Origin of the sequence: Streptomyces sp. NPDC016562 (assembly GCF_043076955.1) — a bacterium.
Taxonomy (GTDB): domain Bacteria; phylum Actinomycetota; class Actinomycetes; order Streptomycetales; family Streptomycetaceae; genus Streptomyces.
Window position 1 is genome coordinate 1,269,485 of record NZ_JBIBRZ010000001.1, and the last position, 54,410, is coordinate 1,323,894.

Here is a 54,410-nt window from a genome sequence, read left to right on the forward strand (position 1 = left end):
CTCGCCTGCCTCGCCTTCCTCGGCAGCGTCAGCACCGCGCTGCTCGTCGGCATCGGCTGGTGTCTGATTCAGGCCACCATGAACGTCTACCAGGCAGCGGTCACGGCGATCGTGCCCGACCGGATCCCCGCGGTCCGCCGCGGCACCGCGTCCGCACTGGTCGGGCTCGGGCTGCCCATCGGCGGCACCGTCGGCGTGCTCGTCGCCTCGCAGACCGTGGCGCACCTGCGCACCGGCTACCTCGTCTTCGGCGCGATCGTCGCCGGGGCGGCCCTCCTGCTCACCGGCTTCTGCCGCGACGTCCCGCGCACCGGGCCCGAGGCCGACGCGCCGGCCAGACCCAAGCGCGCCCAGCTGGCCGTCTTCCTCTCGGCCCTGGCGCACCACGACTTCCGGTGGGCCTTCATCGGCCGGGCGCTGATGGTCCTCGGCTACTTCTCCGTCGTCGGCTACCAGCTGTACATCCTCGACGACCACATCGCGCTGCCGGCCGGCCTCGCCCCGGCCGCCGCGATGGCCGTCCTCACTCCGGTGTCCATGGTCGCGATGGCCCTCTCCACCGTGCTGGGCGGTCTGCTGTCCGACCGGTGGAACCGCCGCAAGGTGTTCGTCGGCGTGTCAGCCGCCCTGGCCGGGCTCGTCATGGTGGTTCCGGTGGTCAGCCCGACCTGGACCGGCATGCTCGTCTTCAGCGCCCTGAACGGACTCGCCTTCGGCTGTTTCATGGCCGTGGACACCGCGCTCGTCACCCTGGTCCTCCCCCGGGCCGAGGACGCCGCCCGGGACATGGGCGTCCTCAACATCGCGAACGCGGGCCCGCAGATCATCGCCCCCTTCGTCGCCTCGGCCGTCGTCACCGCCCTGGGCGGCTACACCCCGCTCTTCCTGGTGGGCGGCGCCCTCTCCCTGATCGGCGCGCTCGCCATCCTCCCGATCCGCAGCGTGCGCTGATCCCTTCGCCGGGGGGCCGTCGCCCGGGCCCGGCCCCGGCCCGGCCCGAACTCCGGCGGGCGCGCGCCGAGGGTCGCGCGCCCGCCGGTCCCCACCCCGGCGCGCTCCCCCTCACCACCCCCGCACGGCTTCCACCGCCCCGTCCCTCCCTCCCTCCCTCCCTCCGAAACCGTCCCTCCCTCCGAAGGAGTCCTCCGTGAGACACAAGCGAGTTCTGCCGCTGGCCGCCCTGCTGCTGTGCACGCCGGCCCTGGCCGGCACGGCGCCCGCCCTCGCCGCCGCCCCGCAGACCGCGCCCGCGCCCGCGCCGGCCGGCCCGTTGCGGATCCTGCTCACCAACGACGACGGCTACAACGCGCCGGGCATCCGCAAGGCGTTCGAGCGGCTGACCGCCGCCGGACACGACGTCACGATCGTCGCCCCGCTCACCAACCAGAGCGGTACGGGTACGAAGATGACGAGCGCCCCCACGATCACGGTGAAACACCCCGAGCCGAAGGTCTGGGCCGTCGACGGCACTCCGGGCGACTCCGTCGCCTTCGGCCTGGCCGAGGTCTTCGCCGGTGACGCCCCCGACCTGGTCGTCTCCGGCACCAACTTCGGCCCGAACGTGGCCGGGCTCGCCACCCACTCCGGTACGGTCGGCGGCGCCGTCGCCGCGCTGGAGCACGGCGTGCCCGCCATCGCCCTGAGCACCGGCGGCGTGGCCGCGCCCGACCCGGTCACCACGGTCAACGCCATGGGTCCCACCCTGGACTTCGCGGTCAAGCTGATCGACCGACTGCGCGTGCGGGCCCGGTCGGGCCCGCTGCTGCCCCGGGGCGTCGGCCTCAACGTCAACCACCCCGTCGTCGGCGCCGACGGCAAGGGCACGGCCGCCGGGGTGGCCGCGACGTTCCAGGACCCGCAGACCCTCCTCGAACCGGACTTCACCGACGCGGGCGACGGCACCTGGAAGGTCGCCGTGAAGGTGGACCTGCGGCCCGCGGCCAAGGGCGGCGACGTGGAGGCCGTGAGCGCCGGCCGGATCGCCGTCAGCCCGATGAACGCCGACTGGAACACCGGCCCGGCCGACCACGCCGTGACCTCTGCCCTGGTCTCCGGGCTCCGCCCGTGAACCGCCGGCCGGGCGTCCTGCTCGGCGCGGCCCTCGCGCTGGCGGCCCTGCTCGGCTCCGCCCTGCCGGCGACGGCGGCGCCGTCCGGCGGATCGCCCCGCCCGGTGGTCACCGTCGCCCAAGGCGCCCTGCGCGGGCAGTCGCGCGACGGGGCGCAGGAGTTCCTCGGCGTCCCCTACGCCGCTCCCCCGGTCGGGGAGGCCCGGCTGCGGACGCCTACGCCGCCGCCCCGGTGGCACGGGACGCGGGAGGCCTCCCGGCAGGCGCCGGCGTGCCTGCAGTTCTCGCCGTTCGGCCTGAGCGATCCGGGGGCCGTCAGCGAGGATTGTCTGTACCTGGACGTGTACCGGCCCCGCGGCGCCCGCCCCGGAGCCCGGCTCCCGGTGATCTTCTGGATGCACGGGGGCGCGTACAGCCAGGGCACGGGAACCCAGTTCGGCGGGCGCACCATGGCCGATCTCACCGGGAGCGTCGTGGTGAGCATCAACTACCGCCTGGGACAGCTGGGTTATCTGGCCCTGCCGGAGCTGCGCCGACGGGGTGAGGGGGGCTCCGGATCCTTCGGGCTGATGGACCAGCTGGCGGCGCTGCGGTGGACCCGGGAGAACATCGGCGCCTTCGGCGGGGATCCGGGCGGCGTCACGGTGTCCGGGCAGTCCGCGGGCAGCGGTTCGGTCTGCGCGCTGCTGGCCGCCCCTTCGGCCGCGGGCCTGTTCCACCGGGCCGTGCTGCAGAGCGGGCCGTGCACCTTGCTGCGTACGCCGGACAGCGCGGCGGCCGAGGCGCAGGCCCGTGCCTTCGCCTCCCGGGTGGGGTGCAGCGCGCCCGCCGAGGTCGCCGGCTGTCTGCGCGCCGTCTCGGGAGCGGCGCTGGTCGAGGCGGCCCGTACGCTGCCCACCTCGGGTCCGGCGTCGGGTGACGGGCTGCTGCCGGTCGAGCCCGCCCGGGCCATCGGGAGCGGGGCGTGGAACAAGGTGCCGGTGCTGATCGGGAGCACCCGTGCGGAGGCCCGGTTCTTCGTCGCCCTGACGCAGCCGCACCTGACGGCGGAGCAGTACGCGGCGCAGGTCCTGGCCGGGTACGGGGCGGCGGGACCGGAGGTGCTCGCCCGCTACCCGGTCGCGGACCACGGCTCGCCCTATCTGGCGCTGTCGGCCCTGCTGACGGACTCGACCTTCGCCTGCCACACGGCGTGGACGGCGCAGCTCTTCGCGTCCCAAGTGCCGACGTACGTCTACGAGTTCGACGATCCGCGGTCGCCGACGCTGGCGGGGGCGCAGGTCCCGGGCCTGGACGAGTCGAACGCGCACAGTGCCGAGCTGGCCTATCTGTACGACTTCACCATGGGCGATCGCCCGCTGACCCCGGTGCAGACGGCGCTCGGGAACCGGATGAAGCGCTACTGGGCCGCCTTCGCACGCTTCGGCGTCCCCGCCGTCCCGGGTCAGACCCCGTGGCCGGCGGCCGGCGCCGGCGCCGACGCCGGTACGGTCTTCACCCTCGATCCGGTGGCGACCCGTACGGTCACCTCGTTCGGGGCGGACCATCAGTGCGCGTTCTGGCGGACCCAGCCGCCCGCCCGCCTCTGAGCGGGCGGGCCCGCGGGCCCCGGCCCCCGGGCCGGGGCCCGTACGGCTCAGGCCGCGCCGGTGCGGGCGGCGCTCCGCAGGCGACGGCTGCGCCGCAGCGCGACGGCCGACGCCGCCAGGGCCACCAGGACGGCCGCCACCGTCAGGAGCCAGACCGGGACGCCCCCGACGGTGAGCAGTTCATTGCGGTAGACCGCCCGGCGGTAGGGGGTGTCCTCGGCGGTGGCGCGCAGTTCGTGGTCGCCGTCGATGCGGCCGGGCTCCGGGAACTCCTGGTCGATCGCCGTGAGGAACACCGGTGCGCCGCCCGCCAGGTCCGCGAGCGGGCCGTGGTCCGGGTCGATGGTGCCGGCGAAGGTCACCTTCGGCGCGGATCCGCCGATCCGGGTGGCGGGCTCCATGCGGTGGTCGGCCAGCACGTACAGGCCGAGTGACTGCGGGGTCTTCGCCATCCGGGAGAGCCGCATCGGGTAGACGAGCCGGTCGCTGTCGAAGCGGATCCTCAGCGGGTCCAGTTCGCCGCGCAGCACCTTGCCCTCCTGGCGGGGGGCGAGGCGTACCGCGACGTACTCCCACTTCTGGTCCACGTACGGCTTGACCTCGGTGGCGAGCCGGTCGGACAGCGTGAATCCGTTGCTCTCCAGCCAGCCCTTCAGGGCGTCCGGGTCGGTGGCGGTCAGGCGCGCCACGTCGAAGTCGCCGAGCTGTTCGCGGCCGACGACGCCGACGGCCGGTGCGCCGGGGGCCAGGGGGGCGGCGCCGGCGCCGTCGCTCATGCCGGAGGAGAAGGGCCAGTCGTGGTCGCGCGGCCAGAAGTAGTGGCGCGTCCTGCGCTCGGGCCGGGTCAGGTCCCGCAGCTCGCCGAACATGCGGCCGTCCCCCAGGTCGACGGTCGCGCGCCCCGGCACGGGCATGATCCAGGCGGCCCGTGGCGCGTCCCCGCCGACGGTGAAGCGCATGACGATCTGTTCGGTGCGGCCGTCCCAGCGCACGACGGACGTCTCGCGGTCGACGCCGATCCGGGTCCGGGCGTCGGTGACCATGGCCCCGCACCCGCAGGCGTAGGCGGGGTTGGCCAGGGCGCCCACCTGGGTCGCGAGCAGGGCGAACAGGAGCGTCAGGATTCTTCGTTTCATCCACACGGGGTCTCAGACGGCGGCTCCCGTGATCCGGTTCCTCGCCGATCTCCCGAGCCGGCGCCCTGCGCTGCCGCTGTATCGTCCCCGTCGGTACGGTGAGCCGCTGAACGGGCATGAGGGACCTCCGATGATCGATGTGCAACGGCTGCGCGTGCTGCGGGCGGTCGCCGAGCACGGCAGCTTCAACAAGGCGGCCGGGGCGCTGCTCCTGACTCCGTCGGCCGTGTCGCAGCACATCGCGGCGCTGGAGCGCACGCTCGGCCACCCGGTGGCGGTGCGCAGTACGCGCGGGGTCACGCTCACGGAGCCGGGCCGGCTGCTGGTGGAGGCGGCGGAGGCGATCTCCGCGGAGCTGGACCAGGTGCGCCATGCCATCGACCGGCTCACGGCGCAGCGGCCGCGCCTCACGCTCGCCACGTTCACCAGTGGCGGCCGGCACCTGCTACCCGAGGCGCTGGCACGGTTCGTGGGCGCGCATCCGGAGGTGGAGCTGACGGTGCGGGAGTGCGAGCCGGAGGACGCCGTGCCGATGGTGCGCGGCGGCGCGGCCGACCTCGCGCTGGCCTACCACTTCGACGGGCCGCCGCCCGTGCGTCCGGGCGAGCGGCCGGGGCTCGACTGGGCGTCGCTGATGGAGGATCCGCTGTGGCTGGCCCTGCCGCGCGGCCACCGCCTCGCGGACCGCTCCTCGATCGCCCTGGCCGAGCTCTCCGACGACCGGTGGGTGCTGGGCTGCCTCAAGACGGAGGCGTTCCTGCGCCGTTACGCGCGGCTCGCCGGCTTCGACCTGCGGGTGGCCGCCTCCACCACCGACTACTTCTTCGCCCAGACGCTGGTCGCGGCGGGCGTGGGGGTCTCCCTGGTCCCGCAGGTCTCGCTGTCCCCGGCCCCGGGCTGCGCCGCCATCCCCGTCGAACCCCCGCGCCCGGCCCGGCACTTCGGCCTGGTCCTGCCCCGGCAGCGGCGTGCGACGCCCCTGGCCACAGCCATGGCCGAGGCCCTGACCGCGGCCGCCGCCACGACGCGGACCGAAGCCGGGCCGTGATGACCGAGGGGGGACCCGGTCACCCCGCGGGCTCCGGGCGTACCGCACGGGACGAGGACGTGACCGCGCCCGGGGTCACCAGTCCCGTCTCGTAGGCGAGGATCACGGCCTGGGCCCGGTCGCGCAACGACAACTTGGCGAAGATGCGGGCCACATGCGTCTTCACGGTGGCCTCGCTGAGCGTCAGCTCCCGCGCCAGTTCGGCGTTGGAGCGGCCGTGCCCCATCAGGGTCAGCACCTCGCGCTCGCGCGGGGTCAGCGCCGCCAGCTCCTGGTGCGCGGCCGCCGTGGTGGTGCGGTCCGGCGCGGGCGCCGCCGGGGCGCAGCGTTCCACCAGACGGCGGGTGATCGAGGGGGAGAGCAGCGCGTCGCCCGTGCTGACCAGGCGCACCGCGGCCGCGAGGTGTGCGGGGGTGACGTCCTTGAGCAGGAAGCCGCTGGCGCCGGCCGCGAGGGCGGCGTACACGTACTGGTCGAGGTCGAAGGTGGTCAGCATGATCACCCGGCAGCCGGGGACTTCGGCGAGGATGCGCCGAGCGGCTTCGAGGCCGTCCATGTTCGGCATGCGGATGTCGAGCAGGACGACGTCGGGGCGCAGTCGGCGCACCGCAGCGACGGCCTCCACCCCGTCGGCGGCCACGCCGACCACGTCGATCCCGCGCGCCGTCAGGATCAGCCGGAATCCGGTGCGGACGAGGTCCTGGTCGTCGGCGATCACCACGCGGGGCGCCGGCGCGGAGGGCGCCGGGTCCGGGGCCGTGCTCACGGCCGGTCCAGGGGGAGGCGGGCGCGCACCCGGTAGCCGCCGCCGAGGCGGCGGCGTGCGTCGAGGTCCCCGCCGTAGACGGCGACGCGCTCGCGCAGGCCGAGCAGGCCGCGCCGGGCGCCGTCCGCCTTGGGCGAGGGCCGGTCCGGTCGCCGCTCCCCCGGCGAACCCAGCACGCTGGGGCCGCCGTTGAGCACCTCCACCCGCAACGCGTGTTCCGCGTACCGCACGGTCACCTGGGTCCTGCCTCCGTCTCCGTGTTTGAGCGCGTTCGTCAGCGCCTCCTGGATGATCCGGTACGCCGTGACGTCGATCCCGGCCGGGAGCGGGCGCGGGTCCCCGGATATCCGCACCTCCACCGGCAGCCCCGCGAAGGCGAACCTGTCGATCAGCGGGCTCAGCCTGCCGAGGCCCGGCTGCGGTGACAGCCGAGGGGCCGGCTGAGGTGCCGGCCGTACGGAGGGCGTCGCCGCCCCGGCCCCTTCTCCGGCCCCGGCCCCGGCCCCGTACGGCTCGTCCGCGCCGTCCTGGGCGGGCGCGAGCAGGCCCAGCAGGTGCCGCAGCTCGGTCATCGTGTTGCGCCCGGCCGTCTCCACGGCGCCCATCGCCGCCGCGGCCTCCTCGGGCAGGGTGGTGAGCACCTCGCGGGCGGCCCCGGCCTGGACCACCATCAGGCTCACGTTGTGGCTGACGATGTCGTGGAGCTCGGCCGCGATCCTGGCCCGCTCGGCGTCCACGGCGGTACGGGCCGCGCTCTCCCGCTCCCGTTCCATCAGCCAGGCGCGCTCCCCCATCGCCGCCCGGTGGCCGCGCCGGGCGCGCACAAGCGCCACGCCCAGCCCGCCGGCCACGGCCGCGGACACGCAGGCCGCGGCCACGGCGATGATCAACGCCATCCTGAACTCCCCTTCCCCCGTGACCTGGTGTCATTCTGCCGGACGGGTCGCGTACATCCCCGGGATGACCTGCCCGGGCGGTTACATCCGGTGGCTGACGCCCCGTACGCGGACCCCGCTTTAGGTTCGGGTCATGACAATCCCTCACGACAGTACGCGGCAGGTCGTCGTACGGCTGGACGGCGTGTCCAAGGAGTACGGCGACGCGCGGGCCCTGGACGGCCTGTCGCTGGAGATCCGGGCCGGGGACGCGGTGGCCGTGATGGGCCCCTCCGGCTGCGGCAAATCCACCCTGCTCAACATGGTGGCCGGTCTGGACCGGCCGACCTCGGGCACCGTGGAGGTGCGGGGCCAGGACCTGGGGAAGCTCGGCGAGACCGGCCTGGCGCTGTTCCGGCGCCGCAACATCGGCATGATCTTCCAGTTCTTCAACCTCATCGACGATCTGCCGGCCTTGGACAACGTGGCCCTGGCCGCCCAGCTGACCGGCACCTCGGCCCGGCAGGCGCGCCGCCGCGCCCTGGAGCTCCTGGACGAACTGGGCGTCGCCGACCGCCGCAACAGCTACCCGGCAACGCTCAGCGGCGGTGAACGCCAACGGGTGGCGGTAGCGCGGGCGTTGATGAACCGGCCCGCCCTGCTGCTGGCCGACGAGCCGACCGGAGCCCTCGACAGCCGTTCCGGTGAGCAGGTGATGGACCTGCTCATCGACCTCAACCAGATCGGCCAGACCCTGCTGATCGTCACGCACGACCCGCAGTTGGCCACGCGGTGCGCCAGCCGCTTGGTCGAGGTCGCCGACGGCCGGGTCGCCCGCGAGAGCGCGCTGGAGGCGACGGCGTGAGCGCCGTGTGGCGGGCCTCGCGCGCTGCCGTCAGGCGCCGCCGGATCCAGACCGTCGTCATCGGGCTCGTCGTGCTCTGCTCCACCACGACCGTCCTGCTCGCACTGGCCCTGCTCGCCGCGAGCTCCGGCCCCTTCGACACCGCGTACGCCGCCCAGCGCGGCGCGCACACCGTGGCGGTCTTCGACACGACGAAGGTCTCGCCGCAGCAGCTGGCGGGGACCGCCGGGCGGCCCGGTGTGGAGGCCGCCGCGGGGCCGTTCGGCCGGACCGTCCTGGAGGTGCCCGACGGCTGGCTCGGGCACCCGGCCGGCGCCCTCACCGTGGTGGGCCGCGCCGACCCGGCGGGCCCGGTGGACCGCGTCGAGATCCTGCACGGGCGGTGGGCCACGGCTCCCGGCGAGCTCGTCGTCAACTGGTCCTACGACGGCTCGCCCTACCCGGAGCTGCTGGGAACGAAGCTGGCCTCCCCCGGCGGGCCGGAGCTGACCGTCGTCGGGTTCGCCGCCAGCATGAGCCAGTCCGCCGGCGCGTGGGTCTCACCCGAGCAGATGGCCGCACTGCATCCGTCCAGCGCCCAGATGCTCTACCGGTTCACGGACCCGTCCACGAAAGCGCGGCTGAGCTCGGCACTGGCCGCGGCCACGGCCGGTCTGCCCGAGGGATCCCTGACCAGCGCGCAGACCCACCTGACCCTGAAGCAGGCCTTCTCGGCCCTGGCGGACGCCTATCTCCCCTTCATGACGCTCTTCGGCGTCCTCGGGCTCCTCGTGTCCGTCCTGATCGTCGGGAACGTGGTCAGCGGGGCGGTCGTCTCCGGCTACCGGCACATCGGCGTGCTCAAGTCCCTGGGCTTCACCCCGAACCAGGTGGTCGCGGTCTACCTGACGATGATGTCCGTACCCGCCGTCGTCGGCTCGGTCCTCGGCACCCTGCTCGGCGGCGCGCTGGCCGAGCCCATCCTGAAGGTCGCCTTCTCCGGCATCGAGACGGGCCGGGCGTCCCTCGGCGTCGCCCCGTGGGTGCCCGCCGTCTGCCTGCTGGGGATGCCCGCCCTCGTCCTGCTCGCGGCGCTGGTCCCCGCGCTGCGGGCGCACCGGATGTCGGCGGCCCGGGCGCTCAGCGCGGGCGGCGGCGCCCGCACGGGGCGCGGACTGCGCGTCCAGCGCATGCTGGCGTCCGTGCCGCTGCCGCGCCCGGTCAGCCTGGGCCTGGGCCAGCCGTTCGCCCGCCCCGGCCGCACCCTGCTGACCATGGCGGCCGTCGTCCTCGGGGTGACCACCGTGACCCTCGCGACCGGGCTGACCAGCACGATGCTCGCGCTCGGCAACGCCGGCCGCGGTGACGGCGGCCCCGCGGTGAAGGTGGAGGCGGACCACCGCCGGCCTGGTGCCCGGCTCAGCGACGCCCAGATCGAGGAGCGGCTGCGGTCGCTGCCCGGTGTGAGGAGCGTACGGGCCCGTGGGCTGGCCCAGGTCGGCCTGGGCGGGCAGACCCAGCCCGCCTTCGCCGACTTCTACCGGGGGGACGGCCCCGCCTACGCCTTCACCGTCGCCAAGGGCCGCTTGCCGGACGGGCCCGGGGAGATCGCGGCCGGACCCGCGTTCCTGACCGAGCGCGGACTGGGGCTCGGCGACCGGGTCACCCTGCACCTGAACGGCGCCGAGGTCTCCGTGACCGTCGTGGGGCAACTCGTCTCGGGCGACGCCCGCGCCCTGCAGGCCGGCTGGCCGACCTACGAGGCGCTCGTACCGGACGCCCGAGCCGTCGAATATGCGGTACGGCTGGCTCCCGGCGCCGACGCCCGGGCCTACGCGGCGGCGGTCGAGGCGGCCGACCCCGGGCTCAGCGCGACGGTGGGGACCTCCCAGAACGCGGCCACCACCACCGTCGTCGGTTTCTCGACCGTCTTCACGGTCCTGCTGACGGTCGTCGCCGCGCTCGGCGTCTTCAACACCGTGCTCCTCAACACCCGCGAGCGCCGACGGGACCTCGGCATGCTCAAGTCCATCGGAATGACACCCCGGCAGGTGATGGCCATGACCGTGACCTCGGTCGCCGGGCTCGGCGTGGCCGGGGGTCTGCTGGGCATCCCGCTCGGGGTCGCGGCCCACCGGCTGGTCGTCGACCACGTCGGGGTGGTCGACTTCCCCGAGTCGATGAAGGACGTGTGGCACGTGCCCCAGCTGGCCGCGATGCTGCTGGCTGGAGTCGCGATCGCCGTCCTGGGTGCGCTGGTCCCGGCCCGGTCGGCGGCCCGGATGACCATCGCGGCGGCCCTGCACACCGAGTAGGGCCCTCGCTCCCGGCTCACCGTCACTTCCCCGGGCCGGGGGTCGTTAGGCGCCTGGGGGTTGACTCGGGGGCGAAGGGATGACGGAATGCGGCAGTTTCCTCTGGAGATGCACCACGTGGCGCCCGGCCGGGTGGTCGAGTGGCGGCTCAGGTCCACGGCGGCGGCGGAGGCCGGCGGCGCGGGTGACCCGGCGAGCAGGAAGGCGTCCTTCAACCAGGACAAGCACTTCACCGTCGCCGAGGAGAGCCGGGCCGCCGACGACCCCGTCGCGTCCTGGGTCGCGGTCACCTTCGAGGTGACCGGCCCGCTGGACGAACAGGCGCTGTCACAGGCGCTGTTGTCCTTCGTTCAGCGGCACGAGGTCCTGCGGTGCGCGTTCCGCCGGCTGGCCGGGGAGCTGGCGTGCGAGCCCTTCGACCCCGCCGAACTCGCCCTCGACCCCGAGCAGGTGGGCACCTTCGAGACGGCGGACCTGCTGCGCGACTTCCTCGTCGACCGGTTCAAGCGGAGCATCGACACGCTCTCCTGGCCGCTGTTCATCATGGGCGCGGTGGTCCGCGAGGACTCGGCGACGGTCTACCTCGCCTTCGACCACATCGTGTGCGACGGCATGTCGATGCCGATCGTCGCCCGCGACGTCCTGACCGCGTACGAGGGCCTGTGCGGCGGTGAGGGCGTCGAACTGCCGCCCGCCCCCAGCTACCTGGACTTCGCCGACGAGCAGCGGCGCCGCTACCTCTCCATCGACGTACAGGACGAACGCCTGGGCTACTGGAAGGATTTCATCGCGCGGGGCGGCGGTTTCTTCCCCAAGTTCCCGCTCGACCTCGGTGTCGAGCCGGACCGGATGTACCCGATCGTCAACGAGGGCTCGATGCTGCTGGACGCGGCCGAGGCCGAGGTGTTCGAGAAGACCTGTGTGGCGGTCGGCGGCAAGCCGTTCATGGGGGTGCTCGGGTCGGTCGCCGTGTGTCTGCGCGAGGCCGGCGGGCCCGGCGTGTACCGGGGCCTCATGCCGGTCAGCGAGCGCGGCCGGGGCACCTGGGCGCATTCGGTGGGATGGTTCGTCAACACGATGCCCATCGAGTTCGACGCCTCGCCCGGCCGGGACTTCGCCCAGGTGATGGCGGGGGTGCGGGCCGGCTTCACCGAGATGATCTCCCACGTCGACGTGCCGTTCGTCCGGGCCTGGGAACTGCTGGCGCCCGAGGAGTTCGCCGCCCGCTCCTGGCCGTACCCGGTGAACTTCTTCTCGTACATCGACATGCGCAGGTGCCCGGGCGCCGAACGCCACGACGAGTGGCAGCCCGCCACCCACGTGTGGTCGGCGCGCGCGAACGGTGCCTGTTCGTGGTTCCACCGGGACGCGGAGGGCCTGCACATGAACTCCCTCTACGTCGACACCCCGGCCGCCCGCGCGACCATGACCGACTTCCAGGATGCGCTGCGCCGGACGGTCCAGAACGTCGCCCGCTCCGGCGGCTTCGGCGGGACCGTCGCCCTGCCCCCGCCGCGGCGGCCCGTCGGGACCCCGCTGGACGTGGCCGCGTACGCCCGCCGGCGCTGACGGGGCCGGGTTCAGAGGCGGGCCGCGCGGCGCAGGAGGAGGGAGCGCTCCCGCGCGTTGCGGGTGAGGGAGGCCGCCCGCTCGAACTCCGCGCGGGCCTCCTCGGGCCGGCCGAGGCGCTCCAGCAGGTCCCCCCGCACACTGGGCAGCAAGTGGTAGGCGCGCAGGGCCGGTTCGTCGGCGAGCGCGTCGACCAGCGGCAGCGCCGCCTGCGGTCCCTCGGCCATGGAGACGGCGACCGCCCGGTTGAGCTCGACCACGGGTGACGGGACCAGCAGGACGAGCCGCCCGTACAGTGCGGCGATCCTCGGCCAGTCCGTGTCCTCGTAGCGGACGGCGGCGGCGTGGCAGCCGGCGATCGCGGCCTGGAGGGAGTACGGGCCGCTGCCCGCGCGGGCCATGGCGCGGGCGCCGCGGGCGATGAGCATGCGGTTCCACCGGGCCCGGTTCTGGTCGGCCAGCAGCACCGGCTCCCCGTCGGGTCCGGTGCGGGTGGCCGTCCGGGACGCCTGGAACTCCAGGAGCGCGGCGAGGCCGTGCACCTCGGGCTCCTCGGGCATGAGGCCGGTGAGGACGCGGGCGAGGCGCAGGGCGTCCTCGCACAGGGCGGGGCGGAGGAGGTCGTCGCCGGTGGTGGCCGCGTAGCCCTCGTTGAAGACGAGGTAGATGACCTCCAGGACCGAGGAGAGCCGGGCCTCGCGGTCGGCGCCGTACGGGACTTCGAAGGGCACCCCGGCCTTGGCCAGGGTGCGCTTCGCCCGGACGATGCGCTGGGCGACGGTCGCCTCGGAGGTGAGGAAGGCGCGGGCGATCTCCTGGGTGGTGAGCCCGCCCATGAGGCGCAGGGTGAGCGCGATGCGGGCCTCGGTGGCCAGCACGGGGTGGCAGGAGGTGAAGATCAGGCGCAGCAGGTCGTCGTCGATGTCCTCGGGGTCCGCCGGTTCGGGCGGCGGCGGGGCGTCCTCCAGGCTCCGGCCGACTTCCGCCAGCTTGCGCGCGTACGTCTCCTTGCGGCGGACGAGGTCGATCGCGCGGTGCTTGGCGGTGGCCATGAGCCAGGCGCCCGGCCGGTCGGGCACACCGGTCTGCGGCCACTGTTCGAGAGCGGCGACGAGGGCGTCCTGGGCGAGCTCCTCGGCGATGCCGACGTCCCGCACGATCCGGGCGACACCGGCGATGATCCGCGCGGACTCGATCCTGAACACCGCTTCGACCGCTTGGGCCGCATTGACTGCCGTCACGGCCACCCATCAGAGCAGCCGTGACGGGGCAGGGCAAACGCGGCGCGGTGGGGGCGCGGGCCCGGGCCCCGCGTGGGGGCCCGGGGGCCGGGGCCCGGGGGCTCCGGGCCGGCGTCACATCTCCTGGATCTCCCGGACCTCGGCGCTGACGTTCCACTCCGCCGGGTGGATCTCAAGGAACCGCCGGGTCCACTCCAGGGCCTCGGCCTTGTCCTTGCACTGGGTCAGGGAGTAGCCGCCGACGACCTCCCTGGTCTCGGTGAAGGGGCCGTCGGTGTAGCTGATCTTCCCGCCGGACCAGCTGACCCTGGTCCCCTCGGAGGTGGGCAGGAGCCCGGCCGTGTCGAGCATGACGCCGGCCTTGGTGATCTCCTCCAAGAGAGCGCCCATGCGCTGCTCGAACTCGGGCGGGAACGCGGTGTCGGCGGGGAGGTCCTGCTCGTTGATGCGGATCATCGTCAGGAAGCGCGGCATGGTGACTCCTCGGTCGGAGGGCGGGGACCCTCCCCGCCTCTCACCCCTGCGTCGAACGGGAGACGCCCGGATCGACAGCTCCCCGGAAGATTCTTCGAAGAATCCCGCGGGGCGGCCAGCCGACGCTCCGGCCCCGGCCCCGCCGGGCGGTCGGCGGCCGTCGCCGAGGCGGTCAGCGACTGTCGCCGGTCCAGTCCCAGCGGCCCGGGTCCTGCGCACGGCGCCGGTAGTGGGCCCGGCCCCCCGCCCCGTAGCGCCCTATCTCCGTGGGGAGCCTGGCCTCCTCGGTGAGCTGGCGCGCGCTCCAGCCGGTGACGTCCAGGAGGAGCCCGTCGAGCGGTCCCCCGACCAGCTCGCCGTATACGTGGCCGGGGCGCGGGCCGGGGTCGGGGTCCTCGTGGTCGGCGCCGTAGACCCGGCGCCGGAGCATCCTGTCGTCCATGCGGCTCAGGTTCGCAGGCCCCACTGACATTGCGGCGATGATGGGGCCGCCCTCGCCACCGCGGGGGCGCACGAGCGAGGAGGGACGCGCATGGCACGTCGGGTGCACCAGCCACTGGAGGACCAGGAGTTCGACTTCATCCTGTCGATGACGACCGGGCCCGTGCTCGCCTACTTCTGCGGCAGCTGGCCGAAGGCCGTGGAGGCGTGCCGCGCCATGGACGCGGTCGTCGGCGAGCTGGCGCAGGAGTACGGGACGCGGTTCACCGCCGTCCGCACCGACATGACCCGGTGCCCCGGGACGACCCGGCGCTACGGGGTGACGAGCGCGCCGACCGCGGTGCTGGTCAAGGACGGCGAGGCGGTCGCGAGCCAGGCCGGTCCGATGACGCGCGAGGAGTTCCGGGCGTTCCTGGACGCCCACCTCTGAGCCGGGCGTTCTCGGCGCCCCCCTCGGAGCCGGGCCGCGCGCGACTTCCCGTACAGTTGTCCAGGAACTTCCCGGACAGCTGTCCAGGAAGTGCCGTCCGGCAGCCCCCGCGCGAAGGAGACGTCCATGCACACGGTCGCTCAGATCCTCATCGGCCTCGTGGCCGCGCTCCACGTGTACATCCTGGTCCTGGAGATGTTCCTGTGGCAGCGGCCGCCCGGCCGCGCCCTGTCCGGCTTCGACGCCGAGACCGCCCGCCGCACCGCGCCCCTCGCCGCGAACCAGGGCCTCTACAACGGCTTCCTCGCCGCCGGCCTGATCTGGGGGCTGGTCATCGACTCGCTCGCCACGCAGCTCTTCTTCCTGATCTGCGTGGTCGTCGCCGGGGTGTACGGGGCCGCGACCGCGAACCGCCGGATCCTGGTCGCCCAGGCCCTGCCCGGCGCCCTCGCCCTCGGCGCGGCCCTGCTGGCCGGATGAGCCCGCAGGATCCCCGGACGGCCCGGACCAAGGAGCGGCTGCGCCAGAGCCTGCTCGCCGAGTGCACCGGCCGGCCGCTCGCCGCCGTCAGCGTCTCGGCGGTGGTCCGGCGGGCCGGGGTCGGCCGCGCCACGTTCTACCTGCACTACGAGGACCTCACGGCCCTCGCAGTCGACGCCTGCGCCGATGTGGTGCACGCGGCGATCGACGCGCTGCACGCCTGGCAGACCGGCCCCGCGGCGCGCGCCCCGACCCGGCCCCCCGCCGCGCTGGCCGAGTTCCTGGCGGGCGCCGCCGACCGGGCCCCGCTCTACCGCACCCTGCTCCTCGCGGGCGGCGGCGGCCCCCTCGGTGACCGCCTCCACCGGGAGCTGCGCGCCCGCGCGCGCGCCGAACGCGAGGCGGTGGGCGCCCCGCACGCCGAGGTGGTCGCCTCGGCGGTGGCCGCCACCTTCACCGGCGTCCTCGCGGACTGGCTGCACGGGGAGGTCCCGGGGGATCCGGTCGAGGTCGCGGAACTGCTGTGGCCGCTGATCCTGGCCCTGCACCGCGCGATCGGGCGGGTGTAGGGCGCTCTCGCCAGGTGCCGGAACGCGCGAAACCCCGCCGGGCGGACCGGCGGGGGTTCGGGTTCGGCTCACGGACTTAGGCCGTGAAGCGGTCCTACCCGAGGGTGACCACCCGCTCGGCCTGGGGGCCCTTGGGGCCTTGGGTGACCTGGTACTCGACCTTCGCGCCCTCGTCCAAGGACTTGAAGCCGCTGGACTCGATCGCGGAGAAGTGCACGAACACGTCAGGGCCGCCGTCGTCCTGCTGGATGAAGCCGAACCCCTTCTCCGAGTTGAACCACTTCACGGTGCCTGTTGCCATCTGGCTGATCCTTCTCAACGTTCCACTGCGGGCCGCACACGCGGCCGTCTCGATCCTGCCCAACGCTCCCCCACAGCACACGCTGGACGCGGCCAACCGGGGCGCGGCGCGCTATCGAACTTCTGGCCGCCTTGTCCGCGAAAAGGGGGAGCGGCGGTGGGGCCAGGGGCTTCACGCGCCGCTGTCCGCCACGGGCAGCGGGGCGACGGGCCGGGGCCGGGGGGCCGCCGCCGCGGCGGCCCCCCGCGGTCCGCCGGCCCGGCAGCCCAGGCAGCCGGCGTGGCCCGAGTGGGCGACGGTGTCGCGCACGCGCCAGTCCCAGTCGGCCTGCGGCCGGGGCCCGCTCGGCTTCCCCCAGCCGGCGAGGTGGAGCAGCCAGGTGGTGAGCCCGGCCAGGGCGACGACGCCGAGGCCGATCACGATGCCGGGCAGCCATGCCGTGCAGAAGGCCACGCCCGCTCCGGCGAAGCCCAGCAGGGCCAGGGTGGTGCCGGTCCAGCCGGCCACCGTGTGGCCGAGGTCGACGTGGCCGTGGGCGCTCATGGGTTCTCCCTGTTCGTACGGACGGCAGTCGGCAGTAGGCTCGGAGAAGGAGTTCATTTATCTCACGAGCTAAGTAACTTAGATGCTAAGGAGTATGTCCGTGGAGGGCAAGCCCCGCCCCCCGGCCACCGCCGCGGAGGCCATGTCGCGCATGGACCAGTACGTCGCCCTGGGCATCGTCGGCCAGCAGGAGGTGGCGCAGCGGCTCGGGCTCAACGTCACCGACCTGACCTGCCTGGGCCACATCCTGGGCGCCGGTGACACCCCCCTGGCCGCCGGTGACCTCGCCGAACTGGTCGACCTGACCACCGGCGCCGTCACCGGGGTCCTCAACCGCCTCGAACGCGCCGGGTACGCCCGGCGCCGGCCCGACCCCGCCGACCGGCGGCGCGTACGGGTGGTGGCCGAGCCCGAGGCCGCCGCCCGGGTCGTCGCGGTCTACCAGCCGTTCTACGACCGGCTCGGCGCCCTGTTCGCCGATTACACCCCCGATGAGATCGCCGTGATCGCCGACTGGTTCGGGCGCGCCGCGGTCGAGGTCCGCGCCCATTGCGCGCAGGTGCGCTCGGGGGCCCTGCCCGAAACGGGCGCCGGGGAGGCGTAGGCCCCGCTGGTACCATGGGCGGTTGACCATCTCTCGCGTTCTGCGTCTCGCGTTTGCATCTCGAAAGGTCCTGCATGAGGAACCCGTCAGCTCATGGCCGCTTCGGTGTGAAGGGCGGTGCCAAGGCCGGAGCCAAGTCCGGCGGCAAGACCCCCCGGACCCTGGGCCCGCAGGGTGAGTTCACGATGCACCAGCCGAAGGTGCCGGCGCTGGCGCCGGTGCAGTCGTTCTCGGAGCTGGACCTGCCCCATGAGCTGGTGACGACCATGGCCGAGCTGGCGGTGACGGAGCCGTTCCCGATCCAGGCCGCGACCCTGCCGAACGCCCTGGCCGGGCGGGACGTCCTGGGCCGCGCGCAGACCGGCTCGGGCAAGACCCTCGCCTTCGGCCTGGCCCTGCTGGCCCGTACCGCGGGCCAGCAGGCGGACCCGAAGCGCCCGCTGGCGCTGATCCTCGTACCGACGCGCGAGCTGGCGCAGCAGGTCACCGAGGCGCTGGACCCGTACGCGGCGGCCCTGAAGCTGCGGATGGTCACCGTGGTCGGCGGACTGTCCATCGGCCGGCAGGTCAGCACGCTGCGCACCGGCGCCGAGGTCGTCGTGGCCACCCCCGGGCGGCTCAGCGACCTGGTCGGGCGCCGGGACGTCCACCTGGAGCGCGTGAAGATCACCGTGCTCGACGAGGCCGACCAGATGTGCGACATGGGCTTCATGCCGCAGGTCACGGAGATCCTCGACCAGGTGCACCACGCCGGGCAGCGGATGCTGTTCTCGGCGACGCTGGACCGCAACGTGGACCAGCTGGTCCGGACGTACCTCAAGGACCCGGTCTCGCACTCCGTCGACCCGCAGGCGGGCGCGGTGACCACGATGGACCACCACGTGCTGCACATCCACGCGGCCGACAAGATCTCCGCGGCGACCGAGATCGCGGCCCGCGACAACCGGGTGCTGATGTTCCTCGACACCAAGCACGGGGTCGACCAGTTCGTGAAGCACCTGCGCGCCATGGGCGTACGGGCGGAGGGCCTGCACAGCGGCAAGTCGCAGCCGCAGCGCACCCGCACCCTGGCCCAGTTCAAGACGGGGGCGGTCACCGTCCTGGTCGCCACGAACGTCGCGGCGCGCGGCATCCACATCGACGACCTCGACCTCGTGGTCAACGTGGACCCGCCCGCCGACCACAAGGACTACCTGCACCGGGGCGGGCGTACCGCCCGGGCGGGCGAGGCCGGCCGGGTCGTCACCCTCGTGACCCCGAACCAGCGCCGGGACATCGTCCGGCTGATGGCGGACGCCCGGATCCGTCCGACGATCACGCAGGTCCGCTCCGGCGAGGCGGCGCTGAGCCGGATCACGGGAGCCAAGGCCGCCCCGGGCGTGCCGCTGGCCGGCTCCGCGCCCACCGACGCCAAGGGCAGGCCCTCGGGGTCGGACCTCGGTTTCCGCGGCATCGGCACCCGGCCCGGGCGGCCGGGGAAGGCCAAGGAGTCCCGCAAGACGACCGAGGCCCGGGCACTCGCCGAGGCCCGCCGCGCGGCCCGGGTGCGCAAGGGCCACTGACGCGCGCTGAGCCCGCCCCGGTCACGGGGCGGGCCCGGACAAGCTCCAGGCTCAGACCGTGGTCCGCCTGCGCAGGCGCCCGGCCGCGGCATTGCGCACGCGGCGGGTACGGGCGTCGCTCGCGAGCAGCCCGAGGGCCTCGTACGAGGTCAGGGACTGGGCGGCGGTGCGCTGGCACCAGTCGGAGGCGGCGACGAGCTCCTCGCGGGACCAGGGCTCGCCCTGGGTGAGGGCCTTGAGCAGGATCCACTCCCGCAGCCGGCGCTCGGGGAAGGCCCGGCCGGTGAGCACGCCGGTCATGGCCCGGGCCCACGCCGGGAACCCCTCGTCGGACAGCAGGCGCGCCGCCCGGCGGTCGAGGTGGGTGACCACCGCGCTCTCCGCCATCACCGGGTCCGGGTCGCGCAGCACGGCGGCGACGGCCGCGGCCTCCGCCTCGGCGCCCCCGCCCGGCGCGAGGGCCAGGGACTCCAGGTGCCGCCCGTAGCGCCAGTGCTCGGGGCGCACGGCGGCGTCGCAGCGGCTCGCCTGGACCGGCACGCCCCCGGCCGCGCCGGTGGCGGCCCGCTGCCTCTCGTTCACTCTCCCCATGACACGCATGACACCCATTGCACACGACCCCCGTGCGGGACCGGCGGCCAGGGTGCCGGTGGCCGGGGTGCCGTCGGCGCGGGCCGGCCGCCCGCCCGGTGTCCGGCGGCCGGCCGGATCAGTCCTCGCGCGGCTCGCGGGTCTCGCCGGTCCCGCCGGTCTCGCCGGTCTCCCGCGTCCGGTGCGCCTCGTAGCCGCCGACCCCCTGGCCGGTGTCGTGTTCCGGTTCCGGCAGCGGAGCCCCGGTCTCCAGCAGGGTCTTGAGGCTCGACGCCAGCATCGGCCAGGCCCGCGCGCACATGCCGATCAGGGTCCCGCCGGGTTCGAAGCCCTCGTGCAGGATGGTCAGCCGCGCGAGGGTGTCGCCGACCGGCTCGATCTCGTACGTCACCTTCGTGCGCCGCTCCTTCGCCAGTTCGGCCCGCAGCTCCTCCCCGATCCCGGCCGCGGCCGCCCACTGCGGGCTGAAGGTGTGCCAGGTGTAGGAGAGCAGGCGGTCGGGGACGCAGTCCAGGACCACCTGCTCGGGGTCACTGGTGCGGGCGCCGCGCTCGACCCAGTCCATCACCGAGCCCACCGCCCAGTCGGTCTCGAAGCTCAGGCCCCAGTACCGGCGGGTGAAGGCGGGCTCGGTGAGTGCCTGCCAGACCCGGGCCGGATCGGCCTGGATGTACACGGTGTAGGTGATCGCGCTGTCGCTCATGGCCCCATGCTGCGGGACCGCGGACCGCGGACGCAGGATTTCCCGGTCACGGGGTCCTCGTGGCAGCGGTCGATCGGCTGGGGCCGGGGCGGGCCCGGGGGCCGGGTCACCAGCGCGCGCCCGCCTCGGGGAGTTCCGTGGCCGGGGTGCGAGGGGCGGCGGGCAGACCCAGGCGCAGGCGGGCGGTGTGGACCGCCGCGAGTTCGTGGCCGCCGGCCGGGCCCCAGTCGCTCAGTTCCCGGACCTGTTCGGGAGTGGCCAGCAGGCGGGCGTACGCCGGGTCCGCCGCCGGGGGCAGAGCGGTGAGGCGGGCCGCGGTGCGGGTGTGGGCGCCTTGCCCGCCGCACCGGTAGCCGAGCGGCGCGGCCGCCGTGACGGCCGCGGCCGTCGGCGGCGGGAGGTGGGCGGCGCCGGTGGCGCGGGCGATCAGGAGCAGGACCCGGCCGTCGGGGGCGAACAGCCAGGCCGAGCGGTCGCGTACGGGCAGCTGCGCGGGGACCGGCCCCGGGTGCCAGGGCTCGCGCTCGGGGATCCGGCGGGTGCGCAGTACGCCGAGCCGGTCGAGGGCCGTCGGCGTGGTGGGCCGGCCGTCCTCCAGCAGGGCCGTGCCGCAGCCGTTGATGCGGGCCCGCAGGGCGGACAGGGCGCGGCGGGCGTCGCCAGGCTCCATCAGGGAGGGCAGCTCCGCCGGTTCCGCGAAGTGGATGCCGGTGATCTCCTGGGCGGGCAGCCGGACGGCGTCGATCCGTTCGGGGGTCCAGGTGCCGCCGTCGTAGACGTGCAGGATCTCGCCGGGGAAGCGCATCTCGGGCGGGAAGCCCGGGGTGTCGGCCGGGATCCAGTCCACGGCGAGGCCGCGAGGGTAGCGGCCGTCGACGCCGAGCTCCTCGCGCAGCTCGCGGGCGGCGGCCGCGGACGGTGCCTCGCCCGCGTCCACGGCGCCGCCGGGGAGCAGCCGGTCGGGGCGGTAGTCGACGCTCTGGACCAGGATCCGGCCGTCGGTGTCGGTGACGAGGACGACGGCCGCGCTCCAGACGACGGCCCGCGAGGCGCCGTACTCCTGCGGGGTCATCCAGGTCCCGTCGCCCTCGTGAGGGCCGGTCCCGTCCCGGGTGGTCGCGGCCAGGGCGGTCGCGCTCTGGTCCGTCGCGCCCTGGTCGATCGCGCCCTGGTCGGTCAGCTGCGGCATCGAACTCCGTTCACCGTGGGTGGACCCGCCGTCTGTGCAACAGCGGGCGCGCCTCCCGGGTTACGGCGGCGCCGGCACCAGGGCCGGCCGACAGCGCTTTGCCGTCCCTATACCTCCTTATTACCTGGTTATGCGGGCCCTGCTACCTTCCCAGGGCGGACTGGCGGCCTGAAAACCGCCGGTCCGACCACGTGACCGGACCGCGGCGCCGGCCCTTGCTCCAGGGCCGGCCGCGGGTCCGGGCCCCCGGTCACCCGTCCGTGTGACGGGTGCGGCTCTCGCGGCGCCGGTACGGCAGGGTGGGCGGATGCAGCTGCGCCGGGCCCTGCCCCTGACCCTCGCCACGCTCGTCCTCATCACCGGATGCGTCACCGTGCATCCCGCCGCCACCCCGCAGGGGCCGCGCCCGGCACCCGCGGCGGCCCGCGCCGAACCCCCGCAACCCCCGCCCGGCGCCCTGCCGTTGGGTCCGCTCCCGATGTCGGCGGAGCAGGCGCCCGCAGCGCCCGGCGCCGAGCCGGACACCGAGCCGGACGGGGCGCCCGACGCGGTCCCGGCCTCGGCGCCCCGACGCCCGGCCGCCGCCCAGCAGCCCCACCAGCCGCACCGGCCCCGCCGCACCAAGCCCGCGCGGGCCGCCCAGCCCGCCGCCCCGACCGCCAAGCGCGCCGCGGCGTCGAAGCCCCGGCCCGCGCCGCAGCACCCGTACGACATGGCCTCGCTGTGCGCGGCGGCCCGCGGCACGGTGTCCCCGTCCATCGCGGCGCTGTGCCGCTGACGGGCGGATGTGTCCGCCGTTAATGGGTGGATGTGCCCGCTCCGGCTCCCTACATTGACGAGGCCACCAGGTCGTCGAGCAGGAGCGGATCATGCGCACCCACTATCCCCGCACACCGCATCTGCCCTGGTCCCCCGGGGCGTCGGCGGACGACGTCCGGGCGGCCGGGCTGGCGGGGCTGGCCGGGCGCGAGGTCGTGGTGACCGAGAAGCTCGACGGGGAGAACACCACCCTGTACGCGGACGGCCTGCACGCGCGGTCGCCGGACTCGGCGCACCACCCCTCGCGGGCGTGGGTCAAGGGGCTCCAGGGCCGCATCGGTGCGCGGATCCCGGACGGCTGGCGGGTGTGCGGGGAGAACCTGTACGCCCGGCACTCGATCCCCTACGAGGACCTGGACAGCTGGTTCTACGGGTTCTCGGTGTGGGACGGCGAGCACTGCCTGGACTGGGACACGACCGTCCGTTTCCTGCGCGGCCTGGGGGTGCCCAGCCCGCGCGTGCTGTGGCGGGGCACCTTCGACGAACGCGCGCTGCGCAAGCTGAAGCTCGACACGGCGCGGCAGGAGGGGTACGTCGTACGGACCGTGGACGGCTTCGACCGCCAGGACTTCGGGCGCCGCGTGGCCAAGTGGGTGCGGGGCGGCCACGTACAGACCGATACGCACTGGATGTTCGCCGCGGTCGTGGCCAACGGGCTCGGGCCGAGCGCCCCGTTGTGGGCGGTCCGGTCGGGGGCCGAGGCCGATGTCGCCGGGCTGTGCGCCGCCGTCGGGATGAGCGCGGACGATGCGGCCGCGGCGGCCGGGGCGGGAGAGGTCGCCGAGGTCGTCGCCCGGATGGCGGCGTGGGAGGGGGCGGGGCGGACCGGGGACGACCGGCTGGCCGGTGTACTGGCCGCCGTGCTGCACCGCGCGCCGCGGGCCCGGATCACGGCCCGGCTCGCGGCGGGGCCGCTCGGGATGGGACTCGCGCGGCGGGTCGGCGACCTGGTGGGTCTCTACCCGCGCCTCCAGCAGCCGTTCCCCGACGAGGACCGGCGGGCCGGGCTGGTCCGCATGGCCGCGGCGGCCGATCTCGGGCTGCTGCACGCGCTCGCCGGAGCACTGGCCGACGGGCCGGAGGCGCGGGAGTGCGTGGAGTGGTCCGCGCTGTGGGCCGAGGAGGCGGGGCTGATCGGCGGCCCCGATCCGCTGGAGTCCCTGCGCGCCGCGCTGTGCGAGCCCCTCGCCGGGCTGGCGCCGGACGCGGCCGACCGGTGCTGGGCGGAGGCCCGGCGCGCGTTCGCGCAGGGCAGGATCGGGGGCGCGCTTCCCGGCCGGGGCACGGGCGTCGGCTGCGGCGCCGCCGAGGAGGCGGTGGCGGCGACGTGGCAGTGGCGTGAGGGAACGTTTCCCCGGCTGGTGCAGCTCAGCGGCCCCTCGGGCAGCGGGAAGAGCACCTTCGGCCGCGGGCTGCGCGGCGTGGACACGTACATCGCCCTCGACGACCTGCGCGCCGCGCGGGGGTCGCGCGCGGACCAGGGGGCCAACGCGGAGGTGCTGAGCGAGGGCCTGGACCGGCTCGACGCCGCCCTGGCCCGCGGTGGCACCGTGGTATGGGACGCCACCTCGCTGACCGACCAGCAGCGCGGCCTGGCCGGCGCGGTCGCGCGGCGCCGCGACGCGCTGGTCACGCACGCCGTGCTGCTGGTCGACGAGGCGGAACTGCTGCGGCGCAACGCCGTGCGCCCGCATCCGGTACCGCAGCAGGTGCTGGCCTCGCAGCTGCGCCGGTTCAGCCCTCCGTACGCCGGCCAGGCGCACCGGACGTGGTACATCGGTGCGGGCGGGACGATCGAGGACACGGCGGGCGGCCTCGCGGGGGTCGAGGCAAGCGTCCTCACGGGCGTCCAGGCGGGCGGCCTCGCCGGCGGCCCGGTCACGGCACACGGGGAGCGTTGATGCGTACGAGTGAGGAGCTCTACCACCAGGTCCGCTGGGACCCGCGGTTCGATCCGGCCCGGTTCGTCCTCGGGCTGCTGCAGCGCGGGGCCGCGCCCAAGCGGATCCCGCTCGCGTCCTTCGTCCCCGGCGGTGACATCCCCTGGCACCGGGTCCTGTTCGTCGAGGCGGACGGCGAGGTGGTGTGGGACCGGGCCACGGGCGTGGACCGGATCGACGTCAGCACCGCGGGCCGGGTCCGCGATCCGCGGCTGCTGCGGGCGCCGTTCTTCGCCGCGCGGACCCCGTACGCGTGGGACTCGGCGGGCGGCGGCGCCTGGCGGCCCGCGCAGGCTCCGCCCGGGAGCGCGGCGGCGGCCCCCGCCGAGGTCGGGCTGCTGACGTGGAACACGCTCTGGGACCGGTACGACGCCCCGCGCATCGCCACCGCCCGGCGCAGGCCGCTGCTGCTGGCCGAGCTGGAGGCCGCCGACGCCGATGTCATCGCGCTCCAGGAGGTCGAGCAGGAGCTGCTCGGCATGCTGCTGGCGGCGCGGTGGGTGCGGGACGGGTACACCCTCGGCACGGATCCGGAGGGCGGGGACGTCGCCGCGTGCGGGCTGCTGGTGCTGAGCCGGCTGCCGGTGCGCGAGGCGGGGATGCACCTGCTCGGCCGCCACAAGGCGGTCACCGCCGTGACGGTGGACACCGCGGCCGGCCCCCTGGTCGTGGCCGCCACGCACCTGACCAGCGACCACACCGAGAACGGGCACGGGCGCCGCGACATCGAGCTGGCCCGGCTCGCGGAGGGACTGGGCGCCGTCCAGGCCCCGGTGGCCCTGCTCGGCGACTTCAACGACGGCCGCCACGGGGCCGACGAGGACCAGGGGCCGGCGCACGCGCTCGGGATGCGGGACGCCTGGAGCGACGTACACGGGGCGGCGGACGACACGCCGACCTTCGATCCGGCGGCCAACCCGCTGGCCGCGGTGGGCTCGCTGTCGGGCCGGGCCGCCCGGCTGGACCGGATCCTGCTGGGGTCCACGGCGGCGCGTGTGACCCGGGCTGCGCTGCGCGGCGACACCCCCGACCCCGACGGGCTGTTCGCCTCCGATCACTACGGGGTGGAGGCGACGCTGGACTTCGGGGCGCGGGACGACGGGCCGGCGCGGCTCGACGTACCGGCGACGGCGCGCACGGCGGTGGCGTGGCTGCCGCCGCGGCTCCCGGCGGGCGTACGGAAGCTGCGGGAGGAACACGACCCGCAGGCGGGCCGGTGGCCCGCGCACGTGAACCTGCTCTTCGGCTTCGTGCCGGAGTCCTCCTTCGCCGAGGCCCTGCCGCTGCTCGCGGAAGCGGCCGCGAGGACACAGCCGTTCGACACCCGGCTGGAAGGGGTGCACAGCTTCGGGCACCGCGAGGAGGCCACCGTCTGGCTGGACCCGGCGGCGTCCGGCGACGCTCCGTGGCAGGAGCTCCGGCGTGCGCTGGTGGAGCGTTTCCCGGGGTGCGGCGGGCGCGCGGGGAGCGGCGGCGGCGCCGAGGGCTACACCCCTCACCTGACGCTGGGCCGCAGCCGGGACCCGAACCACGCCGTGTACGCCTTCACCGCCCGCCTCGGCGGCGCGGTGTCCGCCCGGGTCGGGGAACTGGCCGTGCTCTCGCGGCGCGGGGACGGCCCGATGCGGGTCAGGGCGACGGTGACGCTGGGGACGGGCGAGGTCCGCTGGGCGACGGAGGAGCCCGCGCGCCCGGACACCGGGCCCGGCAGGGACCGGTTCGCCATGGACCGGTTCGCCGCGTCGGTGGCCGATCGGGTGGCCCGGGCCCTGGGCGACGGGCTGGTGGAGGTCGCCGGATCGCGCCGCATGGGCTGCGCCCTGCCGGAGGCGGACCTGGACCTGGTGGCGGCGCTGCCGGGCACGGCCGACCTCGCGGAGGTCCGGCAGCGGGTGGCGGCGGCGCTCCCGGAGGCCGAGCGGCTGCGGGAGGTGACCGGCGCACGGGTGCCCGGGCTGCGGTTCCGGGTCGGGGCGTTGGACGTGGACCTGGTGGTGGTCGGCTGCGGGGCCCTGGAGCCGGGCAGGGCGCTCGCGCGGCGCTCCGAGCTGGGCGAGGCCGCGGCGGTCGCGCTGAGCGCGGTGAGCGACGCCGAGGCGGTACGGGATCACGTGCGCGCGGGGGATTCCGCGTTGGATGCGACGGGCGGCGGACATGCCGCGTTCGCCGGGCTGGCGCGGCAGGTGAAGGCCTGGGCGCGGGCCCGGGGCCTGGACTCGGCGCCGTTCGGCGGGCTGCCGGGCCTGGCCTGGGCGGTCCTCGCGGCGCGGACGGTCCAGGAGGCCGGCCCGCTGCCGCCCGACGCCCTGCTGTGGGAGTTCTTCGGCAGGTGGGCGGCCTGGGACTGGCGCGAGCCGGTCTCGCTGGCTCCGACGGCCCCGGGTACGGCGACCGGGCGGGCTCCGGTCACGGTCCTCACCCCCTCGGAGCCGGTGCGCAGTTGCACGGCCCAGGTCGGCCCCGCCCTGCGCGACCTGCTGGTCCGGGAGCTGTACGGGGCCTGGGAGCTGCTGGAGGCCGGCCCGGGCAAAGACGACTGGGCCCCGGCCCCGCCGCCACTCCACCGGCGGCACGCCGCCTGGGCCGTGGTGACCGTACGGGCCTCCACGCAGCCGGAGTTCGAGGAGGTCCTGGGCCGGGTCCGGGGCCGGCTGCGCGCCCTGCTCGGCCTCTTGGAGGAAGCCGGGGTCAAGGACGTACACGCCTGGCCGCGCCCCTTCGAGTCCGGCCCCGCCCTCGCCCGCTACGCCATCGGCCTCGGCACCACCCCACCCGACCCCACCCACCTGTCCACCCTGACCACCCCCTGGCGCACGGGCCTCCCGGGTGTGGAAGTCACCTGGGCGGCATGCGGCGACGTACCGGACCTCCCGGCCTGACGCCGCACCGACCTGATGCGTCCCAGGGGTCGACCAGGCCCAAGGGGCGGGGGTACGGGGGCGAGCGCGGGGCCCGGGGCGGCCCCGGGGCGGGCAAGGCCGGGCCCCGGCGCGAGGCCGGGGACGGCGCGAAGCCCGAACCGGCAGAGGGCCGGGCCCACTCCGGCGCGGGGCGGGGCGGGAGCTTGCAGGCGCGGCGCCCTGCGTGGGTGCGGGCCTTGCTCCGCGTCGGGCTTTGTACGGCGCAAGGCCGGCCCGGTGCGGAGCGCGGCCGCGGCGCAAGACCAAGTCGCGACGTAGGGGCCCCACTCCGGCGCAAGGCCGGGGGGTCGACGCAAGGCCTCGGAGCGGTACAAGGCCCGGCGGCCGGGGGCCGGTGGGCAGCCGGGGGCCGGTGCGAGGCCCGAGGGCCGACGTATGGAGCGGCCCGGCGCAAGGCCTGGCCCCGCACGGTCCGTCGCCCGATGTAGGCCCCTCGCGCCGGCGCAAGGCCGGGGCCGGGGCTCCGGGGGCCCGGGGGCCCGGGGGCCGGTCCATGGCCCGACCCGGTGCACAGCCCGGCCCCGTGCAAGGCCCGGCGGCCGGCGCATGGAGCGGCCCGGCGCAAGTCATCCAGGCCGGGGACCGGTTCATGGCCCGGGGCCTCCCATGCCCAAGCCCGCGCACGGCCCGGCCCCATGCATCTCCCGGCCACGCGCAAGGCGCGCCCCCGCGCAGGGCCGGCGCAGGGGTTAGAGCTCGATGATGATTTTGCCTGCCGTGTGGCCGCCCTGGCTCAGTTCGAAGGCTGACGCGAGCTCCTCCAGGGGGAAGGTGCGGGCGACCGGGACTTTCAGCGTGCCGCTGTCGGCGAGGCGGGCCAGGGCGGCCAGGTCGGCGGCGACCGGGCGGACCCACATCCACTGGCCGCCCGAGCCGAGCACGGTGGGGTCCGCGATCGAGGCGTGCCGTCCGTCGTCGTGGAGCACCTCCCGGGTGACGGCGCCGACGCCGCCGACGAAGTCCGCGACGACGGTGGGCCCGTCCGGCACGAGGGCGCGGACGCGGTCGGCGAGTCCGTCGCCGTACTCGACCGGCTCGCCGCCCAGTTCGCGCACCCGCTCGTGATTGCGCGCGGAGGCAGTGCCGATGACGCGGGCTCCCAGCGCGCGGGCGATCTGCACGCCCAGGGAGCCGACCCCGCCCGCGGCGCCGTGGATGAGGACGGTGTCCTCCTTGCCGGTTTCCAGGCGGGTCAGCAACTGGTAGGCGGTGAGGCCGGCCAGCGGGAGCCCGGCGGCCTCGCCCCAGCTCAGGGAGGCGGGCTTGTGCGCGAGGGCGCGTACGGGCACGGTGACGAACTCGGCGCAGGTCCCGCCGTGCACGTAGTCCTTGCGGGCGTAGGCCATGACCTCGTCGCCCTCGGCGTACTCGGGGACGTCGAGGCCGCACCGCTCGACCGTCCCGGACACGTCCCAGCCCGGCACGACCGGGAAGACGACGTCCATCATGGAGTCGAGCCCGCCCGCCATGATCTTCCAGTCGACGGGGTTGACGGCGGCGCACTTCACCCGGACGAGGACCTCCCCGGGGCCGACCTTGGGGATCGGCAGCCGGATCGGGGAGAGCACCTCCGTCCCGCCGTACGTGTCGTACGCCATCGACCGCATGGTTTCCTGGCTGCTCCGGCCCGACTGGGACATGTACCCGACCTCTCCGCGTGCTGGTGGACCCCCGCCCCCACCCATCCCACCACGCGTGCCGCGCCCGCCCCCCGAAGCGGGCCGGGCGCGTCGCGGTGTGGCGTGGAGTGGAGTGGGCTGGCGTGGCGTGGGCTGGCGTGGCGCGGCCGTGGTGGTCCTGGGCCGGGAGGGTCACTCGTACTCCGTGCCGCCCTTGCGGGTCAGGTACGCGGGGCTGACCGCCTTGGCGATGGCGCGGCCGCCCACGACCGGGCTGTAGCGCTCCGACGCGGGGCGGATGACGACTCCCTCGCGCAGGTGCAGGCCCCGCCCCGACACGCTCTCGCGGCCGCTCGCCAGCTCCAGCACCGTGTCGAGCGCGTAGGGGCCCTCGTACAGCCGTGGCACCAGCGGCAGTTCGCCGTCCGGCAGCACGGCGGCCGGGTCCAGCCAGCGCACCTGCCCGTCGATCTCGGCGGAGACGTCGAAGACGGCGTATCCGGGCGGGGTGTCGGCGGTGCGGACGTTCGTCCCGTACGTCAGGTCCTGGACGCCGGCGCCGTACACCTCGCCGAAGATCCCGACCCTGCTCGCCCCGAGCCGGGCGGCCAGGGCCGCCGCGACGGCCGGCAGGCCGTGGCCCCGTACGGCACGCCAGTAGACGTTGCGCTCGTCCTCCTTGAGCGCCAGCCCCTTCGAACCGAAGCCCTTGGAGGAGACGAGGGGCCGCTCGCCCTGGACCACGTACGTGAACAGGCAGGCCGTGCCGTGCAGTTTCTCGGTGAGGACGACCGGCTCGCCGGGCTCGAACAGGTGCGGGTAGCGCTGGAGGTTCTCGATGTCGACCCACGGCATCAGGTCGGGGGCGGCTTCGACCTCGCCGTTCATGGTCGTGGGGACGGGCGGGGCCCATTTGGTGATGCCGAGCGACTCGGCGAAGTCCCTGCTCTCCTTGGCCGCCTGCACCAGGTCGACGTCGGCGAGGGCGCGCGGCGTGCACACCAGCCCCTGCGAGAGCTCGCCGCGCAGCCGGACCGCCTTGACCCGGTCGGCGGAGCCGCCCGCCAGCTTCCCGGTCAGGCCCAGCTCCTCGATCAGCTCGGCCGGCAGGACGGCCTGTTCCGGTATGTAGAGCGCGAAGTCACCGGTGCGGTAGGCGCCCTTGGCGATCACGGCGCGGTAGAGGCCCACTTGGGCGAGCTCCAACGCGTCGGCGTTGGGATGCTCGTGGACGGTCAGCTCTTCGACGGTGACGCGGAGGGTGGACATGTGACGGCTCCTCGGATGGGGCGGGCATGACGGCTGCTGCCACCTTCCGTCCTGCCATTTCCGCTGGTCCAGCGGATTTCACGGTGTTAGCCTGCCGCGCCGCGCAGTTCACGCACCCGCACCACGCCCAGGAGGCCGCCATGTCACGTCGTCCGGTCACCGTCGTCACCGGCGGCAGCAGGGGCATCGGTGCGGCCACGTGTCTGCGCCTGGCCGCCGACGGCCACGATCTGGCGCTCAACTACGCCCGCGACGCCTCGGCCGCCGAGGCCGTGGCCGAGCGCGTACGGGCGACCGGGGCCAGGTGTGTGACCGTACGCGGGGACACCTCCGAGGAGTCCGCCGTCGAGCGGCTCTTCGACATCGCCGGCGCCGAGCTCGGCACGGTGACCGGGCTGGTGAACAACGCCGGGGTGACGGGGCCGCTGGGCCGGCTCGCCGACGCCCGGACCGAGGATCTGCGACGGGTGGTCGAGGTGAACCTCCTCGGGTACCTGCTGTGCTGCCGCCGCGGCGCCCGGGACATGGCGCGGGCGGGCGGCGGGGCGATCGTCAACGTCTCCTCCGCGGCGGCGACCCTCGGCAGCCCCGGGGACTACGTGCACTACGCGGCGACCAAGGCCGCCGCCGACGCGCTGACCGTCGGGCTCTCCAAGGAGCTCGGCCCGGACGGCATCCGGGTCAACGCCGTGGCGCCCGGCATCATCGAGACCGACATGCACGCGTCGATGGGCGACCCCGGCCGCCCGGCCCGGGCCGCGGCCGGGATCCCGCTGGGGCGGCCCGGCCGGCCGGAGGAGATCGCCGGCGCGATCGCCTGGCTGCTGTCCCCGGACGCCTCGTACACGACGGGCACCGTGCTGCGGGTCTCCGGCGGCCGGTGATCGCCTCCTCCCACCTGTCCGTCTATTGCAGGGCCGCCTGCGTGGCCGGGCCGTAGACGCCAGGGGGGTCGCCCTTGATGGACCGGTCGCGCTGGAGCTGGCTGACACCGCGCTTGGTCTGGCTGTCGTAGACGCCGGTGACGGAGACGTACGTGAACCCCTGCCCGTAGAGCATCTCCTGGAGGGCGCGCACCTCGGGGCCGCGGTCCCCCATCCGCAGGGTCGTGAAGGCGGCCGACGGCCGGGCGGCCGGCGTGCTCGGCTTGGGGGACGGGGTCGTGGGCGTGCCCGAGGCCGTGGGCGAGGCCGACGGCGTGGCGGACCGTACGGACTTCCGGGGCGTGGGCTCCTCGCCGGCGCCCGGGCTGCGGGCGGGGAGCGCGGGCACGGACAGCCCGGTCGCCCGCTCGGGCCGGTCGGGCTCAGGCTCGGGGTCGCTCAGCAGGGGCACCAGGGCGCCGACCGCGGCGAGGCCGAGCAGGGTGAGCACGGTCAGCGGCAGCCGGCTGCCGCCGCGACGGCCACGGCCGACGCGGCCGCCTGCCGCGTCCACATCGTCGCGCGCGGAGGCGCGGGCCGGGGCCGGAGACGGGGCCGGGGCAGCCCTCCAGGCCGGCGCGGGGCCGGGAAAGGCGGAGGGTCCGCTCTGCGGCCACTCGGGCTCCGCCGCCACAGACGGGGGGCCCGGGTGGGCGAAGTACGGGCGTACGAGCAGGCGGTCGTCGGGGACGATCCCGCTCTCATCAGGGTCCTGGGACATGGTGTCTCCCGGCGGGGACGGGAGCCGGCGCGCCGGTGTGGCGCCGGCTCCCACCGGGCCGGTCAGGCTCTGCGTCGCCGGGCGCGCGACGAGGGGACGGACATCAACATCTGGTGCATCTCCGGAGTGGTGCTCAAGCAGTGATTCTTGATCGGCGCACTCTTGCCCTCCGGAACGGGCCAGGTCAAGCCTGCCATCCGATCTATCCCCGTACGTCCGGTCTGTCGAGGGCGTCGGGTCGGCGGCGGACCACGGCGGCCCGGACGGTGCAGGCCGCCAGGAGCATCAGGACGGCGCCGCCGAGGGGGGCGGCGGCCACGGAGATGCCGTCGACCGCCAGACCGCCGCCCAGGGCGCCCGCCGCTATGGCGAGGTTGAACATGGCCACCATCAGCGAGGAGGCGGCCTCGGAGGCGGCCGGAGCCGCCTTGATCATCCAGCTCTGGAGGCTCACCGACACCCCGCCGTACGCGAGCCCCCAGGCGAGCAGCAGGGTGGTCCCGGCGACCGCTCCCGGCAGGACGGCGATGAGCGCGAGGATCACGGTGAGGGTGGCGCTGACCACGAGCAGGGTGCGGTAGGCGTCGCGCGCCCCGGCGAGGAAGTTTCCGGCGACGCCGGCGGCCCCGTAGCCCAGCAGGAGCGTGCTGACGTACCGGGCGTCGATGCCCGAGACGTCGTGGAGGATCGGCCGGACGAAGGTGTAGGCGGCGAACTGACCGGTCACCACGAAGAAGGTGACGATCACGCCCGCGCGGACCGCGCCGTTCGCGCGGAGCAGGGCGGGCAGTTCGGGAAAGGTGATGCGCCGGTTCGGCGGCAGCGGGGGCAGCAGCAGGAGCAGGGCCGTCAGCGCGACGAGGCCGAGGGCGCCGACCGCGGCGAAGGCGGTGCGCCAGCTGCCGAGTTCACCGAGCAGGGTCCCCGCGGGGACGCCGAGCACGGAGGCCGTGGGGACGCCGCCGAAGATCATAGCGGTGGCCCGGCCGACGTGGTGCTCGGGCACGAGGCGTACGGCGAGCCCGCCGGCGACGGCCCAGAACCCGCCGACGGCGACCCCCACGAGCAGGCGGGCCGCAAGCAGGACGGCGAAGTGCGGGGCGAGGGCGGCGCCGAGGTTGGCGACGGCCATCAGGGCGATCAGCACGCACAGGACGTGCCGGCGGTCGAGGCGGCCGGCGCCGACGGTGACGAGCGGCGCGCAGACACCGGCGACCAGCCCGGGCACGGTGACCATGAGCCCCGCGGTCCCGTCGGACACTCCGAGCTCGGCGCCCACGGCGGTGAGCAGACCGACGGGCAGCAGCTCGGAGGTGATCAGGCAGAAGATCCCGAGCGCGACGGCGCAGACGGCCGCCCAGCCCTTCCACGCCGCGCCTGCACGGCCGGGTGCGGATGCGGCGGGCGGTCCGGATGCGGTGGGCGTCCCGGATTCGGGGGGCGGCGTGGGGTTGCCGGGCGCGGCGGCTGAGGTCATGGAACGGCACTCCGTACGAGCGGTGTCGGCAGGGGGACACGGGGACAGCACAACAGGACGCAGTTCGAGGCCGGAGGTCGCGCCTCCCCCGGCAGCCGCACTGCCGTGCCAATTTCCCACACACCCCGTCCGCGCCTCGGCCCGGGCCGGTGTCACCCGGACGCGTGAGGGGCGGACCGGACCGCCCGGCCCGTAGGGCAAGGTGGTCGGATGCAGTTACGCCGGGCCGTGCCCCTGTCCCTCGTCGTGCTCCTCGCGAGCGCCGGCTGCGTCCGTGTCGGCCCGCAGGATCAGGCTCCGGAGCCCGTACGGGGTCCCGTACCGCCCGTCGGCGCTCCCGAGGTCCCCTCTCCCCCGGCGCTGCCTCTGGGCAAGCTGCCCGCGCCCGCCGGGTCCGGTCCCGAGTCGGCTGCGGAGGCGGACCAGGATCAGGAGCCGGACGGCGACCGCCACCGCGGCCCGTCCCGCGAGCGGGCCCGCGCCAAGCCGGTGGCACCGCCGCGGCGTGCGCGCGTACCGGGTCACGCCTCCGGGCGGCCGCACCGGCGGGCGGCCCCGGCGCCCCCCGTGGACGACCTGTGCGCGGCCGCGGACGGCGTCGTCCCGCCCTCGATCGTCGACCTGTGCCTGCGGCAGTACGGCCGCTGACCTGCCACTGCCCCGCAGCCTCTCTCCGGTCGCCCGGTGCGAAGCTTGACCCTCCCCCTGTGTCAGACCTTGTAGTGGAGAGCGTCATGTTCACCATCGGAGACTTCGCCAGACACGGCCGGGTGTCGGTCCGCATGCTGCGTCACTACGACGCCCTCGGACTCCTGCGGCCGGCCCGTGTCGACCCGTTCACCGGCTACCGCTTCTACGAGGCCGGGCAGCTCGCCCGCCTCAACCGCGTCATCGCGCTCAAGGAACTCGGCTTCAGCCTCGACCAGGTGGCCACGATCCTCGACGAGCGGCTCGGCGCGCAGGAGTTGCGCGGCATGCTGCGGCTGCGCCAGGCGGAACTGGAAACCGCCCTGGCCGCCGCGGCGGCCCGGCTGGTCCAGGTCGAGGCGAGGCTCCGCACCATCGAGAACGAGGGAACCATGCCTGCCGACGACATCGTGCTGAAGAGCCTTCCGCCCGTCCGTCTCGCCGAGCTGACCGGGACGGCCGGAAGTTACGAGCCCCAGGACGTCGGCCCGGTCATCGGGCCGCTCTACGACGAGCTGTGCCGCCGCATCGAGGAGGCCGGGGTGGTCCCGACCGGCCCCGGCATGGCCTCCTACGAGGACGCGCCCGGCGCGGAGCCCGGTACGGCGGTGCTCGTGCGCGCCGGGCTGCCGGTGGCGGCCTCGGTCCGCGCCGAGGACCTCGGCGGCGGGGTACGGATCGTCACGCTGCCCGGGGTGGAGCGGGCCGCGACGGTTGTGCACCGCGGCTCCATGGACGGCGTACTGCCCACATCGCAGGCCCTCGCGCGGTGGATCGACGCGCACGGTCACCGCCCGGCCGGCTACGCCCGGGAGCTGACCCTGGCCTGCCCGGAGGACCCGGACCAGTGGGTCACCGAACTCCAGCAGCCCCTGTCCGCCGACTGAGGCAGGGACCGGCGGGGAATCGCCCAAGGGCGCGGCAACCGGGGGTCGAGCTAAGCGCGGCGCCCGCACACCGCCGCGCAGCGCCGGGCCGTGTCGCGGCGGGCGGCGCGCAGGCGGCGCACCGTGCTGTGGCCGCGCCGCTTCCACTCGCCCCGGGGCAGTGCGGCCCGCTGGCCGCCGCCCGCGATCAGGGCGTTGACCGGGGTCATCGGGTCGGCGGCCAGCGCCTTGGCGAGCAGGACGCCGACCACGAGCGGGACCAGGGCCACGGCCAGGGCCGAGCCGGCGGTGGTCACGTGCTGCATGCGCGGGCGCGGTGTCGCGCTGCGGGAGGCGTCGGAAGTCATGGCCCCATTCGACCAGCGGCGGCGCCGCGGGGAATCGGGGCGGATACTCAGGCCGTTGGGCGCAAGGTACTCAGACGGGCACACGAGGTACGGGGTGGTGGTGGGTGGTGACGGAACCCGGGCAGGGCTTCGAGGCGGCGACCGGCGACGGCCCGGCCGCGTCGCCCGGGCACCGGGAGGCGGAGCTGCGCACGGCGTACGAGGGGTTGTTGCAGATCCGCCGCCTGGTCAACGGCCGGGCGGGCACGGCGGTTCCCGCGCCGTGGGAAGTGCGGCAGCTGCCGCGCGCGGTGGCCCTCGTACTGGAGGCGGCGGGGTTCACGCCGTCGGCTGTGGACGCGCAGGGGCGGCGTACGCGGACGGGGTACCGGGTGGCTGCCGCTCCCGAGCCCGGGCGCGTGCAGGTCACGTGGGTCGGGCCCGCCGGCGGCGGCGCGGCCGGGGAGGAGCAGGACCGGCTGGCGGCCTGCGCGGCCGTGCTGGAGGGGCTGGGGTGGGTGTGCCTGGTGTACCGCGGGCCGCGTCGGCGCCGCTTCCTGGAGGTGGAACCCCCACCGCCGGGCGGTGAGGACCGGCGGTAGCCGCCGGGGCGGGGAGCCCTCCCCCTTAGGTCGAAAGAGACGGCCTAGTGGCCGTCGCGCGCCTCAGCCGTACCGCCGGGCCAGCGCGGTCACCGTCTCGGCGAGCGCCCGGCGCAGTGCGGGCGGTCCGAGCACCTCGGCCTCCGCGCCCAGCCGGAGCAGGTCGCCGACCGCCACGGCCTCGGTCTCGACGGGCAGCCGCACCCGCACCCAGCCGTCCGCCTCGGGCGGGCCGGCTTCGGCGAGGGCGCGTGTGCCCGCCGCCCCGAACTGCATCGGCAGCAGCCGCTGTCCGCGCGGTGACAGGCGCAGCTCGGCGGTGTGCTGGAGGAGGGCGGCGTCCAGGCGGGCGGTGGACTCCTGCCAGTACGAAGCGAGTTGGAATCCGGCGGGCCGCTCGAAGCCCTGCTCAGCGGTGTCCACGGCCAGGAAGCGGGAGACGCGGTAGGTGCGTACGGAGTCCTCGGCTCCGGCCACGAGGTACCAGATGCCGCCCTTGAGGACGAGGCCGAGCGGATGCAGTTCCCGCCGCACCTCGCCGCGCCAGCGGCGGTAGTGGGTGTGCAGGACGCGCTGGTCCCAGACGGCCTGGGCGATGCGCGCGAGGTGCGGGACGGGGTCGGCGTCCCGGAACCAGGCGGGCGCGTCGAGGTGGAAGCGGTCCTGGATCTGCCGGGCCCGTCCGGCGAGTGCGGCGGGGAGCGCGGCCTGGAGCTTCAGCTGGGCGGCGGCCAGGTCCGCGCCCAGGCCGAGCTCCTGCGCGGGTCCGGGGGCGCCGGCCAGGAAGAGGGAGCCGGCCTGGGCGTCGGTGAGACCGGTGAGGCGGGTGCGGTAGCCGTCGGCCAGCCGGTAGCCGCCCGTCGGGCCCCGGTCGGCGAGGACGGGGACTCCGCTGGCGCCGAGGGCGTCGAGGTCCCGGTAGACCGTGCGGACGGAGACCTCCAGCTCGGCGGCGAGCTCGGGGGCGGTCATCCGGCCCCGGTTCTGCAGCAGGAGGAGCAGGGAGAGGAGACGGTCGGCGCGCATGGCGTCCATTGTGCCCGCGTACCTGACAGAAGGTGTCAGGTATGGCTGACAGCCTGAGGGCACGCCGGGTGGAACAGCCCGTCCCGGCGGACCGCCGAAAGGACTACGCATGCCCACGCCGACGCAGACCCCGACCGCCCTGAACACGCCCGCGTCCACGTCGACGCCCGCGCCCACCCCCACTCCCGCGGAGACCGGCGGCTCCTTCACCTTCACCGACTGGCAGGAGCAGCCCGTCGGCCCGGCGGACGTGACCCCTCGGCTCGCCCACGCCTCCGTCACCAACCGCTTCACCGGAGGGATCGTGGCGGCCGCGACCTCCTGCGGCTACACGCTGGCCTACACCGAGCAGAGCGCCGGCACCTACACCGGCCTGGAGCTGCTGTCCGGCAGCCTCGACGGCCGCGAGGGCACCTTCGTCCTGGAGGAGCGGGGCAGCTTCGACGCGGACGGCACCCGCTGCCGCTTCGAGGTGGTCCCGGGCTCCGGCACCGGTGAGCTGGCCGGGCTGACGGGCTCCGGCGGGTTCACCTGCCGGCACGGGGACACGGAGGTCGCGTACACCTTCACCTACGCACTGGGCGCGGGCCAGGCCTGAGGGATCACGCACGAGGGGCGCGGACCGGTCGGCCCGCGCCCCCGTACTCGGGCCGCGCCCTCGTGAGGGAGGGTCGCCCGTCAGGTCACGGCGCCCCGAAGGTCAGCGTCAGCTGCGGAGTCCCCTCGTTGGCCTGCGCCTCGGAGGACCAGAGCCACAGGGCGTCGGTACCGGTGCTGGTCAGCGCCAGGCTGTAGCTGCCGCCGAGGGCCGCCGCGACGGTCGCGGTGGTCAGCCCGGTGGTGTGCACGGCCGATCCGTCCGGGATCCCCGCGAAGGCGCCGAGCGCCGGACCTCCCAGCGCGGGGCGGTTGTTGTAGGTCGTCCCGCCCTCGCTCCACGGTCCGGTGACCGGGATGACGGAGACGGTGTCCGTCGTACCGGCGCCGCTCATCGTGCTCGTCTTGACGCCGAGCACGGCCGATTTCAGCACCGTGCCAGCGGGCGCGGCGGGCAGGTCGAAGCGCAGGTAGCTCGCGTAGAACGAGGTGCCGCGCACCGCGAGGGAGCCCGAGGTGCCGTAATTGGTGGCGGGGGCGCCCGCGTTGGCGTAGGTGTCCTCGGCCGCGGTCACCTGGACCACCGAGTCGGCCGGGGCGGTGGCGAGCGCGTAGTGGTGCTGTACCTGCGCCGCGCTCAGGACGGTCGGGTACACGGCGCTCTCGTCGAGCCGGCCCGCCCAGTACTCGCTCGTGGGGCGGTCGGGCCAGCCGCCGAGGCTGTCGCCGCCGGCGTGCCAGTAGCCGGAGAAGTTCTCGTGCGTGGTGACGTTCAGGGTGCCCTTCTGGACGCCGTCCACGTAGAGGGTCATCCCGCCGGGTCCCTGCGTGGCGACGACGTGGTGCCACTGGTTGTCGTTGTAGGCGCCGCTGGTGGTGATGGTGCGCGTGGCCCCGGTGTAGACGCCGTAGACCAGTCGGCCGTCGTTGGTCATGTAGACGTGCTTGTCGTACTGGTTGCTGCCGCGCGCCTGGTTGCTTCCGAAGCCGAAGAGCTTGCCGCCGCGGGTGGTGTCGGTCCTGAACCAGGTCTCGATGCTGTAGGTGCTGCCCACCGTCTGGCGCGTGTCGCCGTAGACCTGGGTGTCCGTGCCGTTGAAGCCGATGGCCGTGCTCGCGCCGGAGACCGCGCCGGGGCTCTGGCGCAGGGCGGGGGCGTTGAGGTGCACGCCGCTCTGGTTGCCGCCGGCCGAGGAGTCGGCGACGAAGGGCAGGGCCGACTCGTCGTAGCGCCAGTACTGCTGGGCTCCGTCGGCGCGCACCTGGTTCGGGTAGGCGTCGACCTTCGTCGGGACGGTGACGCTCGCCGTCGCGGACAGGGCGCTGGTGTTGCCGGCCGCGTCGGTGGCCGTGACCCGGTAGGTGTAGGTCTGGCCCGCCGTGACCGTGGTGTCGGTCCACGAGGCCTGCGGGCGCTTGAAGAACAGCGAGTCGGCGCTGACGGTGGCGAGGGGGGTGGCCGCGCCGTTCCGGTAGATCCGGTAGGTCAGCGTGCTGTCGTCCAGGTCGAGGCTGGTGCGCCAGCGCACTTGGACCTCGCCGGGCTTGAAGCTGACCGCGCTCGCCACGGGAACGGTGGGCGCGCCGGTGTCCCCGGTGGAGGCGAACCGCGTCAGGCTCTGCTGGGCTCCGCCGTTGACGGTGGTGAACTCGCCGCCGACCCAGAGGTATTGGACGCCGGCCCTGGAGCCTACGGTCATCACGCGCGGGCCGATGCCCTCGCCGATGCCGTCGTTGGTGTCGGGCGTCCAGCCGAGCTTGCCGGTGCCGGTGGTCGGCTGGGCGAGCAGGTGGTGGCGCTGGCCGTCGGGGAACTCGCCGACGCTGGAGCAGTCGTGGGCGTGCGAGGCGCTGTAGAGCACGCTCTGGTACGGCAGTACGGCCTGGGTGGCGCCGAGGCAGGTGTCGCGCCAGCGCTGCCCGAAGTCGTCGAGGTCGAGGGCGATCCGGCCGTCGAAGACACCGCCGCCCGTCCCCTCGTTGGCGGTGTAGAAGCCGGTGGCGTCGGTCGCGACGTCCTTGACGACGGAGTTGGCCTCGATGAAGCCGGGGTAGGTCTTGGTGAGCGCACCGCTCGTCGCGTTCACGACGGCCAGCGCGTGCGTGTTCGTACCGTTGACGGTGAAGAAGTCGCCGCCGAGGATCACGCTGGTGCCGTCGGGGGTGACCTCGACGGCGCGCCCGGGCTCGTCGGCGTTGGCGGTGAAGGGCCTGAGCGCGCCGTCGGTCGCGTCGACGGCGGCGAAGCGTTCGCGCGGCTGGCCGGCGACGCTGAGGAAGTCGCCGCCCGCGTAGACGGTGTCGCCGGTGACGGCCAGGGCGCGGACGGTGGCGGCGAAGGCCGGGCGGAAGGCCGTCTTGACCGTGCAGCTCGCCACGTCGACGGCGGCCAGGCTGGAGACGGCGGTGCCGTTGACGGCGCCGAAGTAGCCGCCGGCGTACAGGGTCGTCTTGTCCGGGGACAGGGCGAGCGCGCGGACGGTGGCGGTGCCGGAGCCGACGGTGAAGGAGAGCTTGCAGGAGGTCGGGGCGCCGGTCGCGGCGTCCAGCGCCACGAAGTTCACGGCCGGCTGCTCGCCGCCGGCGCCGCCCTCGGGCGGGCGCACGGCGGAGAAGGTGCCGCCGGCGAAGATCTGGCCGCCCGCTTCGGCCAGGGCCCAGACGACGCCGTTGGGCTGCCAGGTGGGCAGCGGATCCGCGGTGAAGGCGACGGGTGGCGTGACGGCCGCCGCGTCCGGGACGGGACCGAGGCCGATCATGGCGCCGGTTCCGGCCAGGGACAGGGCGAGAGCGATCGCCGGCCCTCTGGTTCTACGCATGGACCCCCCAGTTCGATGTGCGGTGCGGCCGCGCGCGCGGCCGGCCGAGTCATGGCCGGAAACCGCCGAACAGCCGTCCGCGGCCATGCGTACGGGCGCACCCTAGGACGGATCACCGATCGTTTCATGCCACTTGACGCATCGGATGCCAAATCGAGCCGGGCCCGCGCGGACCCTGTGGCGCCGCGTGGGGCACGGGCACGGCGGCGCGCTCGGTCCCGCCTCCCCCGGTTTTCACCCTCCGGTTTTCCCCCCTCCCGCGGGGCACCCTGGCGAAACGGCCCCGCGCGGGGCCGCGCCCCTCTACCGTGCCCTGAGGTGAGGGGCACGAGGGGCACGGCACCGGAGGGCGGGGCGGATGAACGAAGAGGAAGACGTGCGGCTGGCGGGGATGACCCCGGAGATCTCCCGCCGCACGCTCACCATGCTGCGCGGCCTCACGGGCCTCGAACCGCCCGAGCAGGTCCCCGAGGAGGCCATGCTCGTCGCCGACGCGATCCTCGCGGAGCACGGCACGGACGGGCTGCGGGTGCTGGTGATGACCCTCGCCTCGTGGGCGACGGCCCAGATCGAGAACGTCGCCGAGCTGAGCGGGCGCAGCCACGAGGCGGTGCTGGACGCGATGGAGCTGGCCTGCCTGGAGGCGGACGCCGAGGAGTAGACCGGGTCCGGCTGCCGCCGGACCCACCCGGGTGAGGGCCGCGGAAGAATCACGGCCCGGCCCGGACGGGATCCGGCGGGCGTCAGCGACACTGGGGAGAGCAGGAGCGTCGCGGGGGGTCATGATCGGAGGCCGTCGTGAGCACACCTTCCCCCATCCGGATCGCCGCCGTCCTGTCCGCGGAGCACCGTGGACGGCTGATGGCGCAGGCCCGCGAGGTGAATTTCCCCGAGAACGCGCGGATCTTCGAAGAGGGCACGCGGGCGGTGTCCTTCTGGATCGTGCGCTCCGGCACGGTGACCCTGGAGGTCCCCGTGGCGGGCCGCAGGCCCGCGACCGTGGAGAACCTGGGCCCCGGTGAGCTGGTGGGCTGGTCCTGGCTGTTCCCGCCGTACGTGTGGCAGCTCAGCGCGGAGGCGATGACGCCGGTGCGCGCCTACGAGTTCGACGCCGGGGCCGTACGGATGCTCATGGACGCCGATCCCGCCTTCGGGTCCGCGATCGGGCACTGGGTCGGGCGCGTGCTCGCCCTGCGGCTCCAGCAGACCCGCACCCGGCTGCTGGAGCTGTACGCCCCCCGCCTGAGCGCGGCGGGTTAGTCCCGGCCGTACGAGCTGTGGGCCCGCTCCCCCGGCCAGGGGGGCGGGCCCCGCAGGCATGCTCCGGCGACGGCGGCACGGCAGCCGTCCCGCAGGTTTCGGGGAGGTCTCCCGGTCGGTGTTCGGCCGATTCGGCTGCCCGCTCCCGCACAGGTCAGACCCAGGCCCCTCGCTGCTGTCTGCACTCATTCGTACACGATCCGTGACGAGAAATCGCGGTGCGAACGGGCGTTCGCGCTCCGCTTGGGCAAGACTCTGTCCGCTATCCGAAACGCCAACCCAAGGGAGTGTTCGCAATGCGGTCCATCACCAGGGGTCTCGGGCTCGGTACCGCCGCCATGGCGCTCACCGCGCTCACCGCGCTGACCTGGCCCGGCACGGCCGGCGCCGCCCCGGCCGGTACGGCGAGCCTGTACACGCCGTCCTCGCTCGTGCTCGGCGTGACGGCCGGGCCCGACGCGGCCACCGGCAGGGTGCTGCGCGCGGTGACGCTCGTCTGCGCGCCCAAGCCCGGCGGAACGCACCCGAACCCGGCCGCGGCCTGCGCCGAATTACGCGCCAGCGGCTCCGAGTTGGACGAACTCGCCGAGCCGGCCTCCGACGCCGTGTGCACCAGGGAGTGGAACCCGATGACGGTGACGGCCGACGGAGTGTGGCAGGGCCGACGGCTCAGCTACACGTACACCTTCGCCAACCCGTGCGGCCTGTGGAACAGCACGGGCGTGCTGTTCGACTTCTGACGGCGCCTTCCGGCCCGCGCCTCAGCCGAGTTCGAGACTGGTCACCCCGAAGAGCTCGGGGAGCGCGATGCGGGGGGCCGGACCGGTGTACATCCGGGCGGTCTCGAAGGTCGGGACCAGACCCAGCCCCTCGCACAGCGCCGTGGCCCGCGGGTTCGCGTCCGGTACGTCCAGGGCCACCAGGCCGCCGGGCGCGTGCTGGGCGAGACGGCGCAGCAGGGCGGCCGCCACTCGCGGGGTGGCCGCGTACAGCGGGCCGATCCGGTGGGCGCCGCTGGACGGGCGGACCACGCCGAGGCCCTCGATCCGGCCGTCGCGGACGGCGGCCAGCGCCGTGCGGCCCGGCAGCCCGGCAGCCCGGTCCAGGCGGACAGGAAGGCGTCCCGCGGCTCGGGGAAGAACCGGCGGTCGTAGGCGGCGAGGACGCCGAAGGGCAGGAAGGCCGCGTCGACGATCTCGGCCCCACCGTCGTCCTCGCCCTGGGGGGCGCCCTCGTAGCGGATGTTGTTCCACGCCGGAAGGAAACCGGACTTGCGGTAGTTGTCCTGCTGCGCGACGACCCCGTCCAGGCCGACGAGGCGCCCGTCGAGCCGCTCCATGGCGGCGTGCCAGAGCTGGATGCCGTACCCCTGACCGCGCACGTCCGGGCGGGCGATGTAGAAGCCGATGAACCCGAAACCGGCGCCGTAGCGCACGGCGGAGACGCACGCCACCGGTTCGCCGTCCCGCCGGCCGACGAGGAAGCCCTCCGGGTCGGCGACCACGAACGCGAAGCGGTCCGAGTCGCCCGGGTTCCAGCCCTCCTCCTCGGCCCAGGAGCGGATCAGTCCCAGGTCGGCTGCGCTCGCACCGGTGATCTCGAAGGTTGCCATGACCGGTGTTGTATCAGACGACCGGGATCCGGAGAGGGCCGGGAACGAGCCTGACGGGCCGTCACCCTCGGGGCGGGAGACGTGAGATGGGCGAGGGTGCGCGGGACGCTCAGCCCGCGCAGATCACGTCGTCCAGCCGGATGGGATGCCTGTCGAGGCGTACGTACGCGGTGAAGGTGTCGGTCTCGCCGGAGGCCCAGTGCGTGGTCACGGTCGCCCAGCCGACCGCGGCGGTCTGCGCGACCGTGACCGGGCCGACGGCGATGCGCTGCGGTTCGTTCTGGGCGCAGAGCAGGACGTCGGTGTGCGCGTTCTCCCGCTGTCTGTCCTTGAGGACCTCGGAGACGAAGTGCTCGCGGGCGTGCGGGGAGGGGCCGTGGTCACCGTAGAAGTGGGTGAGGAAACGGCTGATCTGGTCGGCGCTGTGGCCGCCCGCCGCGAGGGCGGGGGCGGGCGACATGACCGGCAGCGCGAGCACGGTCAGCAGGAGGGCGCCGAGGGTGTGCAGCTTGAGCATCATGCCGGACTTGTACCCGCCCGGCCGGTTCCTCGGGAGGGCCCGGCCCGGATCTCACTCCTGTGGGGGGCGCGATTCACCACCGGAACGGCCCTCCCGCGCCCCTCGCGGCGGGGGCGCTGAAATACGGTCGCGGGCGCGCGCCGCCCGTACGTAGGGTCGATGCATGGGAAAGCCGCTTGTCGCCGTCTTCACCGGGGCCGGGATGTCCACCGACTCCGGCATTCCGGACTACCGGGGGCCGCAGGGCCTGTGGCGCCGGGACCCCGACGCCGAGAAGCTCGTGACGTACGCGTACTACATGGCCGATCCGGAGATCCGGCGCCGGTCCTGGCTGATGCGGGCCGAGCTCCGCGCGCTGGACCCGCGTCCGAACGCCGCGCACCTGGCCGTGGCCGAGCTGGAGCGCGGGGGCACCCCGGTCCGGGTCATCACCCAGAACGTGGACGGGCTGCACCAGCTCGCCGGGATGCCCGCCCGCAAGGTGTTCGAGCTGCACGGCACCGCCCGGTCCGTGGTGTGCACGGCCTGTCACGCCCGGTCGGGCATGGACGAGGCGCTGGCCCGGGTCGCCGCCGGGGAGCCGGATCCCGCCTGCCTGGAGTGCGGCGGGATCCTCAAGTCGGCGACCGTCATGTTCGGCCAGCGGCTCGACCCCGAGGTCCTGGGACAGGCGATGGCCGTGGCCAAGGCCTGCCAGGTCTTCATCGCCGTGGGCTCGACCTTGCAGGTCCAGCCCGCCGCCTCCCTGGCCGGGATGGCGGCGGAGGCCGGGGCCAGGCTGATCATCGTGAACGATCAGGAGACCCCGTACGACCCGCTCGCGGACGAGGTCGTCCGCGAGCCGATCGGGACGGCCCTTCCGGCGCTCCTGGCCAGGATCGCGGCCGAGGGGCCTGCCTGAGGGCTGGGGGGCGAGCGGTCAGGCCGCGTCGGCCGCCCGGCGCATTGCCGCCACGTCCAGCTTCTGCATCTTCATCATGGCGGCGGTGGCCCGTGCGGCCCGCCCCGGGTCCGGGTCGCTGAGCAGGTCGATGGCGCCGGGAGGGATGACCTGCCAGGACACCCCGAACTTGTCCTTGACCCAGCCGCAGGCCGACTCCTCGCCCCCGTCCTTGGTCAGCGCGTCGTAGTAGTAGTCCGCCTCGGACTCGTCCGCGCAGTGGACCTGGAAGGAGATCGCCTCGGTGAAGCGGAACATCGGTCCGCCGTTGAGGCCGACGAACTTCTGCCCGTTGATCTCGAACTCGACGACCATCACCGAGCCCGCCGGCCCGGGGCCGGCGTCCGTGTAGCGGCCGATCCGGCCGAGCTTGCCGTCCTTGAACACGGACAGGTAGTAGTCGGCGGCCTCCTCCGCATTGCCGTCGAACCACAGACACGTCGTGAATCCGTTGCCGCTCATCTCTGCCTCCGGGCTGCTGTGGGGACGGCGGTCGCCGTTCCTCACATACAGACCGGCCCCGGGCCCGAAATTCATCGGTGGGCCCGGGGCCGGTTCGTGTTCCGCCCGCGATTCGCTCGTACGGCCTACTTCGCGGGCTCGGCGCCCATGGCCAGCATGCGGTCGACGACGCGCACGGTGGCGCCGCCGTCGTCCAGGTCGCAGAACTCGGCACGGAACGCCGCCCGCGCCTCGGCATACCGCGCACCGACCTCGTCCGCGTCGCGCACGGCCTCGATCAGGGCGGCCGAGTCCGCGATCAGCGGCCCGGGCGCCTTCTCCTCCAGGTCGAAGTTGAAGCCGCGCAGCGTGCCGCGGTAGTGCTCCAGGTCGTACGTGAAGAGCAGGATCGGCCGGTCGGTCAGCGCGAAGTCGAAGATCGCGGAGGAGTAGTCCGAGATCAGCACGTCGGCGACGAGCAGCAGGTCGGCGGCGTCGGGCCAGCGCGACACGTCGACGACGAAGCCGTCGCGGACGCCGTCGCGGACCTGCTCGGTCACGTGGTGGTGGCCGCGGATCAGCAGGACGTGGTCCTCGCCCAGCTCGCGGCGGGCCCGGTCCAGGTCGATCCGCAGGTCGAGCTTGTAGCCGCCCGACCAGCCCTCGCAGTTCTCGCGCCACGTGGGCATGTAGAGGACGACCTTCTTGCCCTCGGGCAGGCCGAGCCGCCGCCGGACCTCCGCGATCCGCTGCGCGTCGGGCCGTACGAGCGCGTCCGTACGCGGGCTGCCGGCCTCGATGACCTCGCCGTCGTAGCCGAGGGCGCGCTTGAGGAGCGGCGTGGCGTAGGAGCTCGGGGAGGCCAGCAGGGACCACTGGGCGCTGTCGTGCGCCAGCCCCTCCAGGATCTCCGGGCTCGTGTAGTAGTCGTGCACGAAGTCGTGGCCGATCTGCTTGATCGGCGTGCCGTGCCACGTCTGGACGACGACCTGGCCGGTGCGGCGCTCGAAGCGCTGGGGCACGTTGTCGTTGGTGACGTAGTAGCGGGCGCGGGCCAGCACCTCCCAGGACTCCACGCTGCCGTACTGCACGGCGCGCGCCGTCGACGGGACCTCGGTGCGTCCGTCGCGGACCAGCCAGATGTGCTCCAGCTTCTCGCCGCGGCGCACCAGCTCCTCGTGGATGGCGCGGGGCGAGTCGCCGGCGCCGTGTCCCTGGAAGGTGTCGTAGACGACCATGTCCTTGACCGGCAGGGCGCGCTGCGCAGGGTACGTCTCGAAGCGGGCGACGCGCTGGGCGTAGTGGGAGCGGTCGTGCGGGCTGATCATCGGGTCGGCGACCAGCACCATGCGGTCGTGGAAGCGGGTCTCGACCCGCATCCGGCGGCCCAGCGTGGTGAAGGCGTGCGGTCCCGCGAAGAGCAGGCCGGGGCTCATCTGCACGGGGGCGCCGCGGTCGACGCCGAGCAGGCCCGCGGTGGTCCCGCCCTGGGCGACCGGGCGCAGCGTGGGCCACCAGCGGCCCTCGGGAAGCGGGGTGCGGCCGGCGTACGCCTCGGGCAGCACGGGCGCGAAGGTGGACTCGAAGCGGTCGCCGTCGCGGGTGACGGGGTAGCAGAACTCCGCGCCGTGCGCGTTGTGCAGGACCAGCTCGTACGGCTCGTCGGTCGGCGCGACGAAGCGGCCCCGCAGGCTCAGGGTGCCGTCCTGCGCGGAGACCTCGTCGATCAGCGGCGGCGAGGGCTGCACGGAGAGGGTGAGGTGTCCGGTGGTGCCGCGCTTGGCGAACAGGGCGCGGTCGGCGTCGTCCCCGGGCAGGCGCAGGACCAGGCCTTCGAAGCCGCCGCGCTCGTCGTGGGCCAGGCGGTGCTCGGTGCCGTCGGCGCCGATCACGGACAGGCTCCACGGCTCGGGGGTCCACTCGCCGGGCTCGCACGGGGCGTCCGGTACGGCGGCCAGCTCGGCCAGCGGTACGCGGACGGTGAAGGGGATCCGGCCGGCGGCGGTCGCCCCGGTCTCCAGCGGGAAGCTGAGGGTGGTGCCGGTGGTGACGTGCACGGCGCGCAGCGCGGTGGCGGCGCCGACCTCGGCGGAGAGTTCGCCGGTGATCTCGACGGCGTCGTCACCGGCGGGGCGGGCGTCCAGCGCGCGGGCGCGGGCGATCTCCACCTGGATGGTGAGGGCGCCGGCCACGGCCGGGATGATCCGGACGTCGGGGGCCACCCAGTGGGGCGGCGGGTTCTGGCCGGTGTCGTGCTCGCCGCCCCTGAGGCGGGCGCGGTGCAGGCCGCCGGCTCCGGTGACGGCGATGGACGTGGTCCATATGCCCTCGTGCCACTTGCCGCCCGACTGGAAGATCGAGGGGTCGACGACGGCGGTGAAACCGGCCCAGTCGGCGTGCCGCAGGGCGAGGTGCGGGGACTTCACGGTGGCCATGGGAGAGGCGACGGTGCGTGCGCTGACCACGGAGCGGCGGCGCTTGCCGCCCTCGCGGAAGACCAGCATCTTGCGCGAGCCGAGGCGGCTCTCCGCACCGAGGTGTCCGGGCAGGGCGTAGCCGCGCAGCAGCAGCTTGCCGTCGGCCCAGGCCGCCTGCTCCAGGCGGCTGACGACCCGGCGCTCGCGCGGGCCGAGGGTGAGGATCTTGGCGGGGACCGGCGGGCGGCCGTGCAGGAAGGGGTAGTCCGCCTGCGGGCGGGCGAGGCCCTTGACCGGCACGCTGTAGTGGTAGTCGCGCTGGTGGTTCTGGAGCGCGATGAAGTCCTCGACGCGGCCTTCGCCGGCCAGGTACGCCTTGAGGCGGTCGGCGACGGTCAGGTCGGGCCAGGGGCCGGTGCCGATCTCCCGGATGAGGCCGCCGACCTCCTTGACGAACGCGGCGCGGAAGTCGGGGCCGCCCTCACCGACGTACTTGTAGATGAGCGGGAGTTCCTCGCTCAGCACGTTGTAGTCGTAGTCGCGCAGGTAGCGGGCGTACTTGGCGCCCTGCTTGGCCTTGAGGGACTCGCGCACCAGGCGCACGGAGGTGACGCGGTCGATGAGGGAGACCGGGTCGGTGGAGCGCTGGGTGATGGAGCGCTCGCCGGTCTCGCGGACGCGCCAGTGGTAGACGCAGTCGCTGAGGATGTCGACGCTGGAGGCGAAGTAGTGCGCGGGGATGCTGACCGGGGCGTCCTCGTAGAGGATGCCCTCCGGGTACTGGAAGCCGTGCTCGTCCCAGAAGGTGCGCCGGTAGACCTTGTTCCAGGCGGTGCGGTCGGTGACCAGCGCGGGGAACTTGGAGATGTGGGTCTTCAGCTGGGTCTTGGCGAAGGCCGCCCGGTGACCCCACGACTGCTGCATGCCGACGGAGCGGAAACGCTTCACGTTGCCGCCGGCGAAGTCGGAGCCCGTCTCGTCGAGCGCTTCGATGAGCCGCTGGTAGGCGTAGTCGGGCATGGTGTCGTCACTGTCGACGAAGGCCAGGTACTCGCTGTCCTTGTCGGCGTGACGCGCGCCCACGTTGCGGGCAGCGCCGAGACCGGCGTTCTCCTGCATGACGACGCGGAACCGCTTGTCCCGGGCGGCGAAGGCCTTGGCGAGGACGGCGCTGTTGTCCGTGGACCCGTCGTCCACGAGGATGACCTCGAAGTCCTCGAAGGTCTGAGCGGCGATGGATTCCAGGCACTCGTCGAGGTAGAGCTCGACGTTGTAGACGGGGACGACGATGCTCAGGCGCGGGGGCATGGGTGGCGGTATCTCCAGCGTTTTATGCTTTATCGATGATCAGCTGCTCACAGCATCTTACTCTGTAACAGAGTCATAAAGTCCGCCCATATGGGGCATACGCAGCTGATCGCCGGGGCGGACGGCAAAGAATTCAGCCGCCCGCCACCTCGACGATGCGGTTCGACGCGGTTCGACGCGGTTCGACGCGGTTCGACGCGGTTCGACCGCCGGCCGGGCCCCGCAGGCCGGCCGGTGGTCTCTCAGACTTCCAGCTCGGCTTCGATCTTCTTGAGCTGATGCCGGGCCATCGCGAGGTTGGACCGCTTCTTGTCGAGGGCGAGGTAGAGGAAGAAGCCCGCCGATCCGCGCCCCTTGAGCAGGCGGATCAGGTGGTACTGGCTACCGAGGGTGATCAGGATGTCCTCGATCTCGTCCTTGAGCCCGAGCATCTCCATCGTGCGGACCTTGGCGCGCACCACGTCCGTGTTGCCCGCGGCGGCGACCGCGAGGTCGAGGTCCTTGCCTCCGCCCACGGTGCCGAGGGCCATGCCACTGCCGTAGTCCACCAGGGCCGCGCCGAGCGCGCCCTCGATGGTGGTGGTGGCTTCCTTGAGTGCGGTCTCCACATTGACCATGAGTTGTTCCTCTTTCTCTTTTCGCTGGAGCGGGCTGTGCCTGGCGGTGGACGGAGGGGCGGCGGGAGCCGGTGCGCCGCTCACGCGGGCGCGGGTTCGCCGCCGCGCCGCCCGAGGGTGTGGTCGATGAGTTCGGCGATGCGCAGGCTGGAGCGCCGGGCCTCCAGGTGGAGGCGGCCGACGTTGACGCGTGACTCCGCCGTCAGGGTGAGGACGGCCACCAGACCGGCCGCGTAGGTGGCGACGTAACCGTCCTCACCCCGTACGAGCAGCTCGCGGAACGCGCCCTGGCCCGTGCAGTCGCTCAGGCGCTGGGCCACACCGAGGGCGGCCGCGGTCAGTGCCGCGACGGATTCGGCCTCGGTGGCGGCGCTGTCCTGGGCGAGGACGAAGCCGTCGGTGCTCGCGGCGAGCGCGCCGGTGAGCTGGGGCACCCGCGCCCGCAGCCTGCGGAGCTCGGCGAGTATCTCGGCCTCCGCCTCGGGGGGCACCGTACTCATGTCTGGCTTCCTCCTCTCGGGCTGCCTCCGCTCGGAGCGGTCGGCGCGCAGGACGGGTCGCAGCGGGAGCCTCACAGGCTTGCCTCCAGTGCGTCGCGTAATCGGCGGAGCAGCGCCACGTCCGGGGACTGGGTCTGGGTGATCCAGTCGGGCAGGGCGTCCGCGACGGGCGGCGGGGCCGGCGCGTGCGGGGTCTCGACCAGTCCGGCCGCCGCGAGGCGCCGTACGTCGAGCAGCGTGTGGAAGGCGGGCCGGCCCAGCACCCAGGCTAGGTCCGCCGGGGTGCGCACGCCGTCGGCCTCGCGCAGCAGCAGCCGCTGGCGGACGGTGACCGTCTGGCCGGGCGCGGCGGCCCGGGGCACCACGGGGGCGGTGTCCAGCAGCGGGTAGGGCCAGACCGCGTCGAGCAGTTCCCGGCGGCGGCAGGTCTCGCGCTCGACGGCGGCGGCCGCGACCGAGCGCACGGAGCCGATCCAGTGCGTGGCCCCGCGGCGGAAGCGGGAGGGGCCGCTGCCCGGGGAGAGGGCGAAGAAGGCGGCGTCGAAGATCGCGGCGAGGTGGCATATCTCCAGCTCGCCTCCGGCCAGACCGCCGCTGTCCACGAGGAATCGGGCGACCTGCCGGCGGGCGCCGGCCCGGTCCACGGCCTCGCGCCAGCGCTCGGGGGCGAGGCCGCCGCCGGTGGTGAGGAGGACGTCGAGGCCGGGGGTGGCCGGGCTCTCGGCGTGCACGATGCGGCCGTCCTCCAGGAAGAGGGTGCCGCGGTCGCGCAGCAGGGCGCCGGTGGCGCGCTCGGCGGCGAGGCGGGTCAGGAGGGGGGAGACGGCGGCGGGGCCGGGCGCCGTGGCCTGGGCGGTCATCTGAGCACCAGCCCCTCGGCGAGGACGCGGAGTCTGTGACGGGCGAGGGCGAGGTTGCCCTCGGCGCGGTCGAGCCACAGGTGCAGGAAGACGCTGCTGTCGAAGCTCGTCTCCACGAAGCGCAGCACGTGGTAGCCGGTGCGGGTGGTGACGATGAGGTCCTCGACGGGCGGGCCGGTCACCTCGGCGCCCGAGGGTAAGGGCGCCGTCCCGGCCGGGGCGAAGGACTCGTACTCGGCGGCCGCCCGGGCCAGCTCGGCGGTCTCGGCGGCGGTGGTCTCGTGGTCGCCCACGGGCGACTCCCCCGCGGTGCCGAGGGCCAGTCCGCTGCTCCAGTCGACCAGCGCGGCCCCCCGCGCACCAGGCAGGGCCATGGCTTCGAGCAGGCATTCGTCGATCCCGGGCACGCGGGCTCCCCTCCCGGCCGGACGTGCGGTGTGCACGGTCTACGGCGCGACAGGAGGGAACTTACTCAACTTCCGCAGTGCGAAAAGGCGTTCTGGCATTTTCCGCTGGAACATGCCAAGAAGCGTGTGAGACCTTGGCCGGAACGCGTCGGAAAGTGACTACGAAGCGAGCGGAAGATCGTCCGCGAGGCGGAACGAGCCGCCCTCGCGCTCGACGTAGCCCTCGTGGCTGAGGGTGCGCAGCAGGTGGTAGACGGTGGGCAGGGGGATCCCGGTGAGCCGGGAGAGCCGCTTGGCCGTCGCCCCTCCTTCGGCGTGCATCGCCTCCACGAGGCGCAGCGCGCGCTGAACGGAACCGATCAGGGTGGGCGTGGTGTCCTTGTGGCTGTGGGCTGTTCCCATGAGTGGTCCCCCTGCTCCGGTACGACGCCTGGCCGATCCATCAAAGTCGTTCACACGCCGCAAAACCAGCAGACTCGCGTAAACCTGAGCATAAGATCACCGCCTCCCGGCCCGGGACGGGAGACCGTCAGTCAACGGGGCGCTCCGGGAGGAGGCGTTCGACCATCGTCTCGACGAGCCCCTCCACCGGGTGTGACTCCAGCACGGCCGACGCCGTCAGGTCGTCCACGATCAGGCCCAGCATCGCGAGGTACAGCACGGCCACGCCCGGCCGGTCCCCCGGCAGTCCCGCCCCCAGGTGCCAGGCGATGTTCGCTTCGAGCTCGGCGGCCTGGAAGCCCGCCAGTTCCGCCTGGAGTTCGGGGCGCCGGGTGCCCTCCAGCCGCAGTTCCAGCATCGCGATGTGCACACTGCGCTCGCGTCGCATGCGCTCCACGAGTTGGCCGAGCAGCACCTTGGTGTCCAGCGGACCGGCCAGGTCGGCCTCGTCCGGGACCAGCCGCTCCCGGGTGCGGTGCAGGATCTGCACGAGCAGCTGGGCCCGGTTCGCGAAGTAGTTCGAGGCGGTGCCGGTGGGCACGCCCGCCTCCGCGTCCACGGCGCGCAGCGTCAGGCCGCGCGATCCCTCGCGCGCCAGGACTTCGATGGCGGCGTCGAGCAGCGCGGCGCGGCGCTGCGGGTTCTGGCGCATGGCGGTCCCTCGGAGTGGTGCGGCACCTCATGGTGAGCACTTCACGTGCAGTGCTCACCTCACGGTAGCGGACGCTCCCGTTCCCGGCCCTCGCCTCGTACCCTCCGCGCCCTCACTCCCTAGCCTCCGCGCCACCGCCCCGTACCCTCCGCGGCGCCGCCCCCTCCCCAGCGCACCCCGACCCGTGTCAGGCTGCCCGCCATGGAGCGGATCGTCGAGGAGATACGCGAGGACCTGTCACGCCGGATCGCCGTGGCGGCGGACCGGCTCGCCGACCGGACGCTGACCGAAGACCCCGCGTACGCCGCCCTGCTCGGCCGGGCCGAGCTGCGCGAGCGGATCCACCGCCACCTCCACCAGGCCGTCGAGGGCCTGGTCCGCAGTGCGCACGGCCTGCCGCCGGAGCTCGCCGACGCCCGGGCCGTCGGCACGCTGGGGGCCGCGCGGGGGTTACCGCTCGCCTCCCTCCTCGCGACCCACCGCCGCGGCGGCCGGCTGCTCTGGCAGGGCCTCAGCGAGGCCGTGGCCGCGCACGACCGGGCCGAGCTGCCCGGCCTGCTGGCGGGTGCGCCCGTCCTGTGGGACGTACTGGACCAGATGACGGACGCCATGACCGAGGCGTACCACCGGACGCGGGCCGCGCGCACCGACGGGGAGCGCGAGCGCCGGGCGGCCCTGCTGGACGTGCTGCTGGACGGTACGGGCACCCCGGACGGGCCGACGGCCGCCGAGGCGGCGGCGCGGCTGGGCCTGCCCGAGCGGGGCCGGTTCGCGGTGGTCGTGGTGGCCGACGGCGGCGGGGGCGCGAGCGCGCGGACGACGGCCGGGAGGGCCGGCGACGGCGCCCCGCGCGTGCTGTGGCGGATCCGCGCCGGTGCGCGCAGCGGCCTCGTGGAGCTGGGCCACCATCCGCTGGAGTCCGTACGGGACCTGCTCGCGCCCCTCGGCGTACGCGCCGGGGTCGGCCCGGTCGTCGGGGCGGCGGCCGAGCTGGCCGGGGCGCACCGGCTGGCCGTCCTCGCCCTGCGGACCGCTCCCGAGTCCGGCGGCCCGCGCACCGCGCTGCTGGACGAGGGGCTGCCGGCGGCGCTGGTCGCCGCCCAGGACGAACTCGCGGGCCGGCTGCGGCAGGTGGTGCTGGGGCCGGTGCTCGCGCTGGCGGCGGAGGACCGCCGGGTGCTCCTCACCACCCTGGGCGTCTGGCTGGCCTGCCAGGGCTCGACGACGTACGCCGCGCAGCGGCTGTACTGCCACCGCAACACCGTCTCCAACCGCCTGCGCCGCCTGGAACAGCTCACGGGCCGCTCGCTGTCCGACCCGCGGCACGTGGTGGAACTGGCCCTGGCGCACGCGGCGGTGACCCAGCGGGGCACCGGGGAGACGACTCCTCCCGCGCGTATGCGGTGACGGTGTCGCGCGGCGGGGCACCCGGCGGATCACCCGGCGGGATCACGCGGCGGATCACCCGGTGAGGTCATCCCGCGAGTTGCTCCGCCCGGTGGGCCAGCCACAGGTCGTGGCGGGCGCTCGGCGACTGGAGCAGGGAGCGTTCGAGGAGCGCCTCGATCCGGGTCAGCCGTTTGCGGGCGCCCGGCACGGAGATGCCCAGGGCGGCGGCGGTCGGGACCAGTCGGGCATCGTGGTCCAGCCAGGCGCGGACCGTGGCGCGGGCGTCCGGCGGGGCCTCGGGGCCGCTGAGCGGGCGCAGGTGGCCGCGGGCCCAGTCGGTCAGGCGCGGATCGCGCAGCACCTCGTCCAGGTCCGCTTCCAGGTCCGCTCCGGTGGCCGGGGCGGGCCCCGGGACGTACGGGTCGCCCGCGCCCCGGGTCAGGCGCAGTGCGAGCGAGAGGGCGGCCTGGTCCGCGAGGCGCGCGAGGTCCAGTCCGAGGACCGCCTCGATCAGGCGGAGCCGGGTGGCCAGGGTGTTGCGGTGGATCTTCAGCAGCCGCGTCGCGTGCGAGGTGAACTCCAGCCACGCGTGAGCGGTGGCGCGCAGCTCCTGCGGGCCGGGGTCCTGGGCGCGCCGGGGCTCGTACGCGTCCAGGGGCGCGAGCAGGGCCCCGGCCCAGCCGGCCCCGGCCTCGTGGGCGGCGAGCGCCAGCTCGGGTCCCGGCCCGAACCGGGCGTGCCGTTCGCCCCGGCCCCGCGCGACGGCCAGGGCGTGGAAGGCCTGGCCGTAGGCGGCCGGTGCCTCGCGCAGGGCCGCCTCCCCGCTGACCCCGACCGCGCAGTGCCGGGTCACGTCCACCAGCGCCCCGGCCAGGGGGTCGTGGTCGGCGGCGGCTCCCGCCGGGCCGGCGGGGACGAGCACGATGAGGTGGCGCACGTAGACGGGGCAGTGCACGATCCAGGCCCGGCCCCCCGTCAACTCCGCGCAACGGCGCGCTACTTCGCCGCGCTGCCCGGCCGGGCACTCGACGACGTACATCCGCATCGGGTCGGGCAGGGAGGGCCCGAGCGCCTC

General features: G+C 74.6%; 53 protein-coding genes and 1 pseudogene (2 of these 54 running past the window's edge). 25 read left to right on the top strand and 29 right to left on the bottom strand.

All coding sequences use genetic code 11. From position 1 onward, the window contains the following. From ACF059_RS05900 to ACF059_RS05910, 3 genes are all read left to right on the top strand, one after another. A protein-coding gene (locus tag ACF059_RS05900; protein WP_392051899.1) for an MFS transporter crosses the window boundary here: on the top strand, positions 1-951 show its 3' portion. It extends 303 nt beyond the left edge of the window; 951 of the gene's 1,254 nt are visible here — the last part of the coding sequence; its start codon lies beyond the left edge, outside the window; its stop codon occupies positions 949-951. Positions 952-1,147: 196 nt separating this feature from the next. After that, positions 1,148-2,068 (top strand): 5'/3'-nucleotidase SurE, encoded by a 921-nt coding sequence (gene surE, locus ACF059_RS05905; RefSeq protein ID WP_392051902.1) that lies wholly within the window; start codon positions 1,148-1,150, stop codon positions 2,066-2,068. Further along, positions 2,065-3,657 carry a carboxylesterase/lipase family protein gene (locus tag ACF059_RS05910; protein WP_392051905.1) on the top strand — a complete coding sequence of 531 codons (1,593 nt, stop codon included), beginning with the start codon at positions 2,065-2,067 and terminating at the stop codon, positions 3,655-3,657. The genes surE and ACF059_RS05910 overlap by 4 nt, the downstream gene beginning before the upstream one ends. A gap of 47 nt (positions 3,658-3,704) precedes the next feature. Here ACF059_RS05910 and ACF059_RS05915 read toward each other — a convergent pair whose 3' ends face one another. Continuing rightward, positions 3,705-4,793 (bottom strand): DUF2330 domain-containing protein, encoded by a 1,089-nt coding sequence (locus ACF059_RS05915; protein WP_392051908.1) that lies wholly within the window; start codon positions 4,791-4,793, stop codon positions 3,705-3,707. A gap of 130 nt (positions 4,794-4,923) precedes the next feature. Here ACF059_RS05915 and ACF059_RS05920 point away from each other — a divergent pair, with 130 nt between their 5' ends. Then, positions 4,924-5,841, top strand: a complete 918-nt coding sequence (locus ACF059_RS05920) for a LysR family transcriptional regulator (protein WP_392051911.1) — start codon at positions 4,924-4,926, stop codon at positions 5,839-5,841. A gap of 19 nt (positions 5,842-5,860) precedes the next feature. Here ACF059_RS05920 and ACF059_RS05925 read toward each other — a convergent pair whose 3' ends face one another. Together ACF059_RS05925 and ACF059_RS05930 are read right to left on the bottom strand one after the other, a co-directional pair. Next, positions 5,861-6,607, bottom strand: coding sequence for a response regulator (locus ACF059_RS05925; RefSeq protein WP_392051914.1), 747 nt, complete (start codon positions 6,605-6,607; stop codon positions 5,861-5,863). Next, positions 6,604-7,503 carry a sensor histidine kinase gene (locus tag ACF059_RS05930; protein ID WP_392051918.1) on the bottom strand — a complete coding sequence of 300 codons (900 nt, stop codon included), beginning with the start codon at positions 7,501-7,503 and terminating at the stop codon, positions 6,604-6,606. The genes ACF059_RS05925 and ACF059_RS05930 overlap by 4 nt, the downstream gene beginning before the upstream one ends. 133 nt (positions 7,504-7,636) lie before the next feature. Here ACF059_RS05930 and ACF059_RS05935 point away from each other — a divergent pair, with 133 nt between their 5' ends. The 3 genes from ACF059_RS05935 (at position 7,637) to ACF059_RS05945 (ending at position 12,210) form a co-directional block, all read left to right on the top strand. Continuing rightward, positions 7,637-8,347, top strand: a complete 711-nt coding sequence (locus ACF059_RS05935; protein ID WP_392051921.1) for an ABC transporter ATP-binding protein — start codon at positions 7,637-7,639, stop codon at positions 8,345-8,347. Next, the gene (locus tag ACF059_RS05940) at positions 8,344-10,641 is read left to right on the top strand and encodes an FtsX-like permease family protein (RefSeq protein WP_392051924.1); all 2,298 of its coding nucleotides are present in this window, start codon (positions 8,344-8,346) and stop codon (positions 10,639-10,641) included. The genes ACF059_RS05935 and ACF059_RS05940 overlap by 4 nt, the downstream gene beginning before the upstream one ends. A gap of 87 nt (positions 10,642-10,728) precedes the next feature. Then, the gene (locus ACF059_RS05945; RefSeq protein ID WP_392051927.1) at positions 10,729-12,210 is read left to right on the top strand and encodes a condensation domain-containing protein; all 1,482 of its coding nucleotides are present in this window, start codon (positions 10,729-10,731) and stop codon (positions 12,208-12,210) included. Between the two features lie 11 nt (positions 12,211-12,221). Here the strand turns inward: ACF059_RS05945 and ACF059_RS05950 are convergent, their stop codons facing one another. The 3 genes from ACF059_RS05950 to ACF059_RS05960 form a co-directional block, all read right to left on the bottom strand. After that, the gene (locus tag ACF059_RS05950) at positions 12,222-13,457 is read right to left on the bottom strand and encodes an RNA polymerase sigma factor (RefSeq protein WP_392051930.1); all 1,236 of its coding nucleotides are present in this window, start codon (positions 13,455-13,457) and stop codon (positions 12,222-12,224) included. Positions 13,458-13,565: 108 nt separating this feature from the next. Continuing rightward, positions 13,566-13,925, bottom strand: coding sequence for a YciI family protein (locus ACF059_RS05955; RefSeq protein WP_392051932.1), 360 nt, complete (start codon positions 13,923-13,925; stop codon positions 13,566-13,568). A 172-nt stretch (positions 13,926-14,097) separates the two neighbouring features. Further along, positions 14,098-14,367, bottom strand: a complete 270-nt coding sequence (locus tag ACF059_RS05960; RefSeq protein WP_392051936.1) for a hypothetical protein — start codon at positions 14,365-14,367, stop codon at positions 14,098-14,100. Positions 14,368-14,457: 90 nt separating this feature from the next. Here ACF059_RS05960 and ACF059_RS05965 point away from each other — a divergent pair, with 90 nt between their 5' ends. The 3 genes from ACF059_RS05965 to ACF059_RS05975 all read left to right on the top strand — a co-directional run bounded on the left by ACF059_RS05965 (position 14,458) and on the right by ACF059_RS05975 (position 15,845). Further along, positions 14,458-14,796, top strand: a complete 339-nt coding sequence (locus ACF059_RS05965) for a thioredoxin family protein (RefSeq protein ID WP_392051940.1) — start codon at positions 14,458-14,460, stop codon at positions 14,794-14,796. A gap of 126 nt (positions 14,797-14,922) precedes the next feature. After that, the gene (locus tag ACF059_RS05970; RefSeq protein WP_392051942.1) at positions 14,923-15,276 is read left to right on the top strand and encodes a DUF1304 domain-containing protein; all 354 of its coding nucleotides are present in this window, start codon (positions 14,923-14,925) and stop codon (positions 15,274-15,276) included. Beyond that, positions 15,273-15,845: a TetR/AcrR family transcriptional regulator gene (locus ACF059_RS05975; protein ID WP_392051945.1), complete on the top strand. Its 573-nt coding sequence runs from the start codon at positions 15,273-15,275 to the stop codon at positions 15,843-15,845. Before ACF059_RS05970 ends, ACF059_RS05975 begins: the two co-directional genes overlap by 4 nt. A 94-nt stretch (positions 15,846-15,939) precedes the next feature. Here the strand turns inward: ACF059_RS05975 and ACF059_RS05980 are convergent, their stop codons facing one another. Then, complete coding sequence (locus ACF059_RS05980) at positions 15,940-16,146, bottom strand: cold-shock protein (RefSeq protein ID WP_392051948.1); 207 nt, start codon at positions 16,144-16,146, stop codon at positions 15,940-15,942. A 171-nt stretch (positions 16,147-16,317) separates the two neighbouring features. After that, positions 16,318-16,689 carry an HGxxPAAW family protein gene (locus ACF059_RS05985; protein ID WP_392051951.1) on the bottom strand — a complete coding sequence of 124 codons (372 nt, stop codon included), beginning with the start codon at positions 16,687-16,689 and terminating at the stop codon, positions 16,318-16,320. A gap of 100 nt (positions 16,690-16,789) precedes the next feature. Between ACF059_RS05985 and ACF059_RS05990 the strand changes: the two genes are divergently transcribed. Together ACF059_RS05990 and ACF059_RS05995 are read left to right on the top strand one after the other, a co-directional pair. Then, positions 16,790-17,293, top strand: a complete 504-nt coding sequence (locus ACF059_RS05990) for a MarR family transcriptional regulator (protein WP_366869223.1) — start codon at positions 16,790-16,792, stop codon at positions 17,291-17,293. Between the two features lie 74 nt (positions 17,294-17,367). Next, positions 17,368-18,855 (top strand): DEAD/DEAH box helicase, encoded by a 1,488-nt coding sequence (locus ACF059_RS05995; protein WP_392051955.1) that lies wholly within the window; start codon positions 17,368-17,370, stop codon positions 18,853-18,855. Positions 18,856-18,906: 51 nt separating this feature from the next. Here ACF059_RS05995 and ACF059_RS06000 read toward each other — a convergent pair whose 3' ends face one another. The 3 genes from ACF059_RS06000 to ACF059_RS06010 form a co-directional block, all read right to left on the bottom strand. After that, complete coding sequence (locus tag ACF059_RS06000; protein WP_392051958.1) at positions 18,907-19,437, bottom strand: hypothetical protein; 531 nt, start codon at positions 19,435-19,437, stop codon at positions 18,907-18,909. 127 nt (positions 19,438-19,564) lie between these two features. Further along, on the bottom strand, positions 19,565-20,149 hold the full coding sequence (locus ACF059_RS06005; RefSeq protein WP_392051961.1) for an SRPBCC family protein: 585 nt from the start codon (positions 20,147-20,149) through the stop codon (positions 19,565-19,567). Positions 20,150-20,255: 106 nt separating this feature from the next. Further along, positions 20,256-21,338 (bottom strand): NUDIX domain-containing protein, encoded by a 1,083-nt coding sequence (locus tag ACF059_RS06010; RefSeq protein ID WP_392051964.1) that lies wholly within the window; start codon positions 21,336-21,338, stop codon positions 20,256-20,258. Between the two features lie 307 nt (positions 21,339-21,645). Here ACF059_RS06010 and ACF059_RS06015 point away from each other — a divergent pair, with 307 nt between their 5' ends. The 3 genes from ACF059_RS06015 (at position 21,646) to ACF059_RS06025 (ending at position 26,976) form a co-directional block, all read left to right on the top strand. Continuing rightward, positions 21,646-22,116 (top strand): hypothetical protein, encoded by a 471-nt coding sequence (locus ACF059_RS06015; protein ID WP_392051966.1) that lies wholly within the window; start codon positions 21,646-21,648, stop codon positions 22,114-22,116. 91 nt (positions 22,117-22,207) lie between these two features. Beyond that, a complete protein-coding gene (locus tag ACF059_RS06020; RefSeq protein ID WP_392051969.1) occupies positions 22,208-24,058 on the top strand; it encodes an RNA ligase family protein in 1,851 nt (616 codons plus the stop codon). Then, the gene (locus ACF059_RS06025) at positions 24,058-26,976 is read left to right on the top strand and encodes a poly(A) polymerase (RefSeq protein ID WP_392051972.1); all 2,919 of its coding nucleotides are present in this window, start codon (positions 24,058-24,060) and stop codon (positions 26,974-26,976) included. The genes ACF059_RS06020 and ACF059_RS06025 overlap by 1 nt, the downstream gene beginning before the upstream one ends. Before the next feature lie 731 nt (positions 26,977-27,707). On the opposite strand, the gene ACF059_RS06030 is transcribed toward ACF059_RS06025, so the two are convergent. Together ACF059_RS06030 and ACF059_RS06035 are read right to left on the bottom strand one after the other, a co-directional pair. Continuing rightward, complete coding sequence (locus tag ACF059_RS06030) at positions 27,708-28,625, bottom strand: NADP-dependent oxidoreductase (protein WP_392051975.1); 918 nt, start codon at positions 28,623-28,625, stop codon at positions 27,708-27,710. A 204-nt stretch (positions 28,626-28,829) separates the two neighbouring features. Then, positions 28,830-29,906: an RNA ligase (ATP) gene (locus ACF059_RS06035; RefSeq protein WP_392051978.1), complete on the bottom strand. Its 1,077-nt coding sequence runs from the start codon at positions 29,904-29,906 to the stop codon at positions 28,830-28,832. Positions 29,907-30,046: 140 nt separating this feature from the next. Between ACF059_RS06035 and ACF059_RS06040 the strand changes: the two genes are divergently transcribed. Further along, positions 30,047-30,790, top strand: coding sequence for an SDR family NAD(P)-dependent oxidoreductase (locus ACF059_RS06040; protein ID WP_392051980.1), 744 nt, complete (start codon positions 30,047-30,049; stop codon positions 30,788-30,790). A gap of 22 nt (positions 30,791-30,812) precedes the next feature. Here ACF059_RS06040 and ACF059_RS06045 read toward each other — a convergent pair whose 3' ends face one another. Both ACF059_RS06045 and ACF059_RS06050 read right to left on the bottom strand, forming a co-directional pair. Next, a complete protein-coding gene (locus tag ACF059_RS06045) occupies positions 30,813-31,550 on the bottom strand; it encodes a peptidoglycan-binding protein (RefSeq protein WP_392051983.1) in 738 nt (245 codons plus the stop codon). Between the two features lie 202 nt (positions 31,551-31,752). Continuing rightward, the gene (locus ACF059_RS06050; RefSeq protein WP_392051986.1) at positions 31,753-33,027 is read right to left on the bottom strand and encodes an MFS transporter; all 1,275 of its coding nucleotides are present in this window, start codon (positions 33,025-33,027) and stop codon (positions 31,753-31,755) included. A 210-nt stretch (positions 33,028-33,237) separates the two neighbouring features. Here ACF059_RS06050 and ACF059_RS06055 point away from each other — a divergent pair, with 210 nt between their 5' ends. Both ACF059_RS06055 and ACF059_RS06060 read left to right on the top strand, forming a co-directional pair. Beyond that, positions 33,238-33,675: a hypothetical protein gene (locus ACF059_RS06055; protein WP_392051989.1), complete on the top strand. Its 438-nt coding sequence runs from the start codon at positions 33,238-33,240 to the stop codon at positions 33,673-33,675. Between the two features lie 86 nt (positions 33,676-33,761). Beyond that, positions 33,762-34,601, top strand: coding sequence for a MerR family transcriptional regulator (locus tag ACF059_RS06060; protein ID WP_392053093.1), 840 nt, complete (start codon positions 33,762-33,764; stop codon positions 34,599-34,601). A gap of 50 nt (positions 34,602-34,651) precedes the next feature. On the opposite strand, the gene ACF059_RS06065 is transcribed toward ACF059_RS06060, so the two are convergent. Beyond that, entirely contained in the window at positions 34,652-34,948 is a 297-nt protein-coding gene (locus tag ACF059_RS06065) for a hypothetical protein (RefSeq protein ID WP_392051992.1), read from the bottom strand. Positions 34,949-35,052: 104 nt separating this feature from the next. Between ACF059_RS06065 and ACF059_RS06070 the strand changes: the two genes are divergently transcribed. Beyond that, a complete protein-coding gene (locus tag ACF059_RS06070; protein ID WP_392051995.1) occupies positions 35,053-35,529 on the top strand; it encodes a hypothetical protein in 477 nt (158 codons plus the stop codon). A 63-nt stretch (positions 35,530-35,592) separates the two neighbouring features. Here ACF059_RS06070 and ACF059_RS06075 read toward each other — a convergent pair whose 3' ends face one another. Continuing rightward, positions 35,593-36,555: a helix-turn-helix transcriptional regulator gene (locus tag ACF059_RS06075; protein WP_392051997.1), complete on the bottom strand. Its 963-nt coding sequence runs from the start codon at positions 36,553-36,555 to the stop codon at positions 35,593-35,595. Positions 36,556-36,664: 109 nt separating this feature from the next. Between ACF059_RS06075 and ACF059_RS06080 the strand changes: the two genes are divergently transcribed. After that, the gene (locus tag ACF059_RS06080; RefSeq protein WP_392052000.1) at positions 36,665-37,153 is read left to right on the top strand and encodes a DUF3224 domain-containing protein; all 489 of its coding nucleotides are present in this window, start codon (positions 36,665-36,667) and stop codon (positions 37,151-37,153) included. A gap of 85 nt (positions 37,154-37,238) precedes the next feature. Here the strand turns inward: ACF059_RS06080 and ACF059_RS06085 are convergent, their stop codons facing one another. Next, entirely contained in the window at positions 37,239-39,971 is a 2,733-nt protein-coding gene (locus tag ACF059_RS06085) for a DNRLRE domain-containing protein (RefSeq protein ID WP_392052003.1), read from the bottom strand. Between the two features lie 358 nt (positions 39,972-40,329). Between ACF059_RS06085 and ACF059_RS06090 the strand changes: the two genes are divergently transcribed. From ACF059_RS06090 to ACF059_RS06100, 3 genes are all read left to right on the top strand, one after another. Continuing rightward, complete coding sequence (locus ACF059_RS06090) at positions 40,330-40,632, top strand: hypothetical protein (RefSeq protein ID WP_366867808.1); 303 nt, start codon at positions 40,330-40,332, stop codon at positions 40,630-40,632. A 137-nt stretch (positions 40,633-40,769) separates the two neighbouring features. Then, a complete protein-coding gene (locus tag ACF059_RS06095; protein WP_392052006.1) occupies positions 40,770-41,231 on the top strand; it encodes a Crp/Fnr family transcriptional regulator in 462 nt (153 codons plus the stop codon). A gap of 296 nt (positions 41,232-41,527) precedes the next feature. Then, positions 41,528-41,971: a subtilase-type protease inhibitor gene (locus tag ACF059_RS06100; RefSeq protein WP_366867806.1), complete on the top strand. Its 444-nt coding sequence runs from the start codon at positions 41,528-41,530 to the stop codon at positions 41,969-41,971. 21 nt (positions 41,972-41,992) lie between these two features. Here the strand turns inward: ACF059_RS06100 and ACF059_RS06105 are convergent. Together ACF059_RS06105 and ACF059_RS06110 are read right to left on the bottom strand one after the other, a co-directional pair. Then, positions 41,993-42,843, bottom strand: a pseudogene (locus tag ACF059_RS06105) (GNAT family N-acetyltransferase). A gap of 109 nt (positions 42,844-42,952) precedes the next feature. Continuing rightward, positions 42,953-43,363 (bottom strand): hypothetical protein, encoded by a 411-nt coding sequence (locus ACF059_RS06110; protein ID WP_392052009.1) that lies wholly within the window; start codon positions 43,361-43,363, stop codon positions 42,953-42,955. A 163-nt stretch (positions 43,364-43,526) separates the two neighbouring features. On the opposite strand from ACF059_RS06110, the gene ACF059_RS06115 reads away from it, so the two are divergent. Next, positions 43,527-44,264, top strand: coding sequence for an NAD-dependent deacetylase (locus ACF059_RS06115; protein WP_392052012.1), 738 nt, complete (start codon positions 43,527-43,529; stop codon positions 44,262-44,264). Between the two features lie 18 nt (positions 44,265-44,282). Here ACF059_RS06115 and ACF059_RS06120 read toward each other — a convergent pair whose 3' ends face one another. The 8 genes from ACF059_RS06120 to ACF059_RS06155 all read right to left on the bottom strand — a co-directional run bounded on the left by ACF059_RS06120 (position 44,283) and on the right by ACF059_RS06155 (position 51,946). Next, positions 44,283-44,765 (bottom strand): VOC family protein, encoded by a 483-nt coding sequence (locus tag ACF059_RS06120; RefSeq protein ID WP_392052016.1) that lies wholly within the window; start codon positions 44,763-44,765, stop codon positions 44,283-44,285. Between the two features lie 125 nt (positions 44,766-44,890). Further along, positions 44,891-48,469 (bottom strand): CDP-glycerol glycerophosphotransferase family protein, encoded by a 3,579-nt coding sequence (locus ACF059_RS06125; protein ID WP_392052020.1) that lies wholly within the window; start codon positions 48,467-48,469, stop codon positions 44,891-44,893. 242 nt (positions 48,470-48,711) lie between these two features. Continuing rightward, positions 48,712-49,086 (bottom strand): hypothetical protein, encoded by a 375-nt coding sequence (locus ACF059_RS06130; protein WP_361942717.1) that lies wholly within the window; start codon positions 49,084-49,086, stop codon positions 48,712-48,714. Between the two features lie 80 nt (positions 49,087-49,166). Continuing rightward, the gene (locus tag ACF059_RS06135) at positions 49,167-49,577 is read right to left on the bottom strand and encodes a roadblock/LC7 domain-containing protein (RefSeq protein ID WP_366867834.1); all 411 of its coding nucleotides are present in this window, start codon (positions 49,575-49,577) and stop codon (positions 49,167-49,169) included. Between the two features lie 80 nt (positions 49,578-49,657). Continuing rightward, positions 49,658-50,446, bottom strand: coding sequence for a transcriptional regulator (locus ACF059_RS06140; RefSeq protein WP_366867800.1), 789 nt, complete (start codon positions 50,444-50,446; stop codon positions 49,658-49,660). Next, entirely contained in the window at positions 50,443-50,853 is a 411-nt protein-coding gene (locus ACF059_RS06145; protein WP_366867799.1) for a hypothetical protein, read from the bottom strand. The genes ACF059_RS06140 and ACF059_RS06145 overlap by 4 nt, the downstream gene beginning before the upstream one ends. 159 nt (positions 50,854-51,012) lie before the next feature. Beyond that, the gene (locus tag ACF059_RS06150; protein WP_392052025.1) at positions 51,013-51,255 is read right to left on the bottom strand and encodes a helix-turn-helix domain-containing protein; all 243 of its coding nucleotides are present in this window, start codon (positions 51,253-51,255) and stop codon (positions 51,013-51,015) included. 127 nt (positions 51,256-51,382) lie between these two features. After that, entirely contained in the window at positions 51,383-51,946 is a 564-nt protein-coding gene (locus tag ACF059_RS06155) for a TetR/AcrR family transcriptional regulator (RefSeq protein WP_392052029.1), read from the bottom strand. 201 nt (positions 51,947-52,147) lie between these two features. Here ACF059_RS06155 and ACF059_RS06160 point away from each other — a divergent pair, with 201 nt between their 5' ends. Continuing rightward, on the top strand, positions 52,148-53,353 hold the full coding sequence (locus tag ACF059_RS06160) for a PucR family transcriptional regulator (RefSeq protein ID WP_392052032.1): 1,206 nt from the start codon (positions 52,148-52,150) through the stop codon (positions 53,351-53,353). A gap of 67 nt (positions 53,354-53,420) precedes the next feature. On the opposite strand, the gene ACF059_RS06165 is transcribed toward ACF059_RS06160, so the two are convergent. Next, on the bottom strand, positions 53,421-54,410 hold the 3' portion of the coding sequence (locus tag ACF059_RS06165) for a helix-turn-helix domain-containing protein (RefSeq protein ID WP_392052035.1). 492 nt of this gene lie beyond the right edge of the window; 990 of the gene's 1,482 nt are visible here — the last part of the coding sequence; the start codon falls outside the window, past its right edge; its stop codon occupies positions 53,421-53,423.

Excerpts from the sequence above, each read along its gene's own strand:
- ACF059_RS05915 (WP_392051908.1), bottom strand. The coding sequence starts at position 4,793 with ATGAAACGAAGAATCCTGACGCTCCTGTTCGCCCTGCTCGCGACCCAG.
- ACF059_RS05920 (WP_392051911.1), top strand. The coding sequence starts at position 4,924 with ATGATCGATGTGCAACGGCTGCGCGTGCTGCGGGCGGTCGCCGAGCAC.
- ACF059_RS05930 (WP_392051918.1), bottom strand. The coding sequence starts at position 7,503 with ATGGCGTTGATCATCGCCGTGGCCGCGGCCTGCGTGTCCGCGGCCGTG.
- ACF059_RS05935 (WP_392051921.1), top strand. The coding sequence starts at position 7,637 with ATGACAATCCCTCACGACAGTACGCGGCAGGTCGTCGTACGGCTGGAC.
- ACF059_RS05945 (WP_392051927.1), top strand. The coding sequence starts at position 10,729 with ATGCGGCAGTTTCCTCTGGAGATGCACCACGTGGCGCCCGGCCGGGTG.
- ACF059_RS05955 (WP_392051932.1), bottom strand. The coding sequence starts at position 13,925 with ATGCCGCGCTTCCTGACGATGATCCGCATCAACGAGCAGGACCTCCCC.
- ACF059_RS05960 (WP_392051936.1), bottom strand. The coding sequence starts at position 14,367 with ATGGACGACAGGATGCTCCGGCGCCGGGTCTACGGCGCCGACCACGAG.
- ACF059_RS05965 (WP_392051940.1), top strand. The coding sequence starts at position 14,458 with ATGGCACGTCGGGTGCACCAGCCACTGGAGGACCAGGAGTTCGACTTC.
- ACF059_RS05970 (WP_392051942.1), top strand. The coding sequence starts at position 14,923 with ATGCACACGGTCGCTCAGATCCTCATCGGCCTCGTGGCCGCGCTCCAC.
- ACF059_RS05975 (WP_392051945.1), top strand. The coding sequence starts at position 15,273 with ATGAGCCCGCAGGATCCCCGGACGGCCCGGACCAAGGAGCGGCTGCGC.
- ACF059_RS05980 (WP_392051948.1), bottom strand. The coding sequence starts at position 16,146 with ATGGCAACAGGCACCGTGAAGTGGTTCAACTCGGAGAAGGGGTTCGGC.
- ACF059_RS05985 (WP_392051951.1), bottom strand. The coding sequence starts at position 16,689 with ATGAGCGCCCACGGCCACGTCGACCTCGGCCACACGGTGGCCGGCTGG.
- ACF059_RS05995 (WP_392051955.1), top strand. The coding sequence starts at position 17,368 with ATGAGGAACCCGTCAGCTCATGGCCGCTTCGGTGTGAAGGGCGGTGCC.
- ACF059_RS06005 (WP_392051961.1), bottom strand. The coding sequence starts at position 20,149 with ATGAGCGACAGCGCGATCACCTACACCGTGTACATCCAGGCCGATCCG.
- ACF059_RS06010 (WP_392051964.1), bottom strand. The coding sequence starts at position 21,338 with ATGCCGCAGCTGACCGACCAGGGCGCGATCGACCAGGGCGCGACGGAC.
- ACF059_RS06015 (WP_392051966.1), top strand. The coding sequence starts at position 21,646 with ATGCAGCTGCGCCGGGCCCTGCCCCTGACCCTCGCCACGCTCGTCCTC.
- ACF059_RS06020 (WP_392051969.1), top strand. The coding sequence starts at position 22,208 with ATGCGCACCCACTATCCCCGCACACCGCATCTGCCCTGGTCCCCCGGG.
- ACF059_RS06025 (WP_392051972.1), top strand. The coding sequence starts at position 24,058 with ATGCGTACGAGTGAGGAGCTCTACCACCAGGTCCGCTGGGACCCGCGG.
- ACF059_RS06030 (WP_392051975.1), bottom strand. The coding sequence starts at position 28,625 with ATGCGGTCGATGGCGTACGACACGTACGGCGGGACGGAGGTGCTCTCC.
- ACF059_RS06035 (WP_392051978.1), bottom strand. The coding sequence starts at position 29,906 with ATGTCCACCCTCCGCGTCACCGTCGAAGAGCTGACCGTCCACGAGCAT.
- ACF059_RS06040 (WP_392051980.1), top strand. The coding sequence starts at position 30,047 with ATGTCACGTCGTCCGGTCACCGTCGTCACCGGCGGCAGCAGGGGCATC.
- ACF059_RS06045 (WP_392051983.1), bottom strand. The coding sequence starts at position 31,550 with ATGTCCCAGGACCCTGATGAGAGCGGGATCGTCCCCGACGACCGCCTG.
- ACF059_RS06050 (WP_392051986.1), bottom strand. The coding sequence starts at position 33,027 with ATGACCTCAGCCGCCGCGCCCGGCAACCCCACGCCGCCCCCCGAATCC.
- ACF059_RS06055 (WP_392051989.1), top strand. The coding sequence starts at position 33,238 with ATGCAGTTACGCCGGGCCGTGCCCCTGTCCCTCGTCGTGCTCCTCGCG.
- ACF059_RS06060 (WP_392053093.1), top strand. The coding sequence starts at position 33,762 with ATGTTCACCATCGGAGACTTCGCCAGACACGGCCGGGTGTCGGTCCGC.
- ACF059_RS06065 (WP_392051992.1), bottom strand. The coding sequence starts at position 34,948 with ATGACTTCCGACGCCTCCCGCAGCGCGACACCGCGCCCGCGCATGCAG.
- ACF059_RS06075 (WP_392051997.1), bottom strand. The coding sequence starts at position 36,555 with ATGCGCGCCGACCGTCTCCTCTCCCTGCTCCTCCTGCTGCAGAACCGG.
- ACF059_RS06080 (WP_392052000.1), top strand. The coding sequence starts at position 36,665 with ATGCCCACGCCGACGCAGACCCCGACCGCCCTGAACACGCCCGCGTCC.
- ACF059_RS06085 (WP_392052003.1), bottom strand. The coding sequence starts at position 39,971 with ATGCGTAGAACCAGAGGGCCGGCGATCGCTCTCGCCCTGTCCCTGGCC.
- ACF059_RS06090 (WP_366867808.1), top strand. The coding sequence starts at position 40,330 with ATGAACGAAGAGGAAGACGTGCGGCTGGCGGGGATGACCCCGGAGATC.
- ACF059_RS06100 (WP_366867806.1), top strand. The coding sequence starts at position 41,528 with ATGCGGTCCATCACCAGGGGTCTCGGGCTCGGTACCGCCGCCATGGCG.
- ACF059_RS06110 (WP_392052009.1), bottom strand. The coding sequence starts at position 43,363 with ATGATGCTCAAGCTGCACACCCTCGGCGCCCTCCTGCTGACCGTGCTC.
- ACF059_RS06115 (WP_392052012.1), top strand. The coding sequence starts at position 43,527 with ATGGGAAAGCCGCTTGTCGCCGTCTTCACCGGGGCCGGGATGTCCACC.
- ACF059_RS06120 (WP_392052016.1), bottom strand. The coding sequence starts at position 44,765 with ATGAGCGGCAACGGATTCACGACGTGTCTGTGGTTCGACGGCAATGCG.
- ACF059_RS06125 (WP_392052020.1), bottom strand. The coding sequence starts at position 48,469 with ATGCCCCCGCGCCTGAGCATCGTCGTCCCCGTCTACAACGTCGAGCTC.
- ACF059_RS06130 (WP_361942717.1), bottom strand. The coding sequence starts at position 49,086 with ATGGTCAATGTGGAGACCGCACTCAAGGAAGCCACCACCACCATCGAG.
- ACF059_RS06140 (WP_366867800.1), bottom strand. The coding sequence starts at position 50,446 with ATGACCGCCCAGGCCACGGCGCCCGGCCCCGCCGCCGTCTCCCCCCTC.
- ACF059_RS06150 (WP_392052025.1), bottom strand. The coding sequence starts at position 51,255 with ATGGGAACAGCCCACAGCCACAAGGACACCACGCCCACCCTGATCGGT.
- ACF059_RS06155 (WP_392052029.1), bottom strand. The coding sequence starts at position 51,946 with ATGCGCCAGAACCCGCAGCGCCGCGCCGCGCTGCTCGACGCCGCCATC.
- ACF059_RS06160 (WP_392052032.1), top strand. The coding sequence starts at position 52,148 with ATGGAGCGGATCGTCGAGGAGATACGCGAGGACCTGTCACGCCGGATC.